The sequence below is a fragment of the Paenibacillus germinis genome (genome assembly GCF_013141785.1).
GTDB lineage: Bacteria > Bacillota > Bacilli > Paenibacillales > NBRC-103111 > Paenibacillus_E > Paenibacillus_E phytorum.
Map to the genome: position 1 here is coordinate 1 of NZ_WHOC01000148.1, position 50,210 is coordinate 50,210.

At 47.4% G+C, this 50,210-nt stretch carries 42 protein-coding genes and 1 pseudogene; all 43 read right to left on the reverse strand.

Annotated features, from left to right (window positions below):
- Positions 1-110 precede the first annotated feature (110 nt).
- Positions 111-701, reverse strand: coding sequence for an S-methyl thiohydantoin desulfurase domain-containing protein (locus GC102_RS27065; protein ID WP_171692291.1), 591 nt, complete (start codon positions 699-701; stop codon positions 111-113).
- 148 nt (positions 702-849) lie between these two features.
- Positions 850-1,052, reverse strand: a pseudogene (locus GC102_RS27070) (o-succinylbenzoate synthase); the annotation flags it as partial.
- 97 nt (positions 1,053-1,149) lie between these two features.
- Entirely contained in the window at positions 1,150-2,274 is a 1,125-nt protein-coding gene (locus GC102_RS27075; protein WP_171692292.1) for a dipeptidase, read from the reverse strand.
- A 685-nt stretch (positions 2,275-2,959) separates the two neighbouring features.
- Positions 2,960-4,069 carry an o-succinylbenzoate synthase gene (gene menC, locus GC102_RS27080; protein WP_171692293.1) on the reverse strand — a complete coding sequence of 370 codons (1,110 nt, stop codon included), beginning with the start codon at positions 4,067-4,069 and terminating at the stop codon, positions 2,960-2,962.
- Between the two features lie 21 nt (positions 4,070-4,090).
- Positions 4,091-4,954, reverse strand: coding sequence for a GNAT family N-acetyltransferase (locus GC102_RS27085; RefSeq protein WP_246321149.1), 864 nt, complete (start codon positions 4,952-4,954; stop codon positions 4,091-4,093).
- A gap of 42 nt (positions 4,955-4,996) precedes the next feature.
- Positions 4,997-5,854 carry a MurR/RpiR family transcriptional regulator gene (locus tag GC102_RS27090; RefSeq protein WP_171692294.1) on the reverse strand — a complete coding sequence of 286 codons (858 nt, stop codon included), beginning with the start codon at positions 5,852-5,854 and terminating at the stop codon, positions 4,997-4,999.
- A gap of 551 nt (positions 5,855-6,405) precedes the next feature.
- The gene (icmF, locus tag GC102_RS27095; RefSeq protein WP_171692295.1) at positions 6,406-9,675 is read right to left on the reverse strand and encodes a fused isobutyryl-CoA mutase/GTPase IcmF; all 3,270 of its coding nucleotides are present in this window, start codon (positions 9,673-9,675) and stop codon (positions 6,406-6,408) included.
- Positions 9,676-9,705: 30 nt separating this feature from the next.
- Positions 9,706-10,848 carry an acyl-CoA dehydrogenase gene (locus GC102_RS27100; RefSeq protein WP_171692296.1) on the reverse strand — a complete coding sequence of 381 codons (1,143 nt, stop codon included), beginning with the start codon at positions 10,846-10,848 and terminating at the stop codon, positions 9,706-9,708.
- A gap of 38 nt (positions 10,849-10,886) precedes the next feature.
- The gene (prpB, locus tag GC102_RS27105) at positions 10,887-11,792 is read right to left on the reverse strand and encodes a methylisocitrate lyase (RefSeq protein ID WP_171692297.1); all 906 of its coding nucleotides are present in this window, start codon (positions 11,790-11,792) and stop codon (positions 10,887-10,889) included.
- A 33-nt stretch (positions 11,793-11,825) separates the two neighbouring features.
- Positions 11,826-13,277: a bifunctional 2-methylcitrate dehydratase/aconitate hydratase gene (locus GC102_RS27110; protein ID WP_171692298.1), complete on the reverse strand. Its 1,452-nt coding sequence runs from the start codon at positions 13,275-13,277 to the stop codon at positions 11,826-11,828.
- 34 nt (positions 13,278-13,311) lie between these two features.
- The gene (gene mmgD, locus GC102_RS27115; RefSeq protein ID WP_171692299.1) at positions 13,312-14,421 is read right to left on the reverse strand and encodes a citrate synthase; all 1,110 of its coding nucleotides are present in this window, start codon (positions 14,419-14,421) and stop codon (positions 13,312-13,314) included.
- 30 nt (positions 14,422-14,451) lie between these two features.
- Entirely contained in the window at positions 14,452-15,594 is a 1,143-nt protein-coding gene (locus GC102_RS27120) for an acyl-CoA dehydrogenase (RefSeq protein ID WP_171692300.1), read from the reverse strand.
- A 15-nt stretch (positions 15,595-15,609) separates the two neighbouring features.
- Positions 15,610-16,461: a 3-hydroxybutyryl-CoA dehydrogenase gene (locus tag GC102_RS27125; RefSeq protein WP_171692301.1), complete on the reverse strand. Its 852-nt coding sequence runs from the start codon at positions 16,459-16,461 to the stop codon at positions 15,610-15,612.
- A 51-nt stretch (positions 16,462-16,512) separates the two neighbouring features.
- Positions 16,513-17,694, reverse strand: a complete 1,182-nt coding sequence (gene mmgA, locus GC102_RS27130; protein ID WP_171692329.1) for an acetyl-CoA C-acetyltransferase — start codon at positions 17,692-17,694, stop codon at positions 16,513-16,515.
- 26 nt (positions 17,695-17,720) lie between these two features.
- Complete coding sequence (locus GC102_RS27135) at positions 17,721-19,754, reverse strand: heterodisulfide reductase-related iron-sulfur binding cluster (RefSeq protein WP_171692302.1); 2,034 nt, start codon at positions 19,752-19,754, stop codon at positions 17,721-17,723.
- An 11-nt stretch (positions 19,755-19,765) separates the two neighbouring features.
- A complete protein-coding gene (locus tag GC102_RS27140) occupies positions 19,766-20,746 on the reverse strand; it encodes an electron transfer flavoprotein subunit alpha/FixB family protein (RefSeq protein ID WP_171692303.1) in 981 nt (326 codons plus the stop codon).
- Between the two features lie 12 nt (positions 20,747-20,758).
- A complete protein-coding gene (locus tag GC102_RS27145) occupies positions 20,759-21,526 on the reverse strand; it encodes an electron transfer flavoprotein subunit beta/FixA family protein (RefSeq protein WP_171692304.1) in 768 nt (255 codons plus the stop codon).
- A 27-nt stretch (positions 21,527-21,553) separates the two neighbouring features.
- Positions 21,554-22,333, reverse strand: a complete 780-nt coding sequence (locus GC102_RS27150) for an enoyl-CoA hydratase (protein WP_171692305.1) — start codon at positions 22,331-22,333, stop codon at positions 21,554-21,556.
- Positions 22,334-22,365: 32 nt separating this feature from the next.
- A complete protein-coding gene (locus GC102_RS27155; RefSeq protein ID WP_171692306.1) occupies positions 22,366-23,646 on the reverse strand; it encodes a dihydrolipoamide acetyltransferase family protein in 1,281 nt (426 codons plus the stop codon).
- 21 nt (positions 23,647-23,667) lie between these two features.
- On the reverse strand, positions 23,668-24,654 hold the full coding sequence (locus GC102_RS27160; RefSeq protein ID WP_171692307.1) for an alpha-ketoacid dehydrogenase subunit beta: 987 nt from the start codon (positions 24,652-24,654) through the stop codon (positions 23,668-23,670).
- Between the two features lie 13 nt (positions 24,655-24,667).
- Positions 24,668-25,681, reverse strand: a complete 1,014-nt coding sequence (locus GC102_RS27165) for a thiamine pyrophosphate-dependent dehydrogenase E1 component subunit alpha (RefSeq protein WP_216628181.1) — start codon at positions 25,679-25,681, stop codon at positions 24,668-24,670.
- A 39-nt stretch (positions 25,682-25,720) separates the two neighbouring features.
- A complete protein-coding gene (lpdA, locus tag GC102_RS27170; protein ID WP_171692308.1) occupies positions 25,721-27,145 on the reverse strand; it encodes a dihydrolipoyl dehydrogenase in 1,425 nt (474 codons plus the stop codon).
- Positions 27,146-27,349: 204 nt separating this feature from the next.
- Complete coding sequence (dmpG, locus tag GC102_RS27175) at positions 27,350-28,411, reverse strand: 4-hydroxy-2-oxovalerate aldolase (protein WP_171692309.1); 1,062 nt, start codon at positions 28,409-28,411, stop codon at positions 27,350-27,352.
- Positions 28,401-29,282 (reverse strand): hypothetical protein, encoded by an 882-nt coding sequence (locus GC102_RS27180; RefSeq protein ID WP_171692310.1) that lies wholly within the window; start codon positions 29,280-29,282, stop codon positions 28,401-28,403. The genes dmpG and GC102_RS27180 overlap by 11 nt, the downstream gene beginning before the upstream one ends.
- Positions 29,283-29,374: 92 nt before the next feature.
- On the reverse strand, positions 29,375-30,109 hold the full coding sequence (locus tag GC102_RS27185; RefSeq protein WP_171692311.1) for a 2OG-Fe dioxygenase family protein: 735 nt from the start codon (positions 30,107-30,109) through the stop codon (positions 29,375-29,377).
- 32 nt (positions 30,110-30,141) lie between these two features.
- Positions 30,142-31,320, reverse strand: coding sequence for an aminotransferase-like domain-containing protein (locus GC102_RS27190; protein ID WP_171692312.1), 1,179 nt, complete (start codon positions 31,318-31,320; stop codon positions 30,142-30,144).
- Positions 31,321-31,431: 111 nt separating this feature from the next.
- Positions 31,432-32,328 carry a LysR family transcriptional regulator gene (locus GC102_RS27195; protein ID WP_171692313.1) on the reverse strand — a complete coding sequence of 299 codons (897 nt, stop codon included), beginning with the start codon at positions 32,326-32,328 and terminating at the stop codon, positions 31,432-31,434.
- A gap of 157 nt (positions 32,329-32,485) precedes the next feature.
- A complete protein-coding gene (locus GC102_RS27200; protein WP_171692314.1) occupies positions 32,486-32,722 on the reverse strand; it encodes an ACT domain-containing protein in 237 nt (78 codons plus the stop codon).
- A gap of 13 nt (positions 32,723-32,735) precedes the next feature.
- The gene (locus tag GC102_RS27205) at positions 32,736-33,629 is read right to left on the reverse strand and encodes a LysR family transcriptional regulator (RefSeq protein WP_171692315.1); all 894 of its coding nucleotides are present in this window, start codon (positions 33,627-33,629) and stop codon (positions 32,736-32,738) included.
- A 13-nt stretch (positions 33,630-33,642) separates the two neighbouring features.
- A complete protein-coding gene (locus GC102_RS27210; RefSeq protein ID WP_171692316.1) occupies positions 33,643-34,647 on the reverse strand; it encodes a quinone oxidoreductase family protein in 1,005 nt (334 codons plus the stop codon).
- A gap of 60 nt (positions 34,648-34,707) precedes the next feature.
- Positions 34,708-35,769 (reverse strand): Glu/Leu/Phe/Val family dehydrogenase, encoded by a 1,062-nt coding sequence (locus GC102_RS27215; protein WP_171692317.1) that lies wholly within the window; start codon positions 35,767-35,769, stop codon positions 34,708-34,710.
- Between the two features lie 11 nt (positions 35,770-35,780).
- The gene (locus GC102_RS27220; protein ID WP_171692318.1) at positions 35,781-36,512 is read right to left on the reverse strand and encodes a GNAT family N-acetyltransferase; all 732 of its coding nucleotides are present in this window, start codon (positions 36,510-36,512) and stop codon (positions 35,781-35,783) included.
- Positions 36,513-36,595: 83 nt separating this feature from the next.
- Positions 36,596-37,732 (reverse strand): o-succinylbenzoate synthase, encoded by a 1,137-nt coding sequence (menC, locus tag GC102_RS27225; protein ID WP_171692319.1) that lies wholly within the window; start codon positions 37,730-37,732, stop codon positions 36,596-36,598.
- A gap of 46 nt (positions 37,733-37,778) precedes the next feature.
- Positions 37,779-38,918 (reverse strand): M20 peptidase aminoacylase family protein, encoded by a 1,140-nt coding sequence (locus GC102_RS27230; protein WP_171692320.1) that lies wholly within the window; start codon positions 38,916-38,918, stop codon positions 37,779-37,781.
- Between the two features lie 23 nt (positions 38,919-38,941).
- Positions 38,942-40,423: a M81 family metallopeptidase gene (locus GC102_RS27235; RefSeq protein ID WP_171692321.1), complete on the reverse strand. Its 1,482-nt coding sequence runs from the start codon at positions 40,421-40,423 to the stop codon at positions 38,942-38,944.
- A gap of 52 nt (positions 40,424-40,475) precedes the next feature.
- On the reverse strand, positions 40,476-41,447 hold the full coding sequence (locus tag GC102_RS27240) for an ABC transporter ATP-binding protein (RefSeq protein ID WP_171692322.1): 972 nt from the start codon (positions 41,445-41,447) through the stop codon (positions 40,476-40,478).
- Positions 41,444-42,424 carry an ABC transporter ATP-binding protein gene (locus tag GC102_RS27245; RefSeq protein ID WP_171692323.1) on the reverse strand — a complete coding sequence of 327 codons (981 nt, stop codon included), beginning with the start codon at positions 42,422-42,424 and terminating at the stop codon, positions 41,444-41,446. The genes GC102_RS27240 and GC102_RS27245 overlap by 4 nt, the downstream gene beginning before the upstream one ends.
- 58 nt (positions 42,425-42,482) lie before the next feature.
- Positions 42,483-43,376: a serine hydrolase gene (locus GC102_RS27250; RefSeq protein ID WP_171692324.1), complete on the reverse strand. Its 894-nt coding sequence runs from the start codon at positions 43,374-43,376 to the stop codon at positions 42,483-42,485.
- A gap of 26 nt (positions 43,377-43,402) precedes the next feature.
- Positions 43,403-44,254, reverse strand: coding sequence for an ABC transporter permease (locus GC102_RS27255; protein ID WP_171692331.1), 852 nt, complete (start codon positions 44,252-44,254; stop codon positions 43,403-43,405).
- An 87-nt stretch (positions 44,255-44,341) separates the two neighbouring features.
- The gene (locus GC102_RS27260) at positions 44,342-45,262 is read right to left on the reverse strand and encodes an ABC transporter permease (protein ID WP_171692325.1); all 921 of its coding nucleotides are present in this window, start codon (positions 45,260-45,262) and stop codon (positions 44,342-44,344) included.
- Positions 45,263-45,375: 113 nt separating this feature from the next.
- Positions 45,376-46,974, reverse strand: a complete 1,599-nt coding sequence (locus GC102_RS27265) for an ABC transporter substrate-binding protein (protein ID WP_171692326.1) — start codon at positions 46,972-46,974, stop codon at positions 45,376-45,378.
- A 91-nt stretch (positions 46,975-47,065) separates the two neighbouring features.
- Complete coding sequence (locus tag GC102_RS27270; protein WP_171692327.1) at positions 47,066-48,541, reverse strand: M81 family metallopeptidase; 1,476 nt, start codon at positions 48,539-48,541, stop codon at positions 47,066-47,068.
- Entirely contained in the window at positions 48,538-50,064 is a 1,527-nt protein-coding gene (locus tag GC102_RS27275; protein WP_246321150.1) for a serine hydrolase domain-containing protein, read from the reverse strand. The genes GC102_RS27270 and GC102_RS27275 overlap by 4 nt, the downstream gene beginning before the upstream one ends.
- Positions 50,065-50,210: the final 146 nt, after the last annotated feature.

The following is a 50,210-nucleotide window of genomic DNA, read 5'->3' on the forward strand; positions in this document are numbered from 1 at the left end:
TAGTTGATCGGCAGCTTTTGTTAAATTCAGACAATCGGCAACAACCTGAAATGTCTTGTATTTTCGGAAGTCCATGTTCCCTCACGCCTTTCACCCTGAATGGAGTTCCTCTATGTCCAAGAATCCTGTTTTTTCTTTAAAGCCATATAAAGGTCATTCTCTAAACCAATATACGTCGGGCCAAAGATGGACAGTCCCTTCTCACTTTCCCAGTAAGCAGGCGCCGGTAACGTAATTACGGCGACTTCCGTGCCTGTTTGGCATGAAGGATTTAGGGTCGGCATTCCAGTATGACGGTCAAGCACCGAAATCAGCTCTGGAATGACCGAAATGATTTCCTCTCCTCTTCGGGCAATCATAAATTCATTTCGGAACCATAAAGTCAATGGAGTAGTAGGATGGTCAATTTCACCTACAATAACGGTGCCTTCGATGAACCCGCCTACATCCTTCCAGGTTGCTTCCAATACGGTACCTTCGATCAGAAGCTTTCCGTTAGCGGCCAATACAATATTCCTGATCGGGGAGCGAACCTCCTCTAAACATACTCTCCTTGCTCGTCCAACACCTTCCGCTAGTGTTAATGTATTCGGAATTACGGATTGTTTCAAACGGCTTCCCTCTATTGGGTGATCGCAGACACCAGCCAAATTACCAGAAATTGTAGCAAGTAAAATAATAATTGTAGATTTTGTTTTCATTTTCTTTCCCCCCTCAATAATAGGTTCTCATAATCATTTTCTGCTTTCCTAAAGCAGCCATTGATGGAGCCAAATTCCCTATTATAAGTCCGTCACATAATAACTACCTCCCTCATAGTACTATGAGGGAGGTAGTTATTCGTCCCTCTTAAGCTTGATAACATTTGCTGTACAACGTACGCTCCGCGATCCGTTCGCGATTGTGTTCATAGCCGATCCCAGGTGTGGTTGGTACCGTAATGACGCCGTTTTCCACAGTTACCTCCGGATCAATGAATCCTTCGACCAATAGTGTGAGCAATCTGCCGTATCCCCTGGCATAATGAAGTTGGGCAATGTAGTGATCGCCACCTATCTTTACTTGTTCTTTTCCAACACATAGTAATGAACATGAACTATTCAAAGGCGAACTCCTGCTTGGCTATACAAAAAAACACCTCAATGTGCGTCAAATCGGTTGCATTGATGTCCATACCTTCTCGGCAACACGCAGATAATTACCGCCGAGGATGGCCCTGATGTCCGTTTCTGTATACCCCTTTCGAAGCAGCAACTCAGTAACCTCTGGTAGCTGATCCGGCCTGAGATTGGCAAATTTACCGGAATAAAATTCGGAAGGCCAAAACCTGGGGGATTTGGCGATAAAGTCGTCGGATTGCAAATCAAAATCATAGTCAAGACCAATTCCGACGTGTTGGACCCCGATTCGCTCTACGGTCATGTCGATTGCGCGAACGAAGCTTGCCGACGATGCCTCAATATCACCAAGAAACTGACCTATGCCGGTTACCGCGACAAGACCGCCTGTGGCTGCACAGGCACGCATCTGTTCGTCCGTTATATTCCTCGGGTGATCAGACAAAGCCTTCGGATTCGCATGAGAATACACAACGGGGGCAATAGACTTTTCCATGATTTCCATACTGGTGCGGTAGCCAGAATGAGAGAGATCGACAAGGATCCCAAGTCGGTTCGCTTCCTTCAGTAGCGAACGCCCGAATTCAGTCAACCCCTGATCGTTATCATGGCAGCCACCTGCGGCTTCATTGTTGAGGTTGTAGACGAAATGCATCTGGCGGACGCCGAGCCGATGATACAACGAAAGCATAGAGAGTTGGCCACCGAGCGGACAAGCGCCTTCGAGGTCGAAGGCGATGGCCAGTTTGCCCTCGCTCTTTGCACGCAGAATATCCCCCGTGTGCTCTACGAGTACGAAGCGATCCGGTCGTTGCTCCAGCCAGTGTCGAAATGCCGCCAGGTTTCGAATTGTTTCTTCCCATGGAATCACATCAAAACCGACATTGATCGAAAGAAAGTCGACATTGGCGTTTGTCCAGTGGGATAATTCATTCAGGTCCACTTCTACTGTAGGCCCAAAGCCAGCATGAGCATCCCAGACAAGGGCGTCACGCAGCAAGTTTTTCGCCTGACCAGTTAACATGTTCACATCGTAAGCGTCAATCATTTCTAGGGGAGATCTCAGATCACCACCAACTATTATTCTGTCACTCTGAATTGACTTGTCATTCACGTTACCATTGCCATTACTATGATCCAAACCGCTACCATTCATTTAAGAACTCTCCTTTTGTTTAATTCTCTTGCCCAGTCAAAAGTTTCGGATCATATCATCCCAGACAAGGGTGTCAACAGCATAATTTTTCGCCTTAACAGTTAACATATCCACATCGAAAACACCCATCGATTCTAGGGGAGATCTAAGATTATCACCGACTGTTTCCTAGATTCCTATTACGATGAGCATTTGACCAAAACGTACCATTGGAAAAACGATGGATATCTGCGGGACAACTCCATTTTCAAAATAGCGGTTGCATGCCTCTAGGATCGACCAAATAACCAAAGATAGTAGACCAGCCATCTTCAAGCTATACATCCAACCTAATATGAAATTGCAACACCGTTCGTGTTGACATCGGGTTTGAAAGAAACAGACCGAAGGGAGTTGAATGGTGAAGGGATATCCTATGATCGTTCTGCTTCATTTCTTATATCGACATGAAGCAGAACGATTGATTGATATTATTTGGTGATGGAAGTGTTCCAGAAAAACGGAGCGTTAAAATATGAATAACCTTTTACCTTCTTCGAAGTAGCGTCAATAATAATAGAATTACCCATCAGGACAACCGGAACTTCCTCACAAAATACTTTTCGCAATTCCATAAAGGCGGCTTTCGCTTCTGCTTGGGAAATACCTCCCTCGTAGCCTATGAGCGACTGGCTATTCGTCCCTCTTAAGCCTGATAATATTTGCTGTACAACGTACGCTCTGCAATCCGTTCGCGATTGGGTTCATAGCCGATTCCAGGCGCGGTTGGCACCGTAATGACGCCGTTTTCCACGGTTACCTCCGGATCAATGATATCCTCCGACCAATAGTGTGAGGAAGCTGCCGTATCCCCTGGCATTATGAAGTTGGGCAATGTAGTGATCGCAATGTTATGCGCTCTGCCAATTCCCGCCTCCAGCATGCCGCCGCACCATACGGGGATTTGATGTTCTGCGCACAAGTCGTGAATTTTTTTAGCTTCCGTCAATCCCCCGACTCTGCCGATTTTGATGTTGATTACCTTGCAGCTGCCCAGCTGCATCGCTTTTCGCACATCGTCTACAGAATGAATACTCTCATCCAAGCAGATAGGTGTTTTCAGTCTCGCCTGCAGCACTGCGTGGTCAATGATATCATCATGAGCAATCGGCTGTTCAATCATCATCAAGTTGAACTCATCCAGAGCAGCCAATTGTTCCAAGTCCTGCAGCGTATAGGCACTATTGGCATCAGCCATTAACTGAATATTCGGAAAATGTCTTCTGATTTCTCGGATGACGTCGACATCCCATCCTGGCTGTATTTTCACTTTGATCCGTTTATAGCCTTTCGTTACGTTTTCATCTACCAACCGCAGCAATTGCCCAACGGAATCCTGAATTCCTATGCTTATACCGACATCGATTTTCTCTTTTATGCCTCCCAATGCTTTGGCAAGTGGAATGCCCTGTTCTTTGGCGTATAGATCCCACATCGCCCCTTCCAGGGCAGATTTGGCCATGTAATTGCCCCGGATATGCTTAAAGCGTTCCGTCACTTCATCCGGATGCTCGATTGCCTTCTGAAACAAGAGCGGAATTAAAAAATCCTCCATCACATGCCAGTTCGTTTTTACTGTTTCTTCTTTATACAGAGGGTTAATACTGGCTACGGACTCTGCCCAGCCGGATATCCCTTGTTTGGATTTGATCTCTACCAGTATAAAGTCTTTATCGAGTTCTGTACCTAAACTCGTTGTAAACGGTTGCAACAATTTCATTTTCAAATGTCGCAGTACAATGTGCTTGATCTCCATGTCATATTCCTCCACCTATCGTTACTTGTTCTTTTCCAACAAATAATAATGAACGCTGCTAGTTTTTTCGTGCTCCGCAACTTCATTCTTGATAAAACCAACCACTTGCCATCCTTGTTGAAAATAATGAGTGAACACGGAACGTGTGGCCATTCGCCACGATAATGCCAACGATAAATCGTGCCCCTTGATATTTTGATAGAAAGCAGGAACCGGTACAAGAAGTCTTACGTCCTTGGTAGTCAAGCTTGTAATCGTCTCCACCGGAACAGGATATCCTTGATCATTGATGTTCACCTTAATTACGGTTGAGCAATCCGTAATGGTAACCTGTGCTCCGCCATTATGTCCTAAGGTTTCAGCGACATGATCGCTAATAATCCACCACTCCGCGAGCAACCGGTCAGATGGAATTCCTGCATTGAGGGCATCCGGCATTTCTCCGTAACAGTTCTCGATGTATTGAGAGCATATGGCCCCTAGCTTCTTAATGTTTAGATTCGCGTTGACAGTTTCCAGTGAGTCATACGTCCAGGTAATCAGGTCATAGCCTTTTTTTATAGCTTCCTCTCGCTGTGCACGTTTCAGCATCTCCCCAATCCCGCATTTTCGATAGTCAGTATGTATGCCAAGCGTGTGTGAGCATAGATAGGCTTTCTTTCCGTCGAACCCGGCAAAACTGTACTGAAATCCGACGAGCTTATCCTCGTCATAGGCTCCGAGCACTATTCCTCCATTTTTTACTGCCGTTATGGTTTGATGAATCGGAAGGGGATGATCTGCTTCCCAGACCATTCCCTCCAGTTCCTGCACCAAGGTCAATTCCTCGACGGAATGTAAAAGTCGTACATAAATGTGCGGCTCCATCTTACTATTCCCCAACATGCCAATCCCCTTTCTTGACATTTTGACAAAAAAAGAAATGAGTTATTCGATAAAAACTTCATAGCTTGAGTACAATTGCTCCAATTTTTGCTGTCGTTTTTGTATTCTCGCTTTGTCTTTGTGATTGATCCCCTCAATAATCAGAAATAGAAAACTGAAGATGGTGGCAATAGAGTCGGACTCGACATTTGTTGTCAGCGTGATATCTGAAATACGCCCTACCGGCGAAAGCATGCGATCAGTCACGGAAATCAACGGGATGCCCAGTTTCTTTGCGCATTCCGCGACGTGCAAGGCATCCTTGCTATAACGCGGGAAAGACAGGACAACGACCGCGGATTTCTCTGTGAGGTTGCATATCTTCTGATAAAATTCCCCCGTCTGATGACAAACCGTGACGTTTTCCCGAAGCATGCCAAGCGTGTAAGAAAACCAATAGGCCGCTGCATACGAAGCGCCAAACCCGGCGATCAGGATTTGATCAGCGTGGATCAAACGGTCAATCACTTTATCCATTTCTTCTGTCTTTAATTGCTCAATCATCTGTCTGAAATACAAGATCTCATTTTCAATAACCTCAGCGTATGGACTGATCTCTTTGTCTGACAGTTCGAAGTGTACCGAACTGTTTATGTCGGATACTATAGGAGACTGATGATTGCTTACAAATAATTGTCGTTGGATTTTTTCCTGCATATCTGTGAAGCCGCTAAAACCGAGCGCATACGATAAACGAATGACAGTTGTCTCGCTTACTTCCACTTTACGCCCGATCTGTGCAGCTTTGCTAAATACAGCTTCCTCTGGTTGTTGAACCAAGTACTCAGCTACTTTCTTCTGACCCGGTGATAATTCGTTAAACCTTTCTTTGACCAATTGTTCAAACGACATGTTCTCCATTGACAACTCCTGTAAGTTAAAGTTTATGCTCGGGCAGCTTCCCTACCTGCGTCTCGCACCGATCCGCCATATTTTCAGGCCTAAGAACCTTGCTGATGGATAGGTTTGAAAAATATACTCTCGCTGCTGATCCAAGTAATTATTTGATACTAGAGAACTTATGATTAACACCTCCCTTGATTTCAATGAAGTTTAAACTTCATTTTTCCTATTTGATGAAGTTATTTTATCATTTAATCCATATATACCATAACCATCACCTAAAAACAAGCTTCTTTTTGGAAAAGAATAAAGGTTCTGTTAAGCATCTTTAAAATGACTGGCAAAACAATGAACGATGCGAATGTAGTCCAAATTAACACTTGGATAATAACTATCCAGTTGAACTGTTCCATCAAAATTGAATTTCACAGCGGCTGACATAGAAGCCAAAACTAATCGTGCCAATGGTCGAATCGTTGAAGACATAGAAAAAAGAGGGCTGTTCGCCCTCTGAAACATATAGTGCTGAATATTTTGCATACTAAGCTCCATTATATGATTAATGAAACCTACATATTTCGGCGATATTGTCCCCCTACTTCATATAAAGCGGTGGTAATCTGTCCAAGGGAATTTACTTTAACCGCTTCCATCAGTTCTTCGAAAATGTTGCCATCTTGAAGGGCAACCTGTTTCAGTCGTTCGAGTGCGATACGGCCTTGTACTTCATGCTTCGACCAGAAAGCTTGAAGATTATCGATCTGGGTTCGCTTTTCTTCTTCCGTCGAACGTGCTAGCTCAATTTCAACCGCTGTCTCACCTGCATTCGGATTAATGAACGTGTTCACGCCAATAATAGGCAGCTCTCCGGAATGCTTCTTATGTTCATAATAGAGGGATTCCTCTTGAATTTTCCCTCTTTGATATTGGGTTTCCATCGCTCCCAGCACCCCGCCTCGATCGTGAATGCGTTGGAATTCAACCAAAACGGATTCTTCCACGAGGTCCGTTAGCTCATCCACAATAAAGGAACCTTGCAGCGGATTTTCGTTCTTTGCGAGACCTAACTCCTTATTAATGATCATTTGAATGGCCATAGCACGGCGCACGGAGTTCTCCGTCGGCGTCGTGACAGCTTCATCATAAGCGTTCGTATGCAAGGAGTTGCAGTTGTCATAAATCGCAATCAACGCTTGCAACGTTGTGCGGATATCATTGAAGTCCATCTCTTGAGCATGCAGGGAGCGGCCGGATGTTTGAATGTGGTACTTCAGCTTTTGGCTTCGTTCGTTTCCGCCGTATTTATTTTTGATGACGGTAGACCAAATCCGACGCGCCACACGCCCCATGACGGTATATTCCGGATCCAAACCGTTGCTAAAGAAAAAAGACAAGTTTGGAGCAAAATCATCTATATTCATGCCACGGCTTAAATAATATTCGACATAGGTAAAGCCGTTCGACAGTGTAAAGGCTAATTGGGAAATGGGATTGGCTCCCGCTTCGGCGATATGATAGCCGCTGATACTGACGGAATAGTAGTTGCGCACCTTCTGATCAATGAAATACTGCTGGATATCCCCCATCACTTTTAGCGCAAATTCGGTAGAGAAAATGCAAGTGTTTTGCCCTTGGTCCTCTTTGAGGATATCCGCTTGAACCGTGCCGCGAACTGTTTGCAGCGTATACGCTTTGATGCTCTCGTATTCTTCTTGACTTGGTTGCCTTCTGCTTCTCTCGACGAATTTTTCGACCTGCTGATGAATGGCGGTATTCATAAACATCGCCAAGATCATCGGTGCCGGTCCATTGATGGTCATGGACACACTTGTGGAAGGATGGCATAGGTCAAAACCTTCATACAGCTTCTTCATGTCATCCAATGTGCATATGCTCACACCGCTGTTGCCGATTTTCCCATAAATGTCGGGACGGTAATCAGGGTCTTGCCCATACAAGGTGACACTGTCAAAGGCTGTAGACAAACGCTTGGCTTCATCATTTTGGCACAGGTAATGGAAGCGGCGGTTCGTGCGATCCGGCGTTCCCTCTCCGGCAAACTGGCGCTTCGGATCTTCATTCGTGCGCTTGAACGGGAATACGCCCGCCGTATAAGGAAAATAACCAGGCAAGTTTTCCTTCATCAGCCAGCGTATGATTTCACCGGAGTCCTCAAATTTCGGCAGACTGACCCGCGGAATCTTATTCCCGGACAGCGATTCGGTATACAATTTGGTGAAAATTTCCTTATCGCGAACTTTGGTGACCAACTGATCCTGTTGATAGGCTTCGCGGATATTTGACCACTCTTCCAACAACTGTTTGCATTCCGGATGGAGCTTGGTTTCATAATAAGCGAGCATTTCGTCAAGCTTAGCCGTAAATTGCTGGGTTTCCGCCTCAGACATCATTTGCCCATTGTCCGATTGCAACAGCATTCTGGTTCCCCTCATTTGGAACAGCCTGCGGGCAATCGCAACTTGTTCTTCCGTAAACTTCTTATATTGCCGAACCGTTTGCACGATCTCGCCCAAGTATCCGGTTCGCTCAGGCGAGATAATCAGGTTTTTCTTCGTCACTTTCTGAACCTTATCATCATAATGGGTAGGCCAGGTGCCGCCGGTTTTCTTTTCCACGATCTTCATCAGATTGGCGAACAACACGTTGGTTCCCTGGTCGTTAAATTGGCTCGCAATCGTCCCGAATACCGGCAGCTCCTCGTCGGGAACTTCAAACAACTGATGGCTGCGCTTATATTGCTTGCGCACGTCGCGCAAAGCATCTTCGGATCCCCTGCGTTCAAACTTATTAATGACGATCACATCCGCAAAGTCGATCATATCGATTTTTTCCAGCTGAGTCGCAGCTCCAAATTCACTTGTCATCACATACATCGCCACATCGCAAAGATCAACGATGCCGGAGTCTCCTTGTCCGATCCCGCTGGTTTCAATCACGACAAAATCATAACCGGCCGCTTTTACAACATCGATGGCTTCCTTGGTGGCGTAACTTAATTCAGACTTGGATCCCCGTGTTGCCATACTGCGCATATATACGCGCGAATGATGAATCGCATTCATCCGGATCCGATCCCCCAGCAATGCTCCCCCTGTCTTCATCTTGGAAGGGTCTATGGAAATAATGGCGATGGAACGATTCGGGAATTGCTCGATATAACGCCGCACCAATTCGTCGGTCAATGAGCTCTTACCAGCTCCGCCTGTTCCTGTGATGCCCAATACAGGGATGGTGGGCGCTTCAGATTGCAATTGCTTCAAGGCAGCGGAAGCATCCACCCCTTTCTTATCCGCCTGTTCTTCCGCAAAAGTAATCAATTTCGCAATAGCGCCCCAGTTTTTGTTCAGTAAACATGCCAGCTCTTTCTCCAACTGCTTCGGTGTCGGAAAGTCGCATTCCCGAATCATATGGTTGATCATGCCTTGCAATCCAAGCTCGCGTCCATCATCAGGAGAGAAAACTTTGGCAATGCCGTATGCGCACAATTCCTTGATCTCGGAAGCGACAATCACCCCGCCACCACCAGCAAAGATCTTGATGTGACCGGCTCCCTCTTGCTGAAACAAATCATGCATGTATTTCAAATACTCGACATGACCGCCCTGATACGAGCTGATGGCGATGCCCTGTACATCTTCTTGAATCGCCGCATTCACGACCTCATGTACAGACCGGTTATGTCCCAAGTGAATGACTTCCACGCCGGAAGCCTGAAGTATGCGTCTCATGATGTTAATGGAGGCATCATGGCCATCGTATAAGGCTGCTGCCGTAACAAAACGCACATTATTGGTCGGGCGATACACCTGCGTTTCCAACGTTTATCCCACCTTTTTCCAACATGTTTTTTAGTCCTTTAACAAATATCCGGAAATGACCAAACGCTGAATTTCATTCGTTCCTTCGTAAATTTGCGTAATCTTGGCATCGCGCATATACCGTTCCACAGGATATTCGCGGGAATATCCATAGCCGCCGAAAACCTGAACAGCTTCAACCGTTACGTCCATGGCGGTATCGGATGCAAACAATTTGGACATGGCGGATTGCAAACCATATGGGATTCCTTTATCCTCGCGCCATGCGGCTTGGTACGTCAATAATCGGGCAGCTTCGATTTTCGTTGCCATATCCGCTATTTTGAATTGAATCGCTTGCAGCTTGCTAATTGGTTTGCCAAACTGAACGCGTTCCTTCGCATAACGTACCGCATGATCCAAGGCTCCTTGAGCAATCCCCAGCGCTTGTGCAGCAATCCCATTGCGGCCTCCGTCGAGCGTCGCCATCGCTATTTTGAATCCTTCGCCCACTTGACCGAGCAAGTTTTCCTTCGGAACACGGCAATCGGTAAAAATGACTTCTGTCGTGGCAGAAGAACGAATGCCAAGCTTTTTTTCCTTTTTCCCTACGGAGAAGCCAGGAAAGCTTTTTTCCACAATAAACGCGGCAATGCCTTTATGCTTCAGCTCCGAATTAGTCTGAGCGAACACGATATAAATGTCGGCATAGCCCCCGTTCGTGATGAAAACTTTGGAACCGTTCAGGACCCATTCATCCCCATCTAGATCAGCCGTTGTCTTCATGCCCACGGCATCGGATCCAGATCCCGGTTCCGTCAGACAATAGGCCCCCATGCTTCTTCCTTCCGCCATGGCCCGCAAATAGGTTTGCTTTTGCACCTCCGTACCAAACTTGTACACCGGCCATCCGGCTAATGACGTGTGGGCGGAAAGAGTCACCCCGATGGAAGCATCGACGCGGGAAAGCTCTTCGACTGCGATCACATAACCCAAATAATCGGCCCCTGCGCCACCGTACTCTTCGGGCCAGGGAATCCCACACAAGCCAAGCTCCGCCATCTTGCGCCAAATTCCTATATCAAAGGATTCATCCTCATCGCGCTGTGCTGCAGTAGGCTCGCATTCGTTTAAAGCAAACTCACGTACCATGTTTTGCATCATTTGATGCTCTTCAGATAATAGAAAATTCATCGTTCTCTCCCCTTTATGGATGGCTACTTGCCTGCTTATCAATCATCCTGAAGAATGGTCTTGGCCATTTTACCGTCCAGACTTTCGTAATCGAAATATCTGATCGTTTCGTATAGTTCCTTGCGCGTCTGCATCTGCTCTAAGCTTTGCACTTGTGATCCAGTCTGACTGATCTCCGCAAACACCCGCTCATAAGCTTTAGCCGCAACCCGAAGTGAAGTCACCGGATAAATGATCATGTTAAATCCCCAGCTTTGGAATTGCTCAGCCGTATAATAAGGGGTTTTCCCGAATTCGGTCATATTGGCTAACAGCGGAACATCGACTGCTGCACGAAATGATTTGAAGATTTCCTCGTTCTCCAACGCTTCCGGAAAAATAGCATCAGCCCCCGCCGACACGTATTTTTTGGCTCTTTCGATTGCAGCCTCCATCCCTTCTACATCCTTGGCGTCCGTTCGGGCAATGACGACGAGAGAAGGTGCGATTTCTTTGATTATCTTGATCTTCTGCATCATCTCCTCTGCGGAGATAAGCTTCTTCCCGTTTAAGTGCCCGCATTTCTTCGGCATTTCCTGATCTTCGATCTGAACGGCAGCCACCTTAGCCTCCAACATTTCTTTTGCTGTCCGAGCTACGTTCAGAACGCCTCCGAAGCCAGTATCAATATCAACCAGCAAGGGAAGGCCCGAAGCCCGAACAAGATCCCGGGCGCGGTCTGCCACTTCATTGGAATAGACCAATCCAAGATCCGGCAACCCCCGGCTGGCTGTATACGCCGCTCCAGACAAATAAATGGCCTTGAAATCGAATTGCGTGGCGATTCTGGCCGCCATAGCATCATGAGTTCCCGGAATTTTCACAATAGGCGCTGCCTGGATCATTCGCAAAAATTGTTCAGCCAACTGTTTCTGTTCAGGCTCTTTCTCAATTAACCAAGCCATTGAAGTTCCCCCATTCTTACCCTTGAGTAAAAGTCAAATGACGAACAAGCCCATATAATCTTGCACGCTCGTTTCTTCAAAACGCTGCTGATCCAAGGAAAGCTCGACAATTTGCTCCACTTTCTTTCTTGGGAAACGGGTCAATAAGCTGGATTGGAATTTTTCTGCGATTTTCGGAATTCCTTCTTCACGGCGCCTGCGATGTCCGATCGGGAATTCGCATTCGATTTTAGCCGTTTCCGTACCGTCTTTAAAATGAATCTGAACCGCGTTGGCAATGGAGCGTTTCTCCGGATCGAGATAGTCCCTGCTAAATCGTTCGTCTTCCACGACAACCATTTTGTTGCGGAGAGCGTCGATTCTCGGATTTTTTGCAACCTCATCTTCATAATGCTCGGCCGTCAAATCTCCGAATAACAGTCCGATAGCTACCATGTATTGAAGACAATGATCCCTGTCGGCGGGATTGTGGAGAGCCCCCTTCTTGTCGATAATCCGGATGGCAGACTCGTGTGTAGTCAGTGTAATTTGGCCGATGTCATCGATGCGGTCTTTCACCAGCTCATGCAGCTCGAAGGCGCACTCCACTGCCGTCTGCGCGTGGAACTCTGCCGGGAAAGTAATTTTGAACAGCACGTTCTCCATCACATAACAATCAAGCGGACGGGCAAGCTTTAACTCTTGGCCATTAAACAACACGTCCTGGAATCCCCAAAGCTTCGCGGAAAGTCCGGTAGCGTAGCCCATTTCGCCTTTCATGGCCATCAAGCCGAGTCGTACGGCACGGCTCGTCGCATCACCGGCAGCCCAAGACTTCCGCGAGCCCGTATTCGGTGCATGTCTGTAGGTACGCAAGCTGCCTCCATCCAGCCACGCATTGGAGAGGGCGTTGGTAACCTCTTCCGGGCCACCGCCTAACAATGCAGTAACGACGGCTGTTGAAGCCACTTTCACGAATAACACATGGTCCAGTCCGACACGGTTCAAGCTGTTTTCCATGGCCAGAACCCCTTGAATTTCGTGAGCTTTAATTGCAGCTGTTAGCACGTCGCGCATCTTCAGCGGCACCTTTCCTTCGGCCACCCGATTACGACTTACATAATCGGCCACTGCCAAAATGCCGCCCAGATTGTCGGAAGGATGTCCCCACTCAGCCGCAAGCCAAGTATCGTTGAAATCGAGCCAACGAATCATCGTGCCGATGTTGAATGCCCCGTGTACCGGATCGAGTTCAAATTGCGTTCCCGGCACGCGCGTGCCATTCGTCACGCTAACGCCAGGAACAATAGGCCCCAAGTGCTTCGTGCATTCCGGGAAGCGCAACGCCAGCATAGCCGTTCCGAGTGAATCCATGACGACATGACGAGCGATTCGATAGGCCTCTTTGCTTTTGATCTCATGCGAAAGCGAATATTGGGCGATATCTACCAGCAGCCTATCCGCTTTCTCCACCATATTTCCATGATCACCAATGATCGAGCTCATGTATCTCCCACCATTCCTTGGTTTATTATAGGTATTAAGGATGCAAATTGCGTGGTCCGCTGTACAGAACCCGCGGACGGAAAAGGCGATTGTTCTCATGCTGCTCGATCACATGTGCGCATACGCCAATTGTACGTGCCGCCAAGAAGACAGGCGTGAAAAGATCGATCGGAATACCGAGCAAGTAATACACCGGGGCCGCATAATAATCCAGATTAGGATGCAGTCCTTTTTCCCGGTACATGACTTCTTCTCCGATCAGACACATTTGATACAAATGCTCCTGGCCTTTTGCAGTGGCCAACGGTTGAAGAGCCTCTTTCATGAGAAGGGCGCGTGGATCCGGTTTTTTCATGTAAACCCTGTGCCCGAAACCCATAATGCGCTCTTTGCGCGACAGCTTTCCGAGAATAAGAGGCTCCATTTTATCTACAGCTCCAGCTTCCAAGAGCATATGCATAACGGCTTCGTTTGCGCCGCCGTGCAGCGTTCCTTTAAGGGAAGCAACAGCACCTGTCAAAGCGCCGATGATATCCGCTTGTGTAGAAGCGATGACACGAGCTGTAAAAGTCGAGTTCGGCATTTCATGTTCGCTGTAGACGATAAGAGATTGATCGAATATTTTTGCTTCCGTTTCCGTAGGCACTTGCCCTGTAATCATATACATGAAGTTAGCACTGTACGAAAGGTCTTGACGAGGCTCAATGGGGTCCTGGTTGTTTACAGCGCGGAAGCTGTCGGCGACGATTTGCGGGACTTTGGCCAGCAAGCGAATCGACTTCCGGTAATTTGCTGCCCAAGACCGGTCGTCGATCTCTGTTTCCTCTCCAGCCAATGCCGAAATTCCAGTTCGCAGCACATCCATCAAGTGTGTGTTTTTCGGGAGCAGCCTGAGCAACTGAATCGTTTCTTTCGGCAAACCGGCTTCTCTCTTCAAATCTTGTTCAAGCCCCTTGTATTGCTCTTCGTTGGGCAAATTGCCGTTCAACAGCAAGAAGACGATATCGAGGTAAGTCACTTTATGTGCTAATTCAATCAGGTCATAGCCACGCAGCACAATTTCTTCGTTGTCGACATCCAGAAATGAAATCCGGGTCTCGCTCGCGATAACATTTTCAAGACCGGGATAATATAATTCGCTCATTTGATCCAACTCCCTCAATGAATTAACGTTTTAGCACTTTAACAAATATTCGGAAATGACCAAACGCTGAATCTCATTCGTTCCTTCATAAATTTGCGTAATCTTGGCGTCACGCATATACCGTTCCACAGGATATTCGCGGGTATATCCATAGCCGCCGAAAACCTGAACGGCTTCAATCGTCACGTCCATGGCGGTATCGGATGCAAACAATTTGGACATAGCGGATTGCAAACTATAGGGAATCCCTTGATCCTCGCGCCATGCGGCTTGATACGTCAATAATCGGGCAGCTTCGATTTTCGTTGCCATATCCGCTATTTTGAATTGAATAGCTTGCAGCTTGCTAATCGGTTTGCCAAACTGAACGCGTTCCTTCGCATAACGTGCCGCATGGTCCAAGGCTCCTTGAGCAATTCCCAGGGCTTGTGCTGCAATCCCGTTACGGCCTCCGTCAATCGCCACCATCGCAATTTTAAATCCTTCGCCCACTTGCCCTAACAAGTTTTCCTTCGGAACACGGCAATCAGTAAGAATGACTTCTGTCGTGGCGGAAGAACGAATTCCGAGCTTTTTCTCCTTCTTTCCTATGGAGAAGCCAGGGAAGCTTTTTTCCACAATAAACGCAGCAATGCCTTTATGCTTCAGCTCCGGATTTGTCTGAGCGAACACGACATAAATGTCGGCATAGCCCCCGTTCGTAACAAAAATCTTGGAACCGTTCAGGACCCATTCATCCCCTACCGTAACAGCCGCTGTCTTCATGCCGACGGCATCGGATCCGGATCCCGGTTCCGTCAGGCAATAAGCCCCCATGCTTTTCCCTTCCGCCATGGCCCGTAGATATTTTTGCTTTTGCGTCTCCGTACCAAACTTATACACCGACCATCCGGCTAACGACGTGTTGACGGAGAGGGTCACCCCGATGGAAGCATCGACGCGGGAAAGCTCTTCGACTGCGATCACATAGCCCAAATAATCGGCCCCTGCGCCGCCGTACTTTTCTGGCCAAGGAATCCCACACAAGCCAAGCTTCGCCATCTTATGCCATATTTCCATATCAAAGGATTCATCCTCGTCACGTTGTGCTGCAGTAGGCCCGCATTCGTTTAAAGCAAACTCGCGTACCATGTTTTGCATCATTTGATGCTCTTCAGATAATAGAAAATTCATCGTTCTCTCCACCCTTTATGGATAGCTATAAAAGCCGCGTCCGGATTTCCTTCCCAACCAGCCTGCTTTGACATATTTGCGCAGCAGCGGGCATGGGCGATATTTGGAATCGCCCAATCCTTCATGTAAAACTTCCATAATCGAAAGGCATGTGTCCAAACCGATAAAATCCGCCAGCGTTAATGGACCCATCGGGTGATTCATCCCCAATTTCATGATTTCATCCACCGCTTCAGGTGTAGCTACGCCTTCATAGACACAATAAATCGCCTCATTGATCATCGGCAGCAAAATCCGATTGGCTACGAAACCGGGAAAGTCATGGACTTCGACCGCCGTCTTGCCCATTCTTTTCGCCAAGTCTTCTACGATGGCATACGTTTCATAAGATGTGGCCAATCCGCGGATGACCTCAATCAGCTTCATGACCGGCACCGGATTCATAAAGTGTATGCCAATCACTTTGTCCGGACGTTTCGTGACAGAGGCGATTTCAGTAATTGGCAATGAGGAGGTATTGCTGGCCAAAATCGCATGTGGAGGGCTGATTTCATCCAGTTTTCGAAATATGTCCGATTTGATTTGCATATTCTCAATGACTGCTTCCACAACAACATCCACGTCTTTGGCGTCAGTCAAATCCGTCGATAACGTGATACGACTGACAATCTCATCCATTTCTTCTTGGCGTTTTCGACCCTTTTCCACATCGCGAGAAAGATTTTTCTTGATGGAGTTGAAACCTTTTTCCACAAACTCCGCTTTGATATCATGTACAATGACTTGCAGGCCGGCCGTTGCAGCTACCTGAGCAATCCCACTGCCCATTTGTCCCGCTCCGATCACCATTAGCTTTTGAATGGTCATGCTTTGCTCTCCCTCATTTCCCCTATTCATTTCAAGGATACATTCCGTTTCCTAGTCTACTTGAACCAGTATCGCATCTCCTTGTGCAGCTCCACTGCATATGGCGGCAACGCCTAATCCCCCGCCACGGCGGCGCAGCTCGTAAATGAGGGTCATCAAAATACGCGCGCCACTGGCGCCGATCGGATGGCCTAAAGCAATGGCGCCGCCATTGACATTCACCTTTTCCGGATCCCAACCGACTAGTTTTCCGCTGGTCAACGTGACCGACGCAAATGCTTCATTGACTTCGAACAATGCAATATCTTGTAAGGATACCCCGGTTTTCTTTAATACCTTTTGGATGGCGAAGCCCGGAGAAGTGGCAAGATAAGGGGCTTCCAGCCCAACGGTGGCATGCCCAATGATGGTAGCGAGCGGTTGTTTCCCCAATTCTCTTGCCTTTTGTTCCGACATCAACACGAAGGCTCCTGCCCCGTCGTTCACACCCGGAGCATTCCCTGCTGTAACAGTTCCATCTTTGACAAAAATCGGAGCCAATCGGGTTAGAACTTCTAAAGTCGTATCCTTCCGGGGGGCTTCATCCGTCTCTACGATGATGGGATCCCCTTTTCTTTGCGGGATCATGACCGGTACGATTTCATCCTTGAATTTCCCTTCCGCTATCGCCTGAACCGCTCTCTGATGGCTGCGGATAGCCCAAGTATCTTGATCCGTACGGGAAATCTCGTATTCCGCCGCAACCGTGCTGCCATGAACCGCCATATGGACTTGCTGGAAGGCACAAGTTAATCCGTCATGAACCATGAGATCCTTCAAGACCGCATCGCCCATTCGCCAACCCCATCGGCCGCTCGGCATCGCATAGGGGGCATTGCTCATACTTTCCATTCCGCCCGCAACGATAATGTCCGCATCCCCGGCACGGATGATTTGATCAGCCAGCGTAACCGCACGTAAACCGGATCCGCACACCTTATTGATCGTCTCCGTGCTTACTTCCCAAGGCAGGCCCCCCAAGCGCGCCGCTTGGCGGGAGGGGATTTGTCCGGCGCCAGCTTGAACGACCATTCCCATAATGACTTCATCTACCTGATCCCCATCAACACCAGCACGAACAACTGCTTCGTGAATCGCCATTCCGCCCAAATCGACGGCTTGCAATTGTTTCAAGGAACCTCCAAATTTTCCGAAAGGGGTTCTTGCGGCACTAACAATGACTGTTTTCGACATCATTGATCCCGTCCTCCCATAAACAGTTATAGTGATCTTTCGACGATTTCGGCAATATCCAACGTTTTAACTTGGTTTTCCACTTCTTTAGCTTTTGTGCCGTCGCTCATCATCGTCAAGCAATAAGGACAATTGCTTCCAATGGTTGTTGGGCTTAGGGTAAGCGCCTGTTCGGTACGTTCCATATTCACTCGCTTCCCTTGGGTTTCTTCCATCCACATCATGCCGCCTCCGGCTCCGCAGCACATCGAGTCCTCACGGTTGCGCTCCATCTCCAGCACTTGTACGCCAGGGATACTATTTAGGATTTGTCTCGGAATATCATAAATATCGTTGTACCGCCCAATATAGCAAGAGTCGTGATAAGCGATCGCTTCCTTGACCTCCTTGGTCGGCTTGATGCTGCCTTCCCGAATCAGCTTCCAGACGAGCTCGGTATGATGGTACACTTCCGCTTCTAGTCCGAATTCAGGGTATTCGTTCTTAAATGTGTTATACGTATGCGGGCAAATCGTCACAATCTTTTTGACATGATTATCCTGAAAGTTTGCGATATTTTCCTTGCATAGCTGTTGAAATAGAAATTCATTGCCTATGCGGCGTGCGGTTTCCCCGGAATTCCTCTCTTCATTGCCCAGGATGGCAAACTTCACACCGGCTGTGTTCATGATTTTGGCAAAGGATTGGGCGATTTTCTGGCTGCGGATATCAAAGGATCCCATCGAGCCGACGAAAAACAAATATTCAAAATCAGGTTCCTCATCCACGGTGGGTGCGTAAATATCGTTCCGTCCTTCACGCCATTTGTTCCGCTCTTTGCGGTTGATCCCCCACGGGTTGCTTTGCCGATCGATATTTTGGAAATAGCGGCTCGCCTCATGCGGCATCTTTCCTTCTGTCAACACGAGATAACGGCGCATGTCGACAATTTTATCCACGTGTTCGTTGGCTACCGGACATTGATCTTCGCAGTTGCGGCATGTGGTACAGGCCCATAACTCTTCTTCCGTAATGACATCGCCGATCAAATTGGTCGCATACGTTTCTACGGTAGCCGCCAGCTCCGATCGCAAAGAAGGAGAGAATGCGAGACTCGGCACCCATGGTGTACTCGACGTGATCACAGACCCTTTTTCCGTCAAGTGATCGCGCATTTTAACAATCAAATCCATAGGAGATAAGGTCTTGCCTGTCCCGGAAGCTGGACACATTTGGGTGCATCTCCCGCATTCCACACAGGCATACAAATCGATTAATTGATTTTGCCGAAAATCTTCGATTTTTCCAACGCCATAAGTTTCCTGAGTTTCATCATCAAGGTCGATGGATGTTAATTTTCCCGCCGGCTTTGTGTCTCTTAGTAAAATATTCACCGGCGCAAACAATATGTGAGCATGCTTGGATTGCGGAACATATACCAAAAAGGATAGGAGGGTCAGCAGATGAACCCACCAGCATACATAGAACCAAATTCCGGCATTATTTGCGCTCATCCCTGCGAATAGCCCGGCAATCACCGAGGAAAAAGGCGTATAGACGCTTCCCGCCCCACCCAGCCAAATATGCTCGAAGGTAAGCGTCAGGAAAATCGACACCATCAATACGGTCAAGAATATAATGACCAGACCGGATTTCAGACCGCGCTTAAGCCTCGGCAATTTTTCAATAAAGCGGCGATAGAACGCATAGATCACCGCCAATAATACGAGGAACGTAGTGATTTCTTGCGATACACTGAAATAAGGATGAGCATTCCCGAGAGGGAGTTCAAAGCCTTTAACAAATCCTTTGAGAATCAATTCCAAAGCACCCATTTGCAAAATAAGAAATCCATAGAACATGACGATATGCATCACGCCGCTTTTGGAATCCTTCAGGAGCTTCTTTTGTCCAAATACTTGAACCACGAATTCATTTATCCGGGTACCGAGGTCTTTCTGCAAATCCGCCTTTTTGCCGAGTCGAATAAAGGTCACCCGGCTATAAACGATGCTGCAAAATACAAAAAGGGCATACCCGGTTACCGCCATGAATGCCAAAAAGTGAAGTAGAGACAGCATACCTCATCCCTCTAATCCTTAGTATTTAACATATTTTTGAACTCTTCCGTTAAGAGGGGAATGACTTCGAATAGATCACCGACAATTCCATAGTCGGCTATTTTAAAGATCGGTGCTTCCGGATCCTTGTTGATCGCCACAATCACTTTCGCGTTTGACATTCCGGCTACATGCTGGATGGCCCCGGAAATGCCGCAAGCGATATAAAGATCCGGGGTCACCACTTTGCCGGTTTGGCCAATTTGTAGAGAATAATCGCAGTACTCGGCATCGCACGCTCCGCGGGATGCACCTACTGCACCACCCAATACTTCGGCCAGCTCTCGCAATGGATCAAAGCCTTCCGCGCTTTTCACGCCTCTTCCCCCGGATACGACAACCTTAGCTTCGGCCAGGTCAACGCCATTCGCAGCCTTTCGAACAATTTCCTTGATCGTGGTTTTTAAATCTCTAATATCTGCTGCAAAATCAACTTGGTTGGCCATACGATGAACATCCGCTTCTTGCATGGGTATATTATTCGGACGGATGGTCGCTAGAATCGTATTTTCAACTGACTTTTTCTTTTGGAACGCCTTTCCAGCATAAATGGGACGGGTGAAAACAACTTCACCATCATCCACCGATATATCCGTAACATCGGATACCAGACCTAATCCTAATCTGGCAGCGACACGTGGAGCCAAATCCTTCCCCAATGCTGTATGTCCAATCAAGATAACATCAGGTTGGACTGCGCTCAGCAATTGAGTAAAAGCCTGTGTATAGGCTTCTGCTGTATATGGATCCAATTGATTGTTGGATACGACATACACTTGACTAGCTCCATATTGAGCCAATGAAGTCACCTGCTGCGAGGGATTACTGTCAAAAACAGCCGCAACAATCTCTCCGCCTTCCGCTATCCGATGAGCAGCGGATAAACATTCATACGATACCTTTCTTACATTTCCTTCGCGAGTCTCAGCAAAGACAAGAATCTTTTTACTCATCTATTCTCCCCCTTAGATTACCTTGGCTTCTTGATGAAGCAGTTTGACCAGCTCTTTTGCCTGATCCTGTAGGTTGCCTGCCAAGATCCGTCCTGCATCCTTGGGTTTCGGTAAAAATTGATCGATAATTGTCGTCTTAGCTTTCATATCATCCGGATGCAGACCAAGCTGATTCGCATTTACTTTTTCGATTGGCTTTTTCTTAGCTTTCATGATGCCCGGAAGAGACGGATATCGGGGTTCATTCAATCCTTGCTGTGCCGTAATGAGGACAGGTAGCGACGTCTCGATGATTTCGGTATCTCCTTCCACATCCCGAACCACGGTTGCCAAGTGGCCTTCAACGGTTAATTTCGTAACGGAGGAGATGTGGGGAATCCCTAATTCCTCGGCCAAACGAATACCGACTTGCCCGGCTCCATTATCCACAGACGTATTCCCTGCTAATACAATGTCAAACGATACATGTTTGATGATCGAAGAAATCACTTTGGAAATCGTATGCTCATCTCCCGACAGGGATTCATCATCAACCAGAATCCCTTTGTCCGCTCCCATGGCCAACGCCGTTCGGACGGCACTTTCAGCCCCGGATGGACCTAGAGTAATAACGGTCACTTCCCCGCCAAACTTCTCTTTCAATTGAAGACCTTCCTCAACTGCATATTCGTCATAAGGATTAATAATATGGTTTAATCCCTCGCTCTGTACGAGTCCATTGCTAATCGTTATTTTTTCCTCCGTATCCAGCGTTTGCTTCAAGATCACAACAATGTTCATTCCATTTACCTCCTTATCCCTTTGCGCTTACTGGTCTTTGAATATAGGACGTCTTTTCTCAAGAAAGGCTTGAATGCCTTCCTTTGTATCTTTACTTTCGAACAACTTTCCAAATAGCTCCGCTTCCCGCTGCAGCCCCTTCTCTTGCCCTTCAACACATCCCCGCTCAACCGCGGATAATGCGGCACGAATCGTGAGCAAGCTTTTTGCAGTTATTTTCTCAGCCAAGGCAGTAACCGTAGCTTCCAATTCCTCTAAAGCTACAGCCTTGGAGACCAAACCAATAAGATGAGCTTCCTCTCCGTCAATGATATCGCTTGAGAGTATGAGTTCGATTGCTTTCTCCCGATTGGTCAAACGGGCTAGCCTTTGCGTTCCGCCGTAACCGGGAATCAATCCTAAATTCAATTCCGGCAGGCCGATTTTGGCAGAATATGCCGCAACCCGTACATGGCAAGCCATGGCCAGCTCCAGCCCTCCGCCTAAACAAGCTCCGTTAATCATCGCAATAACCGGTTTCGAGAGCTGCTCGATTTTTGTAAAGAGATTCTGCCCATATTTCGACAGTTCTTCTCCCTGTTGTGAATACTCGATAGTTGTAAACTCTTTAATTTCGGCACCTGCTATAAAAAATTTCCCTTCCCCCGTCAGGATGATGACCTGAATGTTGTCATCCCCCGCTACCCTCTCGATCACCTTACTCAACTCTTCCAGGGTTTGGCGGTTTAATGCATTCGCCGGTGGATTGGCAACAGTGATCGTTGCAATTCGCTTTCTGACGGCTACCTTCACCTTTTGGAATTCCATCCCGATTCTCTCCTAACCTCATTTATGTATCTTCAATAAAGATTGATATCCTCTGGGCCCAAGCTTTCGATCTTTTGCTTCAGCCTTTGCAGGAAACGTCCACATACAAGACCGTCTAACACCCGGTGATCCAAGGAGAGGCAGATATTCATCATATCTCGAATCGCAATCATCTGATTATCAATCACAACGGGTTGTTTGACGATGGACTCGACACTTAAAATAGCTGTTTGAGGCTGGTTAATGATAGGGGCAGAGAGCACTGAGCCAAAAGAACCGGTGTTCGTGATTGTAAATGTTCCGCCTGACATCTCTTCCATAGTAAGCTTGCCTTCCCTACTATTCTTGGCTAAGTCATCAACCGCTTTCGCCAGACCCAGAATGCTTTTCTGGTCGGCATCTTTGATGACTGGAACGAAGAGCGAGTCCTCCGTTGCCACGGCAATCGAGATGTGAATCGCTTTTTTCACGATAATGCTGTCGTCTGCCCACTGTGAGTTCAACAACGGAAATTCTTTGAGCGCCTCTACGACAGCCTTGATAAAGAATGGCATATAGGTAAGCGCTAATCCTTCTTTTTTCTTAAAATCATCTTTGACCCGGTTGCGGAAACGAACCAGATGGGTAACATCACAGGGAACCGAGAGCCAAGCGTGAGGCGTGTCATGCTTGCTTTGCACCATCCGATTCGCGATGGTTCTGCGGACAGCAGTCAAGGGAATAACCCGATCCACTTGATTGACCGAAATATCAGCAGTAGTGGAGACACTTTTCGGTGCAAACGGTTTCGCAGCTTCCGAGACGATTTCATTCGAAGTGGCTGCCTTAAGAACAGAAGCTTCCGACTCTTGAACAGCCGTTGCCACTACTTGCCTCTTTCCTTCCACAAGCTCCAAAATGTCGATGCGGGTAATCCGACCACCAGCTCCCGTTCCTTGGAGCATAGACAAATCCACATTGTGCTCTTGCGCCAACTTGAACACGGCAGGCGACAACCGCTGTTTGGCTCCTTCCGAGATCGAAACGGCGGCGGCCGCAGCCGGAGCATGGTGAACCGGCGTTGAAGCTGCCGTATCTTCTAAGACAATGGAGCAAATCAAAGCTCCAACAGGAACTGTTTCGCCTTCTTGGACCACAATCTCCGAAATCGTACCCGCGAACGTAGAAGGTACTTCGGCTACGACTTTATCTGTTGTTACCTCGCAGATAGGGTCATACTTCTTCACTTGATTACCAGTCTCTACCAGCCACTTGGAAACAGTACCTTCTGTGACGCTTTCTCCAAGCTGGGGCATGATCACTTTTTCAGCCATGGTTATCTCCTCGTTCTATGATTAACTTTGGGCTAATTCCTTCATCGCATCGTATACTTTGTCTTGATTTAGCATAAAGAACTTTTCCATGATGCCATTATAAGGCGTAGCAGGGACATCGGGTCCGCAAAGGCGTTTGATTGGTGCATCAAGCTCAAACAAGATTTCCTCTGCGATTACGGCGGAAATTTCGCCCCCAAGACCTCCCTCTTTATTGTCCTCATGAACAATGAGCACTTTCCCAGTCTTACGGGCGGCCTCGACAATTGATTCCTTATCCATCGGATACAGCGTGCGCAAATCCAAAATATGGGCGCTGTACCCGTCTTCTTTCGCTAACTTTTCGGCAGCTTGCAGAGCGAAATGCAAGGTTAGTCCATACGTGATCACCGTAATATGTTTGCCTTCGCGCTTGACATCCGCCTTACCGATCGGGACAACATAATCCGTGTTCGGCACTTCTCCTTTAATCAAACGATAGCAGCGCTTGTGTTCGAAAAACAGAACCGGATCTTCATCGCGGATCGCTGATTTTAGCAATCCTTTAACGTCGTAAGGAGTCGATGGGGCAACGACCTTTAAGCCCGGAATATTGCAAAACATGGCTTCCACGCATTGCGAATGATAAGGTCCACCGTGAATGCCGCCCCCATAAGGAGCCCGGATTACCAAGGGGCAGTTCCAATCCCCATTCGAACGATACCTCATTTTTGCTGCTTCACTTACAATCTGATTGACAGCGGGCATTATAAAATCGGCAAATTGCATCTCAGCCACAGGCCTGAACCCATATGCCGAAACTCCGACCGCAACCCCGACAATCGCCGATTCAGCAAGGGGAGTATCGAGCACCCGCTCTTCCCCGAACTGTTCATAAAGCCCTTGTGTAGCTTTAAATACGCCTCCCTTTAAGCCTACATCTTCTCCTAAAACGAACACTTTAGGATCGCGAGCCATCTCCTCACGAAGTGCCAAATTAACCGCCTCAATATACGAAATGACTGTCATTGTTTATTCCCCCTTATTCCGCGTATACATGCTTCAGTGTATCTTCCGGTGCTGGAGCCGCTGCAGCCTCGGCATATTCCGTCGCCTCATCCACTTCCCTTGCAACCCAGTCTTGAATCTCCTTCTCTATCTCATCCGTCAGGACGCCTGTTTCTCTAAGGTATCGGTAAAAAAGCGGAAGGGGATCTTTCTTCTTCTCTTCCTCCACTTCTCCCTTCGGACGATAGTGTCGGTCATCATCATCGGAGGAATGAGAGGTGAAACGGAAGCAACGGGCTTCGATTAAAGTTGGCCCTTCTCCTCTTCTTGCGCGATCTACAGCCTCTTTCATGACCCTGTATACTTCCAGCGGGTCACTTCCGTCGACACTGAAACCTGGAAACCCATATCCGCTAGCACGGTCAGCAATGCTATGGCAAGCTACTTGCTTAGAAAACGGGACTGAAATGGCGTATTTATTATTCTCGCAGAAGAAGATGACGGGCAATTTGAAAACACCTGCAAAATTAGCTCCTTCATGAAAATCGCCTTGATTGCTGGATCCTTCGCCAAAAGAGGCAAACACGACCAGATCCTTGCCCTCCATCCTTCCTGCTAAAGCCAAACCCACGGCATGGGGAACTTGGGTGGTTACCGGACTGGAACCGGATAAAATCCGATATTTTTTGCCTCCAAAATGTCCTGGCATCTGTCGTCCTCCACTATTCGGATCCTCAGCCTTAGCGAACGAATTGAGCATCAAATCCCTTGCCGTCATGCCAAAGGAGATGACCAGCCCGATATCCCGGTAATACGGACAAAGAAAATCATTGCTTTTATCCAGCGCATAGGCCGCTCCGACTTGAGCCGCTTCCTGTCCTTGACAAGAGAGTACAAACGGAATTTTGCCTGCACGGTTAAGGAGCCACGTCCGCTCGTCTACCTTACGGGCTAACAGCATATCCCGATACATGCCGAGTACTTGTTCAGCGGATAAACCTAAAGCTTGGTGCCTGTTATCTACATTGCTGATTCCTGATTTAACCATCGCATGACCCTCCTAGACATTTCTTATAACCGATGATGTTCATAAATGAATAGCCCTTCGGTCTACAGCCAGCGCAGCTTCTCCCAGTATCTCTGCCAAGGAAGGATGAGCATGAATCGTTTGGGCAATTTCCCAAGGAGTAGCATCCAACGATTTGGCTAATGCCCCTTCTGCGATCAAATCCGAAACATGCGGACCAATCATATGAATGCCTAATATATCCTCTGATTTGGTGTCCGTGACTATTTTGACAAAACCATCGTGTTCCCCATAAATCAGAGCTTTACCAATTGCTTTGAATGGAAATTTGCCTGTTGTAATCGAATAGCCCTTATTCTTCGCTTCTTCTTCCGTCCATCCGATACTGGCAATCTCAGGGCGGCTATAGGTCACCTTAGGCACCTTGGTGTAATCCAGAGGATGAGGGTTTAGACCTGCTATATGCTCTACAGCTATAATCCCCTCATGAGCAGCAACGTGAGCCAATTGCAAGCCTCCAATGACATCCCCAATGGCATAAATATGATTTTCAGCCGTTTGAAAATATTCGTTTACCTGAATGACGCCCTGCTCCACTTTCACTTCGGTATTTTCGATGCCAATATGATCGACATTCGCCGTACGCCCCACGGAAACCAAAATCTTCTCTGCTTGCAAGGCAAGAAGCTCTCCGCCTTGATCGGCTTGAATCGTAACCGTGTTCCCTTCCTTCAAAAGGGTATCAGGCAACACCTTCGCACCTGTATGGATTTGGATGTTGCGGCTTTTCAATAATCGAGTCATTTCCTTGCTAATCTGGGCGTCTTCCAAGGGGAGAATACGTTCTGCAAACTCTACGATTTGCACCTCTACCCCCAAATCATTCAGTAAGGAAGCCCATTCAATTCCTAACACCCCACCGCCAACGACGAGCATAGATGTTGGTAAGGCGTCCAATTGGAGCGCTTCGTTGCTTGTTAACACATAGTGTCCATCCGCTTCCAGTCCGGGGAGAACACGCGGTCTGGATCCCGTGGCAATGAGCAAAAACTTAGGAACTAAAATCTCCGATTGCCCATCCGCACGAGTGACGGCCACCGCTCCAGCTTGCGGAGAAAAAATGGAAGGTCCCATGGCTCGACCTTCACCTTCAAACACGGAGATATTCCCTTTTTTCATTAAATATTGAACACCTTTATGCAGTTGATCGACGATGCTTTGTTTCCTTTCTTGCATTTTCAAAAAATGGATCGATATATCACGAGCCTCTACTCCAAATTCAGCGCATTGGGTAACGGTGTGATACACCTCAGCTGAACGAAGAAGCGCTTTACTAGGAATGCATCCCCGATGAAGGCAAGTTCCGCCAAGTTTATCCTTTTCGACAACCGCTACCTTCATGCCTAATTGGCTGGCGCGAATTGCGGCCACATAACCGCCGGTCCCAGCTCCTAAGACGACTAAATCAAATTCGTTTGCTGACATGGCTGAAACTCCTCTCGCCATAATTTGAAATCGCTTTCATTTCGTCGCCTATATGTGACCCCGAACCTGATCTATCCTCCATGTAAGCTATATTTTTATGATATCATTCAAAAAAATAGATAGAAAATACCGGTTTTGTTGGATGATCATACCTTTTAGGAATACATGTTTTCAGTAAAACCAGAACGAAAACGCGTGTTGCTTTTAGTGAAAAGGAATACCGCTAGCTTGCCGAGGAGAGGAAGGCGACGGATTCATGTTTTTCGTTCGTTCCTCGATGGCTCCACCCGCTGATCTTTCGATATCCGAAGCGCTCAAGCCTCGGATCACCAAGCTGCTGAACAGGTCACGTACGTCTGCGCCATATTTGCCGAGCAAGGGAAGGGTAGTGAACAAAGAATTGCCTCGAATGCCCATAATACCTAAAGATAACGCGCCTTTTTCAATATATTGCGGTCTGGGCATCACCTTCAGCAGCATTTCATCGGCAGCTTGCAGAAGAATGCTTGCATCTATGCCTGTTTCATAGCCCATTTTGTGAAGCGCGGCTACAAGCACTTCCGTAGGAGCATTGCCGGCACCAGCGCCAAAACCGGCAAGGCATCCGTCAACCAAATCTGCCCCCTCCTCCACAGCGATAAGCGTGTTGCCGATAGCGAGTCCCAAGTTGTTATGGCCGTGAAATCCGATGCGAATGGATAGATGCTGCCGTAATAGGCTCACTTTGGCGCGAACCTCATCTATCGTCATCGCCCCTGCAGAATCCACGATATACACAGCATTCGCGCCGTAAGACTCCAGTTTCTTCCCCTGCTCCAAAAGCTGTTCCGGTGAGGCCGCAGAACTCAGCATGAGGAAGCCGAACGCTTCGAGCTCCAGCGCATGGGCTGCTTTCATGTATCTTTGCGCAAGATCGGCTTCCGCAGCTAGTGTAGCCACGCGGACGACTTGTGCTCCGGCTAGCTTCGCCGTTTCCAGATCGGTCAACCTGCCGACGCCGGGCAGCAGCAAGGCGGTAATACGCGCTTTGCGAGCTGACGCCCTCGCAGTGTCAATGGCTTCCGCATCCAATAGAAGACTTTTGCCAAAATGGAGGCTAGACCCGCCCACGCCATCTCCATGGGAAACCTCAAGGTAAGGAGTACCAGCTTGATCTAAACTGGAAGCCAGGAAAGATAAGTTCTCCGCAGTGTATTGGTGTAAAAGAGGATGACACCCGTCTCTCATCGTGGCATCTAACACTTGCACAAATCGCTTAGTCCCCATGGTAGAGCCCCCTTTCTTGTTGCTGCTTAACCCAGCGCTCGCCCGCCCGACATGCGGATGAAGTTAACAGATCCATGTGGCCGTAGTCTTGAGACAATGGCTTGCTCCATGACCGCACCTCAATCATGAATGTGAGGATCGAACCGGAATAGGAAGGCGTATACTTCAAACGATAACCTGGAAAATCGTTTGAAATCTCAGCAGCAGCTTGTGATAATGACAGGGTAACCGTAGATGGATCGACCCCTCCCTCCAGTTTAAGGTGCACGATATATCGATTCACGGCGGACTCCTCATCCGGATTAAGGAAAATCATCGACTTCGCCTGCAAGGCTCCTCCTATTCCTGTCAGTGCAAGCTCTGTGGCTGACATATATTCGTCCAAATGAGCTCTGAATTCGCTATCAGCAGCTTTACTCGGAATATCACTGATCACCTCCGCTTCTTGAATCAAGCAAATCTGAGATAGCGCAGCAACCAGAGGCACAATCGCTTGTGCGGCTGGGGATACAAGCTGGATGTGGGCACACTCCTGCGGAAGCTCGGGAAGAAGCCCATAAAAGTCTCCTCTCCCTTGCATTTCCGGCACCAGATGAATATATCGTCTAGTGGATCGATGATCAGGTTTATTTGCAAATTCACCTAATCCCGTGTAGCTCGTATTGAACACAAGTTGAATCTGTTCATTATTCAGCACTTCTTCGATGCTATTCGCGCAGGAAATATTGAGTTTACCAAGGCCCTGTATGCAAGAATCCCCGACTGGCGTCCATACGCATTCAAGAATAAAGCTATGGTTATGATTCATTATTTTCATCAAAAGCTCTTGTCCCAACTGCCCTTGCCCTATCAACGCCGCTTTCATTAGCATGGAGTCTTCATCCATCCTTTCTCGTAAAAAGCCTGCAAACAGCAAGATAAGTCAAGCTGTTTCTGCTTAACTTATCTCTCCTATCGACCAAGCTATGTTTTTTTGGTAAACGCAGCTACGAATACATCACGGTAACCATCGACTCCATCCGGCAAAATCGCGCTTACCCCGTGCATCACTTTATTGTCATCGGCAAAAATCAGATCAAGCGGCTGCAGCGTGACGCTTTTCAGTGGATTTCGTTCATTATCATAAATCGTGCTTTCTCCGCCGAGAACGTTATCGCGCGCCACGACCATCATAAAGATGTATGTGACGCCGTCCCGATGGACTCCCTCCGGAGCCGGTTCTCCCTGCTCATTGGTTCTGGCCAAGATGCGGATGGGGTGAAGCGATACTTCCCAATTGCTTGACCCTTCCAATTGCTCCACCACGTTGAATGCCCATTGGAGCAATCCTCTTAGAAATCGGTTGTCAGTAGTCTCCGCTTCCATAGGATCAAAGTGTCTCACCACGCCGCCGTTCAAGTAATTAATATCCGTAGGCTGGTAGTAAGGGCGATCGAGGAAGAAGTTCATGGAGCGATCCGAGGTGGAATATTCAATCGTCGCAAACCGGCGAAGCCGGTAGGTCCCATTATCCTTCATATATTTATCCACCGGCTGATTATTGAAGCTTTGGGCAAATTCCTTCCAATCGTCCTCACGGAAAAAATCAGCTTGCTTAAAGAAATCGCTTTCAATTGAACAAAAGCCTTTAGCCTTCAGTTGAGCGGAAACATGGCTCACATCCAGCGCTGTTTGTACCCCTTTTTTCACTTGTTCCATCTCTGATTTCACTCCTTATATGGTAAATGTCGTTACAAAAATTCCCGGATCACGGCTGCCAAACGGGGAATACCCTCCCTAATTTTCTCATCCAGCATATTGGAAAAGTTCAGACGCAATGCGTTCTCATGACCGCCATTTGGATAGAAGGAACCTCCCGGCACAAAAGCGACGCCCTTTTCCAAGCTTTTCTTTAGAATCTCCCGAGCATTGACCGTCGTTGGCAGTTCAACCCAGATGAACAATCCCCCTCTGGGCTTCTTAAACGAGACTTCTTTTGGGAATTCCCGCTCTATGATCTCCAGCATCAAATCTCTTCTATTCCTGTACACGTCTTTCATTTTTTCGATGTTTTCGTCCAAATCGAAACGTTCCATGTACGTATGGACAATTCGTTGACAGAACGTCGACGTATGCGTATCCGCCGCTTGTTTGGCAACGACATACTTTTCCATCAATTGCGGGGAAGCGCACACCCAACCGATCCTAAAACCGGGACATAGAACTTTGGAGAAAGAGCCGAGAAACACGACCTGGCCTTTCCGATCGAACGAAGCCAGCGACGGAAGCATCTCGCCTTCGTACGTTAATTCGCCATATGGATTATCCTCGACGACTACGATGTCATAACGACCTGCAATCTCCATTAATGCTTTGCGTCTTGCTATAGACCATGAGCGTCCCGTAGGATTCTGGAAATCCGGAATGACATAAATCAGCTTCACCCGATCCGTTGTCTCCAATATACGGGTCAGTTCCTCCATGATCATCCCTTGATCGTCCGTAGGCACTTCGATAAATCTCGGATTGTAGACGCGAAACGCCTGGAAAGCACCTAAAAAAGACGGGCTTTCACATAATACGACATCTTCATCATCGAGGAATAGCTTGCCGGACAACTCGATACCCTGCTGCGACCCGCTTGTGATCAATATGTCCTGGGGCGAGTACGATACAGAGAACTTGGCGAGCATTCGCTGCGCAATCTGCTCTCTTAAAGGCAGGAACCCTTCGGTTGTCGTGTACTGTAACGATTGTTTGCCGTGATCAGTCAATACTTGCACAGACGCTGCTTTGATCTCTTCGATCGGAAAAAGCTCCGGTGCCGGCATCCCCCCAGCAAAAGAAATCATTCCCGGCTGCTCCGTCATTTTCAAGATCGCCCGAATGTCTGATCCATGCAAATGATTCATTCTTTTGGAAAATTTCATCCTTCCTACTTTCCTCCTTTCGTTCGTGAAAAAGCATGCTACATCCCTTATTTTACTGCCCCCTATTCCATTCGTTAAATACATATCATGCATAGAAACCATTCAAAAAAGCTATAGTCCTGGTTTATTAGGCAGGTTTGCCTGGATATAGGCAATAAACTCCCGAGAAGCATAAGAAAGGTATTTATCCCGGCGATAAATCAGCGCCAACTCCCAAGCAATATGAGGATGGGAAATCGAAACGACATGAACCGCGAGATAATTCAAACGGCTCGCCATCGATCTTGGAATCAACGAGATTCCTAATTGAGACGCCACCATCTCACAGCAGAAATCCCACAATGAGGTCATATGGGCCACCTTGGGTTCAAACCCCGACTGCACGCAGGCTTGCCAAACCACGTCGTGAAGGACGAATTCTTTGGTAAACAGAATGAACGGTTCATTCGTTAATTCGAATAAACTTACGGACTCTCTTCCAACCAGCCAGTGCTCACTTCCGACAATGGCAACCAGCTCTTCAGACAACAATGAAACCGTCCCATAATGCTGGGTACTCACCGGCAACACGGTGACCCCAAAATCGACATTTCCTTGCTCCAGCTGCATCTCTACATGTTTCGCGCTGAATTCTACCATTTGAATCTCAATCCTGGGGTACTTCTTCTTGAACCCGGTTATAATTTGGGGAAAAAGCAATGCGCTGACCGTAGGCAATATTCCCATCTTCACTTTTCCTCTTTGTAAATGGACCAGCTCATTCACAGAAGAAGACAAGTCCTCCATCAACTGCAAAATTTTCAAAGCCTGCTCGTAAACGAGTCCCCCCGTATCCGTGAGATCAACTTCCCGCTCCGAACGGTCCAGCAAAGTAACTCCCAATTCATCTTCGAGGCTTTTGATCATCTTGCTGATGGAGGGTTGAGAAACGAACAGGACTTGCGAAGCTTTTGTGAAATTCTTATGTCTGGCGACTTCTACAAAGTATTGAAGCTGTCTAATATCCATCTCTCTGGACTTTCCCCCCCACTTTTCCCCAAGTCAATGTCTTAACGTTTAGAACGTTTGTACGCTCTTGGAAAGATACCAATATGTACGAAAACGCATGTCGCTTGTGGCAACATGCGCTTTCGATTCAATCAGCAAATATTCTGGTTTTTTCATCTTATTCTTCTATAAGGTTAACCGAAATAACCTCAATAATTTTCTCTATTTGGAGGGCTATTCTGGAAAGTCGAGCTTCATCTCCGCTGATGGTGACCTTAATTTTGTTAACACCCTCCTCTACTTTCCCCCATGTTAATGACTCAATGTTTAGAACCCTTCTCATAATTACCCCAATTACTCTGAGAAGAACATCTTGATTATCATTCACCAAAATGCAAAAAGTCTGAGACATCATGCAAGGCCTCCCATTACACGTTATCAAATATATCGATAAATGTTTGTGCGCTCTTGGAAAGGTACCGGTTTTGAAGCCAGACAATCCCTACATCGGATTGAAAAGAGGTATCGTAGATATCAAGTATTTGTATGTCCGGTATCCGAAAAGAAGTCATAACGGACTTTGGCAAAATTGTGGCTCCGATACCGGCTACAACTAATGCGATAATGATCGCCACACTCGAACATTCGCAGATCATATTCGGTTCAAATCCAAAACGTCTGCATTCATTTACGATTTTTTCATGCAACCTGATAGTTTTATCACTTTTTACAGCTAAAAGCTGCAAATCTGCGAGTTCTTTCATGGAAATGGAGTCTTGTAAAGGAAAACAGTTCCATTGTCGAGGTACAACAGCCACAAAGGGGTCAGAAGGTAATCGCTTTATGGCATATTTGTCTGAATCATAATTCGATTCAAAAGGAAGTCTCGTGATCACGAGCTCAATATTTCGATGCTCCAAATATTCCGCGAGTGTAACATGATCCCCCTCCAAAATTTTAAAGGTAACACGCGGGTATCTCTGACGGAATTCACCAATTTTTAGCGGAAGCAGCGAGATGCATGAAAAAACGGAACCGACCGATAACGTTCCCTGCAATCCGTTTTCAATATCTTTCACTTCTTTTACAGCCTCATTCAAATCGTGCAGCAAACTTTCCGCCCATCTTTGCAGAACCTCTCCCGCTTGGGTTAGCTTCATTTGCTTTCCATTGCGATCAAATAAGGTTACGCCGAGTTCTTCTTCCATCAATTTAAGCTGCCGACTTAAGGGTGGTTGTTCCATATGCAGCGCTTGGGCAGCGCGAGTAATTTGTTCTTCTTTGGCAATAGCCAAAAAGTAGTTCAGTTGGCGAACATCCATGATTCCCCCCCCCTTACGGCATACTCAACGTGATTTTCCCGAAGCTTTGATTCCCCTCCAAATCGAATAGAGCTTCTGCCGCTTCTTCGAGGGAATATGTACGGCTTAGAACCGGACGAATGTGATGTTCTTCAAAAACGCGGAGCATGTGCCCAAACTCCTGTGGGCTTCCCATAGTTGTCCCTTTAATATCCAGTTGCTTAAAAAACATTTTGGCGGGCGCTATCTCCGGAATGGGTCCGCTTGTCGCCCCGAAGATGACGATGCGTCCGGCCGGCTTGGCCAGATAGAGCAGCTGGTGGAAGGTAGGCCCACCAACGCCATCAATGATGAGGTCGGCCTCACCCATCACGTTTTTCAAATCCTTGGCCCAATGCGCTGAACGATAGTTGACTCCCCCTTTCGCTCCGAGCATTTTCGCTTTCTCGAGTTTATCTTCGCTGCCGGAAGTGACAAACACATTTGCCCCTTTCAGCACGGCCAATTGCAGGGCGAACAGGGCTACCCCGCCGCCGATTCCGGGAATCAATACCGTCTCCCCTTTTTGCACACAACCCCTAGTGATCATGGCTCTATAAGCAGTTAAACCGGCCAAAGGGAGCGCTGATGCTTCCTTCCAAGAAAGATATGCAGGTTTAACATATACATTTTGACTCGGAACGGTGACATATTGCGCGTAAGTTCCATCCGTCGGCATACCCAATATGGAGAATCCGGGACCGTAGTAAGCCAGATGCTCCCCCCAGTTCAAAGCTGGATTGATAATAACAGAACCGCCAAGCGGAATGTTCTGCACACCATCACCCAAGGCGACGACTTCACCGGCTCCGTCCGCTCCCAGAATCGAGGGAAGCTTCAGTCCGGGATACAATCCATGAGTAATCCACAAATCTCTACGATTAATAGCGGCGTACTTTAATCGCACCAACACTTCGCCTGACTTGGGCTCTGGTGTATGCACCTCTTCGTAACGAAGCTGACGTGGACCGCCAAGATCTCGTAATATCACGGCTTTCATATGAACCTCCACCTCTCCTATGGCAGCCTCAGAGACTCGATCTAGTCGGCACCGCCAAATTTATACTTTGCAACTGGCTTTTCGTCGTGAATGAATGCGTTCCTCAGCAAGACGATCTGCCGCCATATAAGTAGGTATACCATCGCGCTTTGAAATTTCGAAGATTAAGGAAGTGGTGTTATATATTTCTTTCACTTTGTTAAATGCCCGTTCACGATCATAACCGTCCAATTCATCGGCAATATTAATCACTCCTCCGGCATTAATGACATAATCAGGTGCATACAAAATGCCCATGTTATGAATCAGATCACCGATCCGCGTTTCTTTCAATTGATTGTTCGCCGCACCCGCAATGACTTTCGCTTGCAATCGAACGATTGTTTCGTCATTGATGGTGGCTCCCAAAGCACAAGGAGCATAGATGTCGCAACGAACGCCATAAATATCTTTCGGATCAACCGCTTTGGCATTATATTGTTCTACGACCTTCTTTACTGCCTCCTTGTTGATGTCGGTCACAATCAACTGCGCTCCTTCTTTGTGCAGATAATCGCAGAGAAAGTTGGCAACGTTTCCTACGCCTTGGACGGCTACTGTTTTTCCTGCCAACGAATCGGAACCAAATGCTTCTTTGGCCGCAGCTTTCATGCCTTGGTAGACACCGAATGCCGTTGCTGGAGAAGGATTACCCGAAGACCCGTATTTGGCAGATTTACCTGACACGTACTTCGTTTCCTGGTGAATGATATCCATATCCTCGACCGTAGTGCCTACATCCTCAGCAGTAATGTAGCGTCCGTTCAGGTGTTGAATATATCGTCCGAATGCGCGAAGCATTTCTACATTTTTATCTTTTTTCGGATCACCAAGAATGACGCTTTTTCCCCCACCGAAGTTAAGCGACGATACGGCGTTTTTATAGGTCATTCCTCTGGCCAACCGCAGAGCATCTTCGATTGCAGCGTCATCGGAAGCATAATTCCACATTCTCGCTCCACCCAGTGCCGGACCCAATGTGGTATTGTGAATAGCAATGATCGCCTTTAGTCCCGAACGCTTATCCTGGCAAAACAAAACCTCTTCGTAATCATCTTTCACCATAGATTGAAAAATTTCCATATCGCCCCTCCTTAAACGGTCATTTTTTCAACCACATAATAATGAACCGGATCCTCGCTGCGCAATAACCCTGTGACTACATATCCATTTGCCAAAGCATGTTGAAATTGATCGCGCAGAGTAAATCGCCATTCTTTCGCCAAATCTATCTGGTCTCGTTTCATATCATGAAGATAGCGTGGTACCGGAATGATATACTCATTCTCATTCCCAAGCACTTGGCCAATAACAGGGCGGGCAAAGCTCCCTGATTGCAACCACTTCACCAGTGACGGATAGCTCTGCCATCTTTCACTGGTAATGGATTTACCTGCAGCGGCATCAACTGCTCGCACGGATTCCAGTTCCCACTCGACCAGAAAGCGGTCTGACGGCAATCCTTTATTCACTTCGTCAGCCAAATCTCCGTAATAAGCAGGTAGATACGTCCGTATCGTACCGCCTAATTTGCAGAGATTGAGATAAGCATTTCGCGTCTCGAGCGGGTCGAACGTCCAGATAATTTTTTTATAGCCGTAATCAATTGCCCAGAGGCGCTGTTTGTGTTTTAGCTGATAACCGATGCCTAGATCGCGATATTCGGGGTCTATCGCCATCATGTGAGAACATAGCGATACTTCACCGTTTTTATATCCGGCAAACCCGTAGCAAAAACCAACTAATTGGTCTTGGTCGTACGCTCCAATAACGACCCCGCCATTGTGAATTGCCGCTACAAGCTGCGCCAACGGCGTTGTAGCCATGTTTCCCCAAACTTGACGTTGCAACGCTTCGACATCTGGCATGTGTTCTGGTTCGGTTACTATTGCGTAACGAATCACAGGTTTCATTCTCTCACTCCTGCTATTTGGCGATTGTAACTCTCTTGGCGGACGAGGAACTTCTTAACACTCTCTGGTTTGAGGTCGTAGCCGATTCCCGCCCCTGTCGGGACAGCAAGCACTCCTGGTGCAAACAAGGCTACTTCCGGTTCTACGATGTCTTCTACCCAGTAGCGATTGGATGCCGAGGTATCGCCTGGAATTGTGAAATTGGTCAGTGAGGTTATCGCTATGTTATGGGCGCGCCCCACTCCGGTTTCAAACATTCCTCCACACCAGACAGGAATATCGTGCGCCTGACACAAGTCATGTATTTTTTTCGATTCAGTTAAACCACCTACACGGCCTACTTTAATGTTAATAATCCTGCAGCTGCCCAGTTCAATCGCTTTCCGCGCATCCTCCACCGAGTGAATGCTCTCGTCCAAACATATCGGGGTTTGCAGCTCTTTTTGCAGCTTAGCGTGGTCAATGATATCGTCATGGGAAAGCGGTTGCTCGATCATGATCAAATTGAACTGATCCAGTTCCTTTAAAATGTTTAGTTGATCCATCGTATAGGCGGAATTGGCGTCTGCCATCAGCGGCACATCCGGCCCAAACTGTTTGCGAATGGCCCGTATCGGTTCGATATCGAAGCCGGGTTTGATCTTCACTTTGATTTTTTTATAGCCTTCATTGATAAAACCTTCTACTTTCGCCAACAACAGGTCTATGGTCGGCTCAATCCCGATACTTACACCAACATCGATGGTCGTCTTTTTCCCACCCAAACCGACTGCCAGTGAGATACCTTTCTGCTTGCAGTACAAATCCCATACAGCACCTTCCAATGCTGCTTTTGCCATATTGTTACGGCGAATCGGGGCAAAGAGGTCGTTCACTTCTTCCGGTGACGTAATCTCTGCCGAGAGCAGTGTGGGAATAAGAAACCTCTCCAGCATATACCAGACCGTGTCCGTTGTCTCCTCGTTGTACATAGGGAATGGAAAAGATGTGCTTTCCCCGTATCCTGCATTTCCGTCCGTATCATAAACGGTTACCAGCACCAAATCTCTTTTGTCCATCCGTCCAATGCTCGCTTCAAAAGAAGCCTTAAAAGGCATAATTAATCGTTGTAGTTCTACTCGTTCAATGTTCATCGATACGTCACCGCTTTCATTTTAAATTACTCCTGTTTGCTGAAGTTTATGCTCGGGCAGCTTCCGACACTGCGTTTGATAAAATTTGTGTGCCGTATACCAAAGATTCCATTGCAAACGACATGTGGGGATGGTGCAGACCGGGCTTTAAATCGCAACCGAGTCCAACCATCGTCGATGCTAGACCGTTCATCTCCAGAGGGTAGAAATGAAAATCCTCCCCTCCCTGCGTCAGGCACCGATCCGCCACATTCTCAGGCCCAAGAACCTTGCTGATGGCTTCTTCCGTGAGCTTTATCATCGTCTCATTCACTGTTGCTGCCGGTACATAGCTGCCATACTTCCACTCCACGCAAGTAGTGGTTAAAGCTGCAACCGTGTGAAGCACATGTGCGGTTTTTTCTTTTAACTCGGCCATTCCCTCGTTGGTCTGGGCTCTCAGATCGAGCGTAAATTCAGCTCTTTCCGGTATGACATTGGAGGTTTCACCTCCTCCTTGCAATTGCGTGATTTTTACAGAGAATGGGCACCGTTCTTGCAGGCGAATTCCCTGTAATGCTTGAATGATCAAGGCTGCTGCTTCAAGAGGATTTTTCCCCTTTTCCGGGCGAGCAGCGTGGGCTTGCAGACCCTGAATCACTCCTCGAATGGACGTAGACGCGCCGTGCACAATAACGGGAGCGGCTTTGCCATACGGCACTTCCATACTAGGACGCAAATGCACCCCTAAGAGCATCGTTACTCCATCCAAGGCGCCGTCGCGGATCATTTGAAGCGCTCCCTCCCCTTTCTCCTCCGCAGGCTGAAAAATAAAGCGAATCGTTTTATGGGGGCGAATCTGACACGCAGAGAGAGCTAATGCGGTATGGAGTACCATCGTGCTGTGAGCATCATGGCCACAGGAATGGTTAGCCTTCACAACTCCGTCTACCTCTTGTACCAATGCATCCATGTCGGCACGAAGAGCTACGACTTCTGTTGTTTCCCCTGGAATCTCCGCTACAAAACCATAGTGCCCGGCAAACGTGTGAACTGAAAAACCAGCCTCTTGCAAGCGTTCTTGCAAGTAGTGCGAGGTTTTCTCTTCTTTCCAGCTGGGCTCTGCCAAATCATGCAAATCGCGATAGGTTTGAACAATATGTTCACGCTGTTGATTCACGTAATCATTCGGCATGTAAGTACTCATTGGTTAACTCCGTCCCCTACCTTTTATAAAGTTTCTGCTTGGAATGTTACTTCGTCAAGCGGATAAATCGGTCGCGATAATCGTTTGTAATCAAAGAAAGAAAACTGAAGTGTCGTTAAGCCTGGTGAATCTACCGTAATGATTTGTTTGCTGATGAGTTCAAATGCTGCCCGGAAATGCTGACTTGACTTCAAAGCGACAATTTTATACGTGTTGACGTCGATTCCATGCAGCAGGTAAATTTGTTCATCAAATACTTGTGCTCTGACAGAACAGACGATAATGTCGAGACCGCCTGCTTGTAAGCGTACCGATTTGCCGAGGTTAACATGCAAGCCTTTCCACATCGACGAAGATGTAATGAAGCTGCCATCTGTGAGCGATTTGACAGTGGCGGTTAACGCGATCGGCTCCCCGTGCAGCTTATCTACTTTCCCGCCCAATTTCACAGTAATCGTCGTTCCCACTCCCGCTTCATGGGCGATTTGTGCTACTTCAGGGTCGTAGATGAAGGCGAAACAGGCATTTTGCAAATTAGCTTCCAGCATCGTCCGTAGTAAATACGTGCCGTCGCCTGATGACCCGCCGCCGGGATTGTCTGATGTCTCGTTGATGACAATCGGCAGCCCATCAGCCGCAAGGGCCTGCGTGATGCCAACCGTCGGCGATAGGACTTGAGGAGTGAATTCTTCCCGCTTGGCCCATATTTGGTTCGCTACGTCGTCAGCCACCCCTTTGGCTAGTAGCTGGTTGCCTTTGGTAACAACAACAACGGAAACGCTAACGTACGGATGGTCGGTATAAGGGAAGCCATGAAAGAAAGCACAGTCAATAACGTCAGGGTGTTTTTCCCATTCCCAGCAAATCGCGTTGATATCTTTAGCCGGAGAGAGGTTCGTCGTCGAGGTGGGGATCATCAGCGGCAGTTTGATCAAGTGAATGGCCGTTTGAAGTCCGTCCTTAACCATTTGCTCAGCAATGTCAACGGCTTCCATGCCCCGTTCGTAGCAATCCGTATGCGGGTACAGATGCACACCGAGCATTACATTTACTTCTGCAGCCATTTTTTCCGTAAGATTTCCATGCAAATCAAGCGTTACGATCAGGGGCAGTTCGTAACCGATCAGACTGCGAACGTATTGTAATAGATCGCCTTCCATATCATCAATGCCATCGACAACGCCCGCTCCGTGTAGTGAGAGGCAGAACGCATCAACAGCTCCGGCTGCTTGAATACCCGCCGCCAATTCGCTTTTAATCATTTCGTAAGTCTCTCTGGTTATCTTTCCGGCAGGCTCAGCTATCGCAGCAAATGTAGGAACTACTTCTATCCCCAACGCTTCTGCGCGATTGATCATGCCTCCCAAATAATCGCGCACACCTCTGTGATTGGAAAGTATGGTTTCACCCCGTTCCCACGCCAGTTGCTTGAACAATTCTACGGTTGTCTCAACGCTCGAAAAGGTGTTGGTCTCATGCCATACTTCACCAATTGCAATTTTCATAATTTTGTTCCTCCTCAATGTTTGAAATTCTGAACTTCACGGAAGCTGGGGGCTACCCATATAAATGACAGGCAACAAAGTGGCCCGGCTCCGCTTCTATCTCTTTCGGACGATCGGTTTTACAAATGTCCATACACTGGCTGCAACGGGGATGAAAGGTACATCCCGTTGGCGGATTGACCGGACTTGGAACGTCCCCCGGTAATACGATTCGCTCTTTTTTCTGCAGCGGACTTCGAATCGGTATCGCCGATAACAACGCTTGGGAATATGGATGCAATGGATTTGAATAGAGCTGATGCTTTCCCGCATTCTCTATCATCCTTCCCAGATACATCACGCCGATCCGGTCGCTGATGTGCTTAACCACACTTAAATCGTGAGAAATAAAAATGTAGGTCAGCTGCAGACTCTTTTGCAAATCCTGCAATTGGTTCAAAATCTGTGCCTGAATGGAAACATCCAGCGCAGAAACAGGTTCATCTGCAACGATTAAGGAGGGCTTTACGGCAATGGCCCGGGCAATGCCGATACGCTGACGCTGTCCACCGCTGAATTCATGCGGATACCGATCAACAAAGGTAGGATTTAACCCCACCTGATTCAGCAATTCTATCACTCTATCACGGCGCAGATGCTTGTTGCTTTCGGGGGCGTAAACGGACAGCGCTTCATCGAGAGTTTCATAGACAGTCATCCTAGGATTCAAGGAACCATACGGATCTTGAAAAACAATTTGCATCTGTCTCCGCAGCTTTTTCATTTCGCTCTGCGATAACGTTGTCATCTCTTGTCCTTCATATTTGACAGATCCGCCTGTTGGTTTGATCAGACTCATGATGCTTCTGCCGGTCGTGGATTTCCCACAGCCGCTTTCCCCGACGATCCCCAGCGTCTCTCCTTTTTTTAAGCGAAAGGAAACCCCATCTACCGCTTTGATGAAACTGGCTTCTCTTTGAAATAGTCCTTTCTTCAGCGGGAAATAGGTTTTCAAATCGTCTACTTCCAACAACCATTTGCTCATATGACCATCTCCTCGTTTGCGTATAGCCAGCATTTCACAGCATGTTTGGCAACTCTCATAAGAGGAGGATTTTCATTAGCACATTTCTCATGCGCATGCTCGCAACGAGAACGGAACGGGCAACCGGTCGTCACTTCCCCCATGACAGGGACATTCCCCTCAATCGATACAAGTCTGTCTCTTTCTTCTTCCAAATCCGGAACGGACTGAAGCAACCCTTTCGTATAGGGATGTTTGGGATTCGTAAAAATCGTCGCTACATCCGCTTCCTCTACGATCTCCCCGTAGTACATGACGAGAACTCGGTCTGCCATTTCCGCTACCACGCCAAGATCATGGGTAATCAGCAAAAGTGATGTATGGATACTTGCTTTCAACCCGTTCATCAAATCGAGAATTTGTGCCTGAATCGTCACATCCAGCGCTGTTGTCGGTTCATCTGCAATCAAAAGATCAGGATTACAAGCCATAGCCATTGCAATCATCACCCTTTGCTTCATACCTCCTGACAACTGATGGGGATATTCATCCACAATTTTATCTGGACGCGGAATCCCTACTTTTTTCAACATCTCAATGGACTTGCCACGGCGTTCCTTTTTGGACAAAGCTGTATGGATGCTGAATACCTCACCGATTTGCTGTCCGATGGTATGAACCGGATTAAGTGAAGTCATCGGTTCCTGAAAAATCATCGAAATTTCGTTCCCGCGAATGGAACGCATTTCTTTTTCAGACAGGCGATTGATGACTTTGTCTTTAAATCGGATAGTGCCGTCCACCTGACCAGCATTTGGTTTGATCAGTCCCATGATCGCGAGCGAGGTGATGCTTTTTCCACAGCCTGACTCGCCGACAAGTGCCACCGTCTCTCCCTTATTGATTTGGAAACAAATTGATTTTACCGCAGAAACATGACCCTTCTCTGTTTTGAAATGCATGGATAATTGGCTTACGTCGAGAAGAACATTGCTCATCCCTATCTCTCCTCCTCTGTCCGCATATGTAGCTTCAGGACATGCTCACCCGCTCGTTTTAGTTCCCCATGAAGTGATCATAGGCAGCTTTGGCCAGACGGGCGATTGCCTGTTCCCCTTCAAGCCTGAATAAATCCCCTTCTGAAAATACAGTAATGGTAAAAACACCCTTTTCCTCAGGCAAGTATACAATTCCTACATCATTGACGGCACTTCCGATCGTTCCCGTTTTAGAAGCAACTTTCACTTGTTCCGGCAAAAGGTAAGGGATTCGGTTCCTAAATTGCTGTTTACACATGATATCAAGAACGCCATTACTTGAACTTTCAGAAAACAACTCTTTTTGGGCGATCATTTCCAACAATTTGCCCATATCACGAGGTGTCGCCACATTATGGTCCGGGGATGTGAGATCCACATCATTTATTTTTTTCTCATATCCACTGGTTTCCACAATTTCCACAAATTCGTCATAAGCTTCTGGTGACACTGCCTGAGGCTCCATCCCTATAAATTGAGTCAGAAGATCCCAACAGCTCTGATTTACGAGAATATGGTTCAGACCCAGCTCTTTCATATAAGCCTCTACTTGCTTGGGACCACCAACCAGATCCAATACTCTGTCTGTTGCATAATTGTCGCTGACAATAATCATGAGCATGGCCATATCCCTGATAGATACCTCTGCTTCCGGATCAAGCAGTTGTAAAACACCTGAACCTGGAACGCGCTCTTCCCACTTGAGCTTAACACGCTCATCCAACCGAATTTTTCCGGCCTCGACATCCCGATAAAGAGTCGTCAGGATCGGAACCTTAAACGAACTGGCCATCTGAAACAATCGTTCTTCGTTGATGTTTGCTTCTTCCTTTGTTGCCAAATGCTTGACGGCTACCCCAAATGTACCCCGTTCGTCCTTCACGGCATTCTCCAGTTTTTGCTGCAGATTCATCTTTCAAGTTCCTCCCAACATTTGTTTTATTTCCGTGCGAGTTTTGGATCCAGGGCATCTCGCAGTCCGTCTCCCAACAGGTTGAAGCTAAGCACGACGAGCATGATCGCAAGTCCTGGAAACAATGACATCCACCAGGCCTTACTGAGATACGCTTTTCCTACATACACCATTGCCCCCCATTCAGGTGTCGGCGGCTGTGCTCCCAAACCGAGAAAACTCAGGGCAGAGGCAGCCAATATACTGCTGCCAAACATCAAGGTCGATAACACAATAATCGGAGAACTTACATTGGGAAGTATATGTCTGACCAAGATTTTGAAGTCGCTGATTCCAAGCGCGCGAACAGCTTCCACATATTCCTTTTCCCGTATGGACAAAACAGATGCGCGTACGACTCTTACATAGAGGGGAATGACCCCAATCACGATAGCCAGCATAGCATGGGTCAGACCGGGACCAAGAATGGCAATGATGACAATGGCCAGCAGAAGAGCGGGCAGGCAAAGCAAGATATCCATTACCTGCATGATGTAGATGTCAATTTTGCGATAGTAGCCGGAAATGACTCCCAGCGTTGTTCCGATCACTGAAGCACACGCAACCGTAACCAAACCCGTTAACAGTGAGATGCGCCCACCGTATAAGATTCGTGAGAAGATATCCCGACCATATTCGTCTGTTCCAAGCAGATGAGCGGTACTTGGTCCAAGCATACGATCCTGAAAATTCATTTGGCTGTACGGATACGGTGCCAACACAGGAGCTGCCAGTGTACAGATGATAAAAATAAGTAAAATGATGCCGCCGCCTACAGCCGTTTTGTTTTTTCGAAGCCGTTTCCCAACCGTTCCCCAGTAGGACTGAGGTTTGATCATCGTGGTTTCATCCGGCTCATTGAGATGTGTTGTGATTTGTTTAGCATTCACTTGTGTCACGTTGCTGCTCAACATTTTCCCTCCTCCCTATTCGTACTTAATTCGTGGATCCACATAGCTATAGATGAAATCAACAACGAGGTTTGTCAGAACGAACAGGACTGCAAGGAAAAAGGTCATTCCTTGAATCGTCGTAATATCCCGCTTGCCGATCGCCTCTATCGCCATACTGCCTATTCCATGCAAGCTGAACACTGTTTCCGTGACGACAGCTCCTGCGAGCATCGAGCCGAATTCCAATCCGACCACTGTAATAACGGGAATGAGCGCATTCTTCAGGCCATGGCGGAAGACGACAGCATAATAGGCGGCACCTTTGGCTTCAGCGGTTCTCATGTAATCTTGCTTGATGACGTCCAGCATGCTGGAGCGGGTCATCCGCGCAATAGCTCCCACTGTCGACATGGCAATCGTGATGGCCGGTAGAATCAGGGAACGTATCCCCTCATAACCGGAAATCGGAACCAAGGCGAGTTTATAAGCAAAAACCCAGATCAGCAAAAGAGCAACCCAGAAGCCGGGAGCAGAAATCCCTACGAGGGAGCAAATGACCATCAACCGGTCGATGATCGTATTATGCTTGACAGCGGAAATAACCCCAAGTATAACTCCTGCAACTACAGCAATCACAATACTTAAGGCCGCAAGCTGCAATGTAATGGGGAAGCGGTTCACAATCTGGCTCCAAATGGTCTCATGTGTCATATAGGATGTCCCCAGATTCCCTTGAAGCAATTTCCCTGCATAACTCACATACTGAATAAGCAACGGTTTATCCAGGCCGAGTTCCGTCCTCAGTTCCTTAATGGCCTCCTGAGTCGTATGCTCTCCCAATATATGTTCAGCGGGGTCGCCTGGGATCAAGTGAACGATGAGAAAAACGAGAACGGATACGCCAAAGAGTGTGCCAAACAAGGATAGCAGTCTTTTTATCAAGTACCTTTGCAATTGACTTCCCTCCTAACTTATAGATTTAAATAAAGACTCAAGTCACAGTGTTTATTGCAGACTCCGACTGCGTCAGCCTTGTAGTATCGACGCAGTCGAGTTGTCATCCTTCGTTATTTCGTCAAGCGTATATCGTTAAGCGACATAATGCCTGTGTATGGATTTAGTTTGAATCCTTCAATACCTTGTGTCGCTGTCACCGTCTGAGGAGTAAACAACGGGATCCAAGGCGTTTCTTTCACTAGAATTTCCTGCGCTTGTTCGTACACCTTCATACGTTCATCCACATTCGTCTCTACACTCCCTTTGAGGAGCAGTTTCTCTAGTTCCGGATTATCGATATGCATGCGGTTAATACCTTTAGTACCAAACACTAAGTTCATGATTTCTGGATCATTATAGTACCAATACAGGAGGAACATATCGTAGTTGCCTTTAGTCGCTCTGTCTTTCAACGTAGCGAAATCGGTTATAGTGATCTTCATATCAACCCCGATTTCCCTGAACTGGCTTTGCAGGATTTGTGCGGTTCGCTGGAAAACAGGCTCCTCCGTCACCAACAGTTCAAAGGAGAATGGTTTTCCGTCCTTTTTGCTGTCCTTATATCCGGCTTCAGCCAATAACGATTTTGCCTTTTCCAAATTTTTGGCGTACATACCTTTTGCCAAGCCTTCGATCTTTTCATTGTAACCAGGAACGGTCGGCGGCAACGGGCCAAAGAGCGGCTGGGCGTAGCCGGAATGGGCAACCTGATTGATCGGATCACGATCAACCGCCATTGCAAGAGCCTGTCTGACCCTAACATCCCGGAACATCGGATTTTGATTATTCATCCCTAGATATTCCATCCCTAGTCCCAATGTGCTTTCAATTTTGACTCCCGGAACCTTTTTCAGATCGTCCACGTAAGTAGTCGGTACGTCAGACAGCACTTGAATCGTGCCCTTTTTAAATTCCAGAATTCTCGTATCGTCATCCTTTAGAAAGCGGAAGACAACTTCATCTACATGTAGAGGCCCTTTGTTTTCAACCGATGAACCGCCCCAATTGTAATCCGGGTTTTTCTTGTAGGATACAGATTGACCGCGTTCGAATTTATCAAACATAATCGGTCCAGTTGCAGAAGGGTTTTTTCCGAAATTATCCGGGTTTTCCTTGTGACGTTTCGGATCTATCGGCGTCAAAAAATGCCCTACGACTGTCGACATAAATGGAGCGAACGGTTCAGAAAAGAAAATCTTGAACGTTTGCTCATTTATTACATCTACCTTCGTAACCGGACCCAGAAGCGATTTAATCGGGGAATCCTTTAGCATTGTTTCAATCGTGTACTTCATTGCTTCCGCGTTGAGCGGTTCGCCGGAATGGAATTTCACCCCTTTGCGCAATGTAAATGTCCATATCTTTCCATCCTCTGAGATATTGTAGCTTTCAGCCAACCAGGGGATGATTTTACCTGAGTTATCAAGTGTGATCAAAGGGTCGTACATCGTTCCATTTGCAGAGTCAAACCAAGTTGACCTTGTCGCATCCAAAGTTTCTGGTTCAATCATTGAGGAGATTACCAGCGTTCCCCCTTCTTTTGGAGTAGCTTTAGCGGTTGGATCACCGTCTGGCTTGGGTGATGATGTGCACCCAGTCAAGAGAATCGCAAAGATAACGAACATCATGGAGATACGATGGAACCTGCGAGATGGATTAAAATTAAACATTTAAAACCCTCCTTTTGTTGTCGATCGTAATCGGATACAACAGTTGTCTCGCCAATCAATTAAATTCAGTTATGACAACTACTCTTCTCCTTTAAAATGAATGAACAGAAAATTCGTCAAGTGGATAAATCGGTCGAGTTAACCGTTTGTAATCAAAGAAAGAAAACTGTAGTGTCGTTAAACCTGGTGAATCTACCGTGATGATTTGGTTGCTGATGGGTTCGAATGCTGCCCGGAAATGCTGACTGGACTTCAAAGCGACAATTTTATAAGTGTTGACGTCGATTCCATGCAGCAGGTAAATTTGTTCATCTATTACCTGTGTTCTGACGGAACAGACGAGAATGTCGAGGCCCCCTACCTGTAAACGTACTGATTTACCGAGGTCCATATGTGTACCTTTACCCACCGACGAAGATATAATGAAGCGGCCATCTGTGAGCGATTTGACAGTGGCGGTCAACGCAATCGGCTCCCCGTGCAGCTTATCTACTTTTCCGCCTAATTTCACAGTAATTGTCGCTCCCACTCCTGCTTCATGGGCGATTTGAGCAACTTCAGGGTCGTAGATAAAGGCGAAGCAAGCATTTTGCAAATTGGCTTCCAGCATCGCCCGAAGCAGATACGTGCCATCACCTGCAGTTCCGCCGCCGGGATTGTCTGATGTCTCGTTGATGACAATCGGCAGCCCTTCAGCCGCAAGCGCCTGCCGGATGCCTTCTGCCGGTGATAGGAATTGTGGGGTGAATTCTTCCCGCTTGGCCCATATTTGGTTCGCTACGTCATCCGCCACCTCTTTGGCTAGTAGCTGGTCGCCACGGGTAACTACAACGACGGAAACGCCAACTCCCGGATGGTCGGTATAAGGGAAGCCGTGAAAGAAAGCGCAGTCAATAACTTCAGGGTGTTTTTCCCATTCCAAACAAATCGCGTTGATATCTTTAGCAGGAGAAAGGTTCGTCGTCGAGGTGGGGATCATCAGTGGCAGCTTGGTCAAGTGCATGGCCGTTTGAAGTCCGCCCTTCACTATTTGCTCAGCGATTTCGACGGCTTCCGCGCCTCGTTCATAGCAATCCGTATGCGGGTACAGATGCACGCCGAGCAGTACATTTGCTTCTGCAACCATTTTTTCCGTAAGATTACCATGCAAATCAAGCGTTACGATCAGGGGCAGCTCGTAACCGACCAGACTGCGAACGTATTGTAAAAGATCGCCTTCCATATCGTCGATGCCTTCGACAACGCCCGCTCCGTGCAGGGACAGGCAGATCGCATCAACCATTCCGGCTCCTTGAATGCCCGTCGCCAATTCGCTTTTGATCGTTTCGTAGGTCTCTCTCGTTATCTTTCCGGCAGGCTCCGCGGACGCAGCAAACGTAGGTATCACTTCAATGCTCAACGATTCTGCACGATCGATCATGCCTCCCAAATAATCGCGCACACCTCTGTGATTGGAAAGAATGGTTTCACCCCGTTCCCACTCCCCTTGCTTGAACAATTCTACAGTTGTCTCAACGCTCGAAAAGGTGTTGATCTCATTCACCACTGCACCGATTGCAATCTTCATGACAGTTTTTCTCCTTTTAATTTCGGCATTTGGCGAAAACCAAAGCTGATGCGGACAACGTCGTGATTACTGTCACGAATGTGTCTCACACAAGTTTCCGCTCTTCTCCTTTTGATCAAAAAAAGGTCTTCACCAATTGGCTGCATGGGTAATTCTTGCATATCTCCGGTTCGTAGAACGTGCTTGCCGTTTTCCCATTTGATGCTGCACTGCATGCCTTCGTCTGATTGAAAGTCTCCTGTAAATTCCTCCGCCCGCTCCGTAGGAACTTGGAAGTGAGAAAACGACAGGTAAGATGCTTCGGCAGCTCGACCAGCATAAGCATTCAAAGCTCCATTTATCAGCGCAGTAGCAGGTGTTCCTTGCAGATTGATAAGTGAGACACCAGTTATCCCCAGTTCTGGAAGCACATGCATTTGTGCTGCAATCCCTTTGAGGGCTCCGCCATGTTCAACAAGCAGACTGCCGTGATAATCGGGAGTAAGCATTAGTCCGTAACCGTAAAAACGCCCAGGTTCAATCTCGATATGCAGGGCAATCATTTGTTTCACACTTTCCTCACTAAGGATTCGCTCCCCTCCGGCAAGTCCGCCTGTTCGGTAAATGTCAGCGTATTTCAACATATCCCGTAGTGTCGATTTGAGGAAACCGGCTGCTCTCATTGCAGGAGCATCATACCAATAGTCGGAAAGAAACACTTGCTCATCGCCATCGTTCTTTTTACTGGCGTAAATGGACGTAATATTATCGTCTCCTTTTAATTCCTCCAGGAAAAAGACGCTTCGATTCATTCCCGCCGGTTGCAGAATGTGCTCTTTTATATAGGATTCATAGCGCTTTCCGCTGACTCGTTCCACAATAAGACCCAGCAAAGCATAGGAATCATTGGAGTAACTAAACTGCGTACCGGGCAAACCGAGCAGTTCGAAATCCAATTCGGCCATATACTTCAACATTTCTGCATATGTTTCGATCATCGGCCCGTTATTAACCATGTTAAAGGCGCGTTCCCCAAGTATTTGCAGACTATCAGGATCGAGTTGCAAGCTCCGTTTAATCGCCAGGTACAAAGTAGATAGCGGCGGCAGCCCTGCTGTATGCGTCATCAGGTGGTGGATCGTCATTTGCTCAACTATGTTTCCCGCCTTCAGACGAAATTCCGGGAGATAGGTCACAATCGGATCGTGCACGGAAAGCTTACCCGCATCCTGCAGTTGCATAATCGCTACGCATGTAAAAGACTTGGTTATGGAGCCTATGCCAAACACTGTATCTGCTGTGTCTGCATGTCTGCTTTCAGCGTCACTAAATCCAAACCCTTTCTGATAGAAGGGCTTTCCATCTTTTGCGATGCCGATAACGGCATTAGGAATTTGATGCTCTTCAACCAGCTGTTGTGCATATTCCTCAAACGTGTTGATCCATTCCTGATTATACATAAGAAACCCTCCCGTAATTTTCATCTCATTGGTACAGGTGAACGCTGCAAGCAGCTTGCACCAGTTGGCCTTTCTCTTTATCATAGCAACCGCCTACTAATCGCTGTGAACGTTGTTGTCTTATTGGTACGTCGACGCAAACGGATAAAACTGTTGACTGGTCTGATCATACTTGTTAAAGCGTTCTTCCACGTTTTCCCAGTCCGCTTGTGTCACACCGGCGATAAGAA

What these genes read in the sequence shown, in the direction of transcription:
- GC102_RS27275 (WP_246321150.1), bottom strand. Translation starts at nt 50,064, where the DNA reads ATGATAAAGAGAAAGGCCAACTGGTGCAAGCTGCTTGCAGCGTTCACC.
- GC102_RS27085 (WP_246321149.1), bottom strand. Translation starts at nt 4,954, where the DNA reads ATGTTGGGGAATAGTAAGATGGAGCCGCACATTTATGTACGACTTTTA.
- GC102_RS27200 (WP_171692314.1), bottom strand. Translation starts at nt 32,722, where the DNA reads ATGATGTCTCAGACTTTTTGCATTTTGGTGAATGATAATCAAGATGTT.
- menC (WP_171692293.1), bottom strand. Translation starts at nt 4,069, where the DNA reads ATGGAGATCAAGCACATTGTACTGCGACATTTGAAAATGAAATTGTTG.
- GC102_RS27150 (WP_171692305.1), bottom strand. Translation starts at nt 22,333, where the DNA reads ATGGAATTCCAAAAGGTGAAGGTAGCCGTCAGAAAGCGAATTGCAACG.
- GC102_RS27210 (WP_171692316.1), bottom strand. Translation starts at nt 34,647, where the DNA reads ATGAAAGCCGTGATATTACGAGATCTTGGCGGTCCACGTCAGCTTCGT.
- GC102_RS27185 (WP_171692311.1), bottom strand. Translation starts at nt 30,109, where the DNA reads ATGGAACAAGTGAAAAAAGGGGTACAAACAGCGCTGGATGTGAGCCAT.
- GC102_RS27230 (WP_171692320.1), bottom strand. Translation starts at nt 38,918, where the DNA reads ATGAGTACTTACATGCCGAATGATTACGTGAATCAACAGCGTGAACAT.
- GC102_RS27190 (WP_171692312.1), bottom strand. Translation starts at nt 31,320, where the DNA reads ATGAAATTTTCCAAAAGAATGAATCATTTGCATGGATCAGACATTCGG.
- GC102_RS27180 (WP_171692310.1), bottom strand. Translation starts at nt 29,282, where the DNA reads ATGCTAATGAAAGCGGCGTTGATAGGGCAAGGGCAGTTGGGACAAGAG.
- mmgA (WP_171692329.1), bottom strand. Translation starts at nt 17,694, where the DNA reads ATGTCGAAAACAGTCATTGTTAGTGCCGCAAGAACCCCTTTCGGAAAA.
- GC102_RS27250 (WP_171692324.1), bottom strand. Translation starts at nt 43,376, where the DNA reads ATGAATCTGCAGCAAAAACTGGAGAATGCCGTGAAGGACGAACGGGGT.
- GC102_RS27205 (WP_171692315.1), bottom strand. Translation starts at nt 33,629, where the DNA reads ATGGATGTTCGCCAACTGAACTACTTTTTGGCTATTGCCAAAGAAGAA.
- GC102_RS27215 (WP_171692317.1), bottom strand. Translation starts at nt 35,769, where the DNA reads ATGGAAATTTTTCAATCTATGGTGAAAGATGATTACGAAGAGGTTTTG.
- prpB (WP_171692297.1), bottom strand. Translation starts at nt 11,792, where the DNA reads ATGGCTTGGTTAATTGAGAAAGAGCCTGAACAGAAACAGTTGGCTGAA.
- menC (WP_171692319.1), bottom strand. Translation starts at nt 37,732, where the DNA reads ATGAACATTGAACGAGTAGAACTACAACGATTAATTATGCCTTTTAAG.
- GC102_RS27125 (WP_171692301.1), bottom strand. Translation starts at nt 16,461, where the DNA reads ATGACCATTCAAAAGCTAATGGTGATCGGAGCGGGACAAATGGGCAGT.
- GC102_RS27145 (WP_171692304.1), bottom strand. Translation starts at nt 21,526, where the DNA reads ATGAACATTGTTGTGATCTTGAAGCAAACGCTGGATACGGAGGAAAAA.
- GC102_RS27155 (WP_171692306.1), bottom strand. Translation starts at nt 23,646, where the DNA reads ATGGCTGAAAAAGTGATCATGCCCCAGCTTGGAGAAAGCGTCACAGAA.
- GC102_RS27165 (WP_216628181.1), bottom strand. Translation starts at nt 25,681, where the DNA reads ATGGTTAAATCAGGAATCAGCAATGTAGATAACAGGCACCAAGCTTTA.
- lpdA (WP_171692308.1), bottom strand. Translation starts at nt 27,145, where the DNA reads ATGTCAGCAAACGAATTTGATTTAGTCGTCTTAGGAGCTGGGACCGGC.
- GC102_RS27100 (WP_171692296.1), bottom strand. Translation starts at nt 10,848, where the DNA reads ATGAATTTTCTATTATCTGAAGAGCATCAAATGATGCAAAACATGGTA.
- GC102_RS27220 (WP_171692318.1), bottom strand. Translation starts at nt 36,512, where the DNA reads ATGGCTACAACGCCGTTGGCGCAGCTTGTAGCGGCAATTCACAATGGC.
- GC102_RS27110 (WP_171692298.1), bottom strand. Translation starts at nt 13,277, where the DNA reads ATGAGCTCGATCATTGGTGATCATGGAAATATGGTGGAGAAAGCGGAT.
- GC102_RS27075 (WP_171692292.1), bottom strand. Translation starts at nt 2,274, where the DNA reads ATGAATGGTAGCGGTTTGGATCATAGTAATGGCAATGGTAACGTGAAT.
- GC102_RS27140 (WP_171692303.1), bottom strand. Translation starts at nt 20,746, where the DNA reads ATGAGTAAAAAGATTCTTGTCTTTGCTGAGACTCGCGAAGGAAATGTA.
- GC102_RS27195 (WP_171692313.1), bottom strand. Translation starts at nt 32,328, where the DNA reads ATGGATATTAGACAGCTTCAATACTTTGTAGAAGTCGCCAGACATAAG.
- mmgD (WP_171692299.1), bottom strand. Translation starts at nt 14,421, where the DNA reads ATGAGCGAATTATATTATCCCGGTCTTGAAAATGTTATCGCGAGCGAG.
- GC102_RS27065 (WP_171692291.1), bottom strand. Translation starts at nt 701, where the DNA reads ATGAAAACAAAATCTACAATTATTATTTTACTTGCTACAATTTCTGGT.
- GC102_RS27120 (WP_171692300.1), bottom strand. Translation starts at nt 15,594, where the DNA reads ATGAATTTTCTATTATCTGAAGAGCATCAAATGATGCAAAACATGGTA.
- GC102_RS27240 (WP_171692322.1), bottom strand. Translation starts at nt 41,447, where the DNA reads ATGAGCAAATGGTTGTTGGAAGTAGACGATTTGAAAACCTATTTCCCG.
- GC102_RS27090 (WP_171692294.1), bottom strand. Translation starts at nt 5,854, where the DNA reads ATGGAGAACATGTCGTTTGAACAATTGGTCAAAGAAAGGTTTAACGAA.
- dmpG (WP_171692309.1), bottom strand. Translation starts at nt 28,411, where the DNA reads ATGGGGACTAAGCGATTTGTGCAAGTGTTAGATGCCACGATGAGAGAC.
- GC102_RS27255 (WP_171692331.1), bottom strand. Translation starts at nt 44,254, where the DNA reads ATGATCAAACCTCAGTCCTACTGGGGAACGGTTGGGAAACGGCTTCGA.
- GC102_RS27245 (WP_171692323.1), bottom strand. Translation starts at nt 42,424, where the DNA reads ATGAGCAATGTTCTTCTCGACGTAAGCCAATTATCCATGCATTTCAAA.
- GC102_RS27265 (WP_171692326.1), bottom strand. Translation starts at nt 46,974, where the DNA reads ATGTTTAATTTTAATCCATCTCGCAGGTTCCATCGTATCTCCATGATG.
- GC102_RS27235 (WP_171692321.1), bottom strand. Translation starts at nt 40,423, where the DNA reads ATGAAAATTGCAATTGGTGAAGTATGGCATGAGACCAACACCTTTTCG.
- GC102_RS27160 (WP_171692307.1), bottom strand. Translation starts at nt 24,654, where the DNA reads ATGACAGTCATTTCGTATATTGAGGCGGTTAATTTGGCACTTCGTGAG.
- GC102_RS27135 (WP_171692302.1), bottom strand. Translation starts at nt 19,754, where the DNA reads ATGCTGTCTCTACTTCACTTTTTGGCATTCATGGCGGTAACCGGGTAT.
- GC102_RS27270 (WP_171692327.1), bottom strand. Translation starts at nt 48,541, where the DNA reads ATGAAGATTGCAATCGGTGCAGTGGTGAATGAGATCAACACCTTTTCG.